This window comes from Streptomyces sp. NPDC041122, from assembly GCF_055592445.1.
The window spans coordinates 173015-230685 of the sequence record NZ_JBVIYQ010000002.1 but is presented as its reverse complement, the minus strand read 5'-3'; the positions used below and the strand labels follow the sequence as shown (position 1 = coordinate 230685).

Annotated in this window: 48 protein-coding genes and 1 pseudogene (2 of these 49 running past the window's edge); 15 read left to right on the top strand and 34 right to left on the bottom strand. The window is 71.0% G+C overall.

What is annotated here, in order from left to right; genetic code table 11:
- From ACZ6B8_RS07330 to ACZ6B8_RS07280, 11 genes are all read right to left on the bottom strand, one after another.
- Positions 1–80: the start of a flavin reductase family protein gene (locus ACZ6B8_RS07330; protein ID WP_471606574.1), read on the bottom strand. It extends 445 nt beyond the left edge of the window; only the first 80 of its 525 coding nucleotides appear in the window; it begins with the start codon at positions 78–80; its stop codon lies off the left edge, out of view.
- Positions 77–1423, bottom strand: a complete 1347-nt coding sequence (locus tag ACZ6B8_RS07325) for an ATP-grasp domain-containing protein (protein WP_471606573.1) — start codon at positions 1421–1423, stop codon at positions 77–79. Before ACZ6B8_RS07325 ends, ACZ6B8_RS07330 begins: the two co-directional genes overlap by 4 nt.
- The gene (locus tag ACZ6B8_RS07320) at positions 1420–2292 is read right to left on the bottom strand and encodes an NAD(P)-dependent oxidoreductase (protein ID WP_471607163.1); all 873 of its coding nucleotides are present in this window, start codon (positions 2290–2292) and stop codon (positions 1420–1422) included. The genes ACZ6B8_RS07325 and ACZ6B8_RS07320 overlap by 4 nt, the downstream gene beginning before the upstream one ends.
- Before the next feature lie 86 nt (positions 2293–2378).
- Positions 2379–3119 (bottom strand): TSUP family transporter, encoded by a 741-nt coding sequence (locus ACZ6B8_RS07315; RefSeq protein WP_471076964.1) that lies wholly within the window; start codon positions 3117–3119, stop codon positions 2379–2381.
- A complete protein-coding gene (locus tag ACZ6B8_RS07310; protein WP_471076961.1) occupies positions 3112–4341 on the bottom strand; it encodes an MFS transporter in 1230 nt (409 codons plus the stop codon). The genes ACZ6B8_RS07315 and ACZ6B8_RS07310 overlap by 8 nt, the downstream gene beginning before the upstream one ends.
- 1 nt (position 4342) lies before the next feature.
- On the bottom strand, positions 4343–5344 hold the full coding sequence (locus ACZ6B8_RS07305; RefSeq protein WP_471606572.1) for a diiron oxygenase: 1002 nt from the start codon (positions 5342–5344) through the stop codon (positions 4343–4345).
- Positions 5341–6666 (bottom strand): diaminobutyrate--2-oxoglutarate transaminase, encoded by a 1326-nt coding sequence (ectB, locus tag ACZ6B8_RS07300; RefSeq protein WP_471606571.1) that lies wholly within the window; start codon positions 6664–6666, stop codon positions 5341–5343. Before ectB ends, ACZ6B8_RS07305 begins: the two co-directional genes overlap by 4 nt.
- A complete protein-coding gene (locus tag ACZ6B8_RS07295; RefSeq protein WP_471606570.1) occupies positions 6663–7637 on the bottom strand; it encodes a 3-methyl-2-oxobutanoate hydroxymethyltransferase in 975 nt (324 codons plus the stop codon). Before ACZ6B8_RS07295 ends, ectB begins: the two co-directional genes overlap by 4 nt.
- Positions 7627–8796: a pyridoxal phosphate-dependent aminotransferase gene (locus tag ACZ6B8_RS07290; protein WP_471606569.1), complete on the bottom strand. Its 1170-nt coding sequence runs from the start codon at positions 8794–8796 to the stop codon at positions 7627–7629. The genes ACZ6B8_RS07295 and ACZ6B8_RS07290 overlap by 11 nt, the downstream gene beginning before the upstream one ends.
- An 8-nt stretch (positions 8797–8804) precedes the next feature.
- Positions 8805–10184: an LLM class flavin-dependent oxidoreductase gene (locus ACZ6B8_RS07285; protein WP_471606568.1), complete on the bottom strand. Its 1380-nt coding sequence runs from the start codon at positions 10182–10184 to the stop codon at positions 8805–8807.
- A 217-nt stretch (positions 10185–10401) separates the two neighbouring features.
- Positions 10402–11100: a response regulator gene (locus tag ACZ6B8_RS07280; RefSeq protein WP_471076944.1), complete on the bottom strand. Its 699-nt coding sequence runs from the start codon at positions 11098–11100 to the stop codon at positions 10402–10404.
- A 411-nt stretch (positions 11101–11511) separates the two neighbouring features.
- Between ACZ6B8_RS07280 and ACZ6B8_RS07275 the strand changes: the two genes are divergently transcribed.
- Positions 11512–12702 carry an ATP-grasp domain-containing protein gene (locus ACZ6B8_RS07275; RefSeq protein ID WP_471606567.1) on the top strand — a complete coding sequence of 397 codons (1191 nt, stop codon included), beginning with the start codon at positions 11512–11514 and terminating at the stop codon, positions 12700–12702.
- Positions 12703–12805: 103 nt separating this feature from the next.
- Here ACZ6B8_RS07275 and ACZ6B8_RS07270 read toward each other — a convergent pair whose 3' ends face one another.
- On the bottom strand, positions 12806–13657 hold the full coding sequence (locus ACZ6B8_RS07270; protein ID WP_471606566.1) for a helix-turn-helix transcriptional regulator: 852 nt from the start codon (positions 13655–13657) through the stop codon (positions 12806–12808).
- Here ACZ6B8_RS07270 and ACZ6B8_RS07265 point away from each other — a divergent pair.
- A pseudogene (locus ACZ6B8_RS07265) lies at positions 13587–15047 on the top strand (MFS transporter); the annotation flags it as partial. The gene ACZ6B8_RS07270 and the pseudogene ACZ6B8_RS07265 sit on opposite strands and share 71 nt — an antisense overlap.
- 303 nt (positions 15048–15350) lie before the next feature.
- Positions 15351–16118: an SDR family NAD(P)-dependent oxidoreductase gene (locus ACZ6B8_RS07260; protein ID WP_471607162.1), complete on the top strand. Its 768-nt coding sequence runs from the start codon at positions 15351–15353 to the stop codon at positions 16116–16118.
- A 43-nt stretch (positions 16119–16161) separates the two neighbouring features.
- On the opposite strand, the gene ACZ6B8_RS07255 is transcribed toward ACZ6B8_RS07260, so the two are convergent.
- The 3 genes from ACZ6B8_RS07255 to ACZ6B8_RS07245 all read right to left on the bottom strand — a co-directional run bounded on the left by ACZ6B8_RS07255 (position 16162) and on the right by ACZ6B8_RS07245 (position 19335).
- Positions 16162–17070 carry a class I SAM-dependent methyltransferase gene (locus tag ACZ6B8_RS07255; RefSeq protein ID WP_471606565.1) on the bottom strand — a complete coding sequence of 303 codons (909 nt, stop codon included), beginning with the start codon at positions 17068–17070 and terminating at the stop codon, positions 16162–16164.
- An 80-nt stretch (positions 17071–17150) separates the two neighbouring features.
- Positions 17151–18257: an NAD(P)-dependent alcohol dehydrogenase gene (locus ACZ6B8_RS07250; RefSeq protein WP_471607161.1), complete on the bottom strand. Its 1107-nt coding sequence runs from the start codon at positions 18255–18257 to the stop codon at positions 17151–17153.
- 319 nt (positions 18258–18576) lie between these two features.
- Positions 18577–19335 carry a (5-formylfuran-3-yl)methyl phosphate synthase gene (locus tag ACZ6B8_RS07245; protein ID WP_471606564.1) on the bottom strand — a complete coding sequence of 253 codons (759 nt, stop codon included), beginning with the start codon at positions 19333–19335 and terminating at the stop codon, positions 18577–18579.
- 352 nt (positions 19336–19687) lie between these two features.
- Between ACZ6B8_RS07245 and ACZ6B8_RS07240 the strand changes: the two genes are divergently transcribed.
- Both ACZ6B8_RS07240 and ACZ6B8_RS07235 read left to right on the top strand, forming a co-directional pair.
- On the top strand, positions 19688–20221 hold the full coding sequence (locus ACZ6B8_RS07240; RefSeq protein WP_471076920.1) for an EF-hand domain-containing protein: 534 nt from the start codon (positions 19688–19690) through the stop codon (positions 20219–20221).
- A gap of 95 nt (positions 20222–20316) precedes the next feature.
- On the top strand, positions 20317–21033 hold the full coding sequence (locus tag ACZ6B8_RS07235) for a polyamine aminopropyltransferase (RefSeq protein WP_471606563.1): 717 nt from the start codon (positions 20317–20319) through the stop codon (positions 21031–21033).
- Positions 21034–21321: 288 nt separating this feature from the next.
- Here ACZ6B8_RS07235 and ACZ6B8_RS07230 read toward each other — a convergent pair whose 3' ends face one another.
- Genes ACZ6B8_RS07230 through ACZ6B8_RS07215 form a run of 4 tightly spaced genes read right to left on the bottom strand, consistent with a single transcriptional unit; the run spans position 21322 to position 30046 of the window.
- The gene (locus ACZ6B8_RS07230) at positions 21322–24063 is read right to left on the bottom strand and encodes a pPIWI_RE module domain-containing protein (protein WP_471606562.1); all 2742 of its coding nucleotides are present in this window, start codon (positions 24061–24063) and stop codon (positions 21322–21324) included.
- A 31-nt stretch (positions 24064–24094) separates the two neighbouring features.
- The gene (locus ACZ6B8_RS07225; RefSeq protein ID WP_471606561.1) at positions 24095–27538 is read right to left on the bottom strand and encodes a pPIWI_RE_Z domain-containing protein; all 3444 of its coding nucleotides are present in this window, start codon (positions 27536–27538) and stop codon (positions 24095–24097) included.
- 58 nt (positions 27539–27596) lie between these two features.
- The gene (locus ACZ6B8_RS07220) at positions 27597–28742 is read right to left on the bottom strand and encodes a pPIWI_RE_Y domain-containing protein (protein ID WP_471606560.1); all 1146 of its coding nucleotides are present in this window, start codon (positions 28740–28742) and stop codon (positions 27597–27599) included.
- Positions 28739–30046 (bottom strand): PD-(D/E)XK nuclease family protein, encoded by a 1308-nt coding sequence (locus tag ACZ6B8_RS07215; protein WP_471606559.1) that lies wholly within the window; start codon positions 30044–30046, stop codon positions 28739–28741. The genes ACZ6B8_RS07220 and ACZ6B8_RS07215 overlap by 4 nt, the downstream gene beginning before the upstream one ends.
- A gap of 294 nt (positions 30047–30340) precedes the next feature.
- Here ACZ6B8_RS07215 and ACZ6B8_RS07210 point away from each other — a divergent pair, with 294 nt between their 5' ends.
- Positions 30341–31246, top strand: a complete 906-nt coding sequence (locus ACZ6B8_RS07210; RefSeq protein ID WP_471606558.1) for a serine/threonine-protein kinase — start codon at positions 30341–30343, stop codon at positions 31244–31246.
- 30 nt (positions 31247–31276) lie between these two features.
- Here ACZ6B8_RS07210 and ACZ6B8_RS07205 read toward each other — a convergent pair whose 3' ends face one another.
- On the bottom strand, positions 31277–33964 hold the full coding sequence (locus ACZ6B8_RS07205) for a tetratricopeptide repeat protein (RefSeq protein ID WP_471606557.1): 2688 nt from the start codon (positions 33962–33964) through the stop codon (positions 31277–31279).
- Positions 33965–34740: 776 nt separating this feature from the next.
- Here ACZ6B8_RS07205 and ACZ6B8_RS07200 point away from each other — a divergent pair.
- From ACZ6B8_RS07200 to ACZ6B8_RS07190, 3 genes are all read left to right on the top strand, one after another.
- The gene (locus tag ACZ6B8_RS07200; protein WP_471606556.1) at positions 34741–35511 is read left to right on the top strand and encodes a hypothetical protein; all 771 of its coding nucleotides are present in this window, start codon (positions 34741–34743) and stop codon (positions 35509–35511) included.
- Positions 35512–35546: 35 nt separating this feature from the next.
- On the top strand, positions 35547–35783 hold the full coding sequence (locus ACZ6B8_RS07195; protein WP_471607160.1) for a helix-turn-helix domain-containing protein: 237 nt from the start codon (positions 35547–35549) through the stop codon (positions 35781–35783).
- Between the two features lie 289 nt (positions 35784–36072).
- Positions 36073–36582, top strand: a complete 510-nt coding sequence (locus ACZ6B8_RS07190; protein WP_471606555.1) for a hypothetical protein — start codon at positions 36073–36075, stop codon at positions 36580–36582.
- A 791-nt stretch (positions 36583–37373) separates the two neighbouring features.
- Here the strand turns inward: ACZ6B8_RS07190 and ACZ6B8_RS07185 are convergent.
- The 3 genes from ACZ6B8_RS07185 to ACZ6B8_RS07175 all read right to left on the bottom strand — a co-directional run bounded on the left by ACZ6B8_RS07185 (position 37374) and on the right by ACZ6B8_RS07175 (position 43336).
- Entirely contained in the window at positions 37374–38717 is a 1344-nt protein-coding gene (locus tag ACZ6B8_RS07185; RefSeq protein ID WP_471606554.1) for a class I SAM-dependent RNA methyltransferase, read from the bottom strand.
- Between the two features lie 113 nt (positions 38718–38830).
- Positions 38831–40900, bottom strand: coding sequence for an APC family permease (locus ACZ6B8_RS07180; RefSeq protein WP_471606553.1), 2070 nt, complete (start codon positions 40898–40900; stop codon positions 38831–38833).
- A 102-nt stretch (positions 40901–41002) separates the two neighbouring features.
- A complete protein-coding gene (locus tag ACZ6B8_RS07175) occupies positions 41003–43336 on the bottom strand; it encodes an MMPL family transporter (protein ID WP_471606552.1) in 2334 nt (777 codons plus the stop codon).
- Between the two features lie 193 nt (positions 43337–43529).
- Between ACZ6B8_RS07175 and ACZ6B8_RS07170 the strand changes: the two genes are divergently transcribed.
- The 5 genes from ACZ6B8_RS07170 (at position 43530) to ACZ6B8_RS07150 (ending at position 47103) form a co-directional block, all read left to right on the top strand.
- Complete coding sequence (locus ACZ6B8_RS07170) at positions 43530–43862, top strand: ArsR/SmtB family transcription factor (RefSeq protein WP_469252132.1); 333 nt, start codon at positions 43530–43532, stop codon at positions 43860–43862.
- Complete coding sequence (locus tag ACZ6B8_RS07165; RefSeq protein ID WP_471606551.1) at positions 43862–44101, top strand: hypothetical protein; 240 nt, start codon at positions 43862–43864, stop codon at positions 44099–44101. The genes ACZ6B8_RS07170 and ACZ6B8_RS07165 overlap by 1 nt, the downstream gene beginning before the upstream one ends.
- A 201-nt stretch (positions 44102–44302) precedes the next feature.
- A complete protein-coding gene (locus ACZ6B8_RS07160) occupies positions 44303–44971 on the top strand; it encodes a potassium channel family protein (protein ID WP_471076901.1) in 669 nt (222 codons plus the stop codon).
- Entirely contained in the window at positions 44971–45648 is a 678-nt protein-coding gene (locus ACZ6B8_RS07155) for a potassium channel family protein (protein WP_362375804.1), read from the top strand. Before ACZ6B8_RS07160 ends, ACZ6B8_RS07155 begins: the two co-directional genes overlap by 1 nt.
- A 225-nt stretch (positions 45649–45873) precedes the next feature.
- On the top strand, positions 45874–47103 hold the full coding sequence (locus ACZ6B8_RS07150) for a cytochrome P450 (protein ID WP_471606550.1): 1230 nt from the start codon (positions 45874–45876) through the stop codon (positions 47101–47103).
- A 7-nt stretch (positions 47104–47110) separates the two neighbouring features.
- Here the strand turns inward: ACZ6B8_RS07150 and ACZ6B8_RS07145 are convergent, their stop codons facing one another.
- The 8 genes from ACZ6B8_RS07145 to ACZ6B8_RS07110 all read right to left on the bottom strand — a co-directional run bounded on the left by ACZ6B8_RS07145 (position 47111) and on the right by ACZ6B8_RS07110 (position 55168).
- Positions 47111–47851, bottom strand: coding sequence for a DUF3159 domain-containing protein (locus ACZ6B8_RS07145; RefSeq protein ID WP_471076895.1), 741 nt, complete (start codon positions 47849–47851; stop codon positions 47111–47113).
- Between the two features lie 3 nt (positions 47852–47854).
- Positions 47855–48253 (bottom strand): OB-fold nucleic acid binding domain-containing protein, encoded by a 399-nt coding sequence (locus ACZ6B8_RS07140; RefSeq protein WP_355804503.1) that lies wholly within the window; start codon positions 48251–48253, stop codon positions 47855–47857.
- A gap of 138 nt (positions 48254–48391) precedes the next feature.
- A complete protein-coding gene (locus ACZ6B8_RS07135) occupies positions 48392–49075 on the bottom strand; it encodes a response regulator (protein WP_358706541.1) in 684 nt (227 codons plus the stop codon).
- 31 nt (positions 49076–49106) lie between these two features.
- Complete coding sequence (locus tag ACZ6B8_RS07130; RefSeq protein ID WP_471606549.1) at positions 49107–51653, bottom strand: ATP-binding protein; 2547 nt, start codon at positions 51651–51653, stop codon at positions 49107–49109.
- A 157-nt stretch (positions 51654–51810) separates the two neighbouring features.
- Positions 51811–53043 (bottom strand): alginate lyase family protein, encoded by a 1233-nt coding sequence (locus ACZ6B8_RS07125; RefSeq protein WP_471606548.1) that lies wholly within the window; start codon positions 53041–53043, stop codon positions 51811–51813.
- A gap of 229 nt (positions 53044–53272) precedes the next feature.
- Positions 53273–54043, bottom strand: a complete 771-nt coding sequence (locus ACZ6B8_RS07120; RefSeq protein ID WP_471076886.1) for a DUF3710 domain-containing protein — start codon at positions 54041–54043, stop codon at positions 53273–53275.
- Between the two features lies 1 nt (position 54044).
- Positions 54045–54587: a dUTP diphosphatase gene (dut, locus tag ACZ6B8_RS07115; protein ID WP_471606547.1), complete on the bottom strand. Its 543-nt coding sequence runs from the start codon at positions 54585–54587 to the stop codon at positions 54045–54047.
- Positions 54584–55168 carry a PaaI family thioesterase gene (locus ACZ6B8_RS07110; RefSeq protein WP_471076880.1) on the bottom strand — a complete coding sequence of 195 codons (585 nt, stop codon included), beginning with the start codon at positions 55166–55168 and terminating at the stop codon, positions 54584–54586. Before ACZ6B8_RS07110 ends, dut begins: the two co-directional genes overlap by 4 nt.
- Before the next feature lie 58 nt (positions 55169–55226).
- Between ACZ6B8_RS07110 and ACZ6B8_RS07105 the strand changes: the two genes are divergently transcribed.
- Positions 55227–55676 (top strand): DUF3093 domain-containing protein, encoded by a 450-nt coding sequence (locus ACZ6B8_RS07105; RefSeq protein ID WP_358705912.1) that lies wholly within the window; start codon positions 55227–55229, stop codon positions 55674–55676.
- A 19-nt stretch (positions 55677–55695) separates the two neighbouring features.
- On the opposite strand, the gene ACZ6B8_RS07100 is transcribed toward ACZ6B8_RS07105, so the two are convergent.
- From ACZ6B8_RS07100 to ACZ6B8_RS07090, 3 genes are all read right to left on the bottom strand, one after another.
- On the bottom strand, positions 55696–56643 hold the full coding sequence (locus ACZ6B8_RS07100; protein ID WP_471606546.1) for a hypothetical protein: 948 nt from the start codon (positions 56641–56643) through the stop codon (positions 55696–55698).
- A 13-nt stretch (positions 56644–56656) separates the two neighbouring features.
- On the bottom strand, positions 56657–56953 hold the full coding sequence (locus ACZ6B8_RS07095) for a DUF4193 domain-containing protein (RefSeq protein ID WP_055544889.1): 297 nt from the start codon (positions 56951–56953) through the stop codon (positions 56657–56659).
- 393 nt (positions 56954–57346) lie between these two features.
- Positions 57347–57671 carry the final stretch of a sensor histidine kinase gene (locus ACZ6B8_RS07090; RefSeq protein WP_471076873.1) on the bottom strand. It continues 923 nt past the right edge of the window, so the window shows 325 of its 1248 coding nt (coding positions 924–1248); its start codon lies beyond the right edge, outside the window; it ends in the stop codon at positions 57347–57349.

Below are 57671 nucleotides of genomic sequence, written 5' to 3'. Positions count from 1 at the left end.
AGCACCGCGACGCCCGCCGCGTGCCCCCGCAGCGCGGCGCGCAACTCACCCGCGCCGACCGTGGGCGGCGCGGTGGTCACGCGTCCGCCCCCGGCGGCGTGGCGCCGATCAGCCGCTCGGGCCGGGGGGCCACCGCCGTGATGGAGCGCGGCGCGCCGGGGGCCGGGGTGGGACGGGTCCTGATGGTGATCCGGGCAGCCAGTTCGTGGGCCGCCTCGCGCGCCTCGTCGGCCGATCCGCCCCGGACGATGAGCAGCCCGGACCGGTCGTACGACCAGGCGATGGGGTCCACCGTGTCGCCGGGGGCGACGGAGAGCTGCAGGGCCACCACCCGCGGGTCGGCGCGTACCTCGTCGGCTCCGGTGACGGACTCGACGACGCCCGGCTCCGCGGTCAGGAAGCGGATGGCGCCGCCGCCCCCGGCCGGGCCCGGGGTGCGGGGCTCGGTGCGGCCCGCGTACCAGAGGAAGCCCAGCGCGTCGATGTCGGTGCCGTACACCTCGTGGGTCAGGTCGGTGATCCGGTCGCCGCCGCGCCGGTTGTGGGACTCCACCAGGCGGGGGCCGTCGGCGGTGAGGATCACCTCGGTGTGCGAGGGGCCGTCCGTGACCCCGACGGCGTCCAGCATCCTGCCGACCAGCGCGTCGATCCGGTCCGTGTCCACCGCGTCGAGGCCCGCCGGCTGGACGTGCCCGACCTCGACGAAGGAGTCGAGCTTCTCCTTGGCGGTGTACGCGACGACCACGTGCTCGCCCGCGAAGCTGAACGCCTCCACGCTGAACTCCGGGCCGCGCAGATACTGCTCCATCACGAAGGTGTGCAGCCCGAACTCCGCCGCCCAGGACGCCACTTCGGCCACCGCGTCGGGCCCCGGCACCAGCCGCACGCCCAGGCTGCCGGAACCGTAGCGAGGCTTGATCACCGCGGCGCCGTACGCGTCGACGAAGGCGCGGATGTCGGTCTCGTCGTGGCCGAGGCGTGCGGCGACCCCTTCGATGCCGCGCTCGGCGAGCAGTTCCCGGAAGGCCAGCTTGTCCTGGAGCAGGCGGACGGTGTCGAGGCCGGTGCCCGGCAGGCCGAGTGCCGTCGTCGCGGCGGCCGCCGACTCCAGGCCGTCCTCGATGATCGAGACGACCCGGACCAGCGGCCGGTGCCGGTGCACGGCGGCGAGGAGGTCGGCGACGCCCTGCGGGTCGCGGTAGTCGGTGAGGTGGGCCTCGGCCACCAACTCAAGTCCCGATGTGTCGAGTTCGTGCGGGCCGTGCAGCCAGACGACGTCGAACCCGGCCGCGCGGGCCTTCTTCAGGGCGGCGACCTGTCCCCCGATGACCGCGATCCGCGGCGCGCCCTCGCTCCCGTGGTCGTTGTTCACGTGCTCGTGCCCGTTCTGCTGGTCGCGATCGTTCTCGTTCTCGTGTGTCATGCGCGCAGCTCCCGTCCCGACTCCTTCTCCAGCCAGCGCACGACCTCGACATTGTCGGCGCCCGCCGGCAGTGCGTCGTGCGCCTTCTCCCACAGCTCCTGGCAGGCGTGGCCGAAGGCGGCGGGGCCGCCCGCGGAGTCGAGCAGCGACGTGCCGATGCGGATGTCCTTGAGCATCAGGCGCAGCGCGAACCCCGAGTCGAAGGTGCCGGGCAGCACATGGTCGGGCAGCTTGGTCTGCGAGGCGTGGTTGCGCCCGGTCGACGCGTTGATCACCTCCAGCATCGCCGCAGGTTCGAGGCCGAACGCCCGCCCGGCGAGCATGACTTCGGCGACAGCGGCCAGATTGACCGCGGAGAGCAGGTTGTTGAGCGCCTTCAGCGCGTGACCGGCACCCGCGGGACCCACCCGGTGGACCCTGCCGAGCGCGCCGAGCACCCGCTCCGCCCGTACGACGTCCTCGGGTTCGCCCCCGGCCATCAGCGTCAGCGCGCCCGTGCGCGCGGCGGCCGGCGAGCCGGAGACCGGCGCGTCCACCACGGCCACGCCGTACGCGGCGGCCGCGCGTCCCAGGGCGAGGGTGTCCTCGGGCGCCGAGGAGCCCGTGTCGACGATCAGGGCGCCGGCGTCGAGGTGCGGGAGCAGCGCGTCGGCCACCTGCCGGACCGCCGCGCCGTCGGGCAGCATGGTGACCACCACCGGCGCGGCCAGCTCCGCGACGCTCCGCGCCGCGCGCACGCCCGGGTGTTCCCCGGCCGCGGCGGTGACGCCCGGATCGGCGTCGTACGCGACCACCTCGAACCCGCGCTCCGCGAGGCGGCGGCACATCCCTCCGCCCATGGACCCCAGTCCCGCACATCCCACCCGCATGTTCCGCTCCGTTCCTGCCTCGGTACGTATTGCTGTCGACATATCGCCCGCGCTCCCGCCGCCCTCTCCTCGTGTGGCCCCCGCCCTCACCCCGTGACGAGGGCGGTGAGGCCCCGGACGATGAGGACGAGCGCGGCGACGACGGCCAGCACGAGCACCGCGCCGCGCATCCGGCCGCCGCCGTCCACCCGCTTCCTGACCGGCCCCGACAGCGCGAACCCGGCCACCACCGCCGGCAACAGCAGGGCGCCGAACGACAGTTGGTCGCCCGAGAGCCGGCCCACCGCGGTGAGGGAGACGAGCGAGAGCAGCGTGCCCGCCGTGTAGAAGACGCTGAGGGTGCCGCGGACCTTGGGCCCGGGTTCCTGGCTGTAGACGAGCGCGATGAACGGCCCGCCGATGGACGAGGTCGTGCCGGTGAGGCCCGCCACGGCGCCGGAGGCGATCAGCGTGCTCCGGTTCCTCGGCAGCCTGGCCGGGTCGAAGGCGAGCAGCGAGACGACGCCCAGGGTGATCCCCGCGGAGAGCAGGTCGAGCGTCGGCACCGAGACGACGAGGATGACGTACGACGCCGTCACCGTGCCGACGATCCGGCCGGCCATCGCCCAGGAGACGCCGTACCAGTCGGTGTGGGAGATCTCCCGCACCGCCCCGAGCGCGGCCAGCACCGCGGCGACCAGGAGCAGCGAGCCCGGCATGAGGTCCGGCGCGGCGATCTGCACCACCGGCGCCGACACCAGGGCGAGCCCCACGCCGAGGCTGCCCTGGACCAGCGCGCCGAGGAAGACCGCGACGGAAGCGAAGAGGAGGACGGAGAGTTCAGGCATCGACGAGCCCCTTCGCGCCGATCCGCCGCCCCGCCGCGCGGGCCACCCGCTCGGCCGCGAAGCCCGCGGCCACCAGCACCCCCGCGGCCACCACCCAGCCGAGTGAGCCGGAGCCGAGCAGCAGCCCGGTGACCAGCACCGGCCCGAGGACGCGCTGGCCGGCCACGCTCAGGTTGAACACGGAGAGGTAGCGTCCGCGCTGCTCCTCGGGGGCCAGGGCGATGGAGAGGTCCCACACCGCGGAGTTGGCGGTCACCTCGGCCAGGGACAGCGTCACCACGGCGGCGGCCAGCCACGCCACCGCGGGCCCGCCCGCGACCGAGCCGGAGGCGGCGAAGCACAGACTGCTCGCCGCGAGCACGGCGCCCGTCCAGGTGAGCATCCGGGTGGTGCGCCGCTGGCCGGTGGCCAGCTTGCTGACCGGGATCTGCAGCACCACCACGAGCACGGTGTTCAGCGCGAACAGCACCGACACGGTGGCCCGCGGCGCGTCCGTGTGCTCCAGGATCCACACGGGCATCGCGACGAGCAGCATCGTGTCGAAGAAGAACAGCAGGAAGTTGAGCCCGGTCAGCGTCAGATAGCGCGCGTCGGGCAACACCCTCCCTTGGACGGCGCGTCCCGCCGTCCTCCGCGGTTCGGCGTGGGCCGCCGGCGCGGCCGGTTCGTCCACCCGAAGCACCAGCACCGCCCCGCCGAGGAAGGCCAGCCCGATGGCGATCAGGGTGACCCGGTAGGCGGCCTGCGTGTCGTCGACGAGCGCCGCACCGGCCGCCATCGCGCCGACCCCGAGTCCGCAGTTGCGTACGACGTTGACCACCGCGAGCAGCCGGGTGCGCTCCTGACGCTCCGGCACGGCCAGGGCGACCAGCGCCTGGAGCACCGGGGGGCCGGCCCGGTCGCACGCGACCGCGCAGAGCGTCACCAGCATGAACTGCCAGAAGTCCGTGACGAGGACGTACGCCGCGCAGCACACGCCCCGTCCCAGATACACCGCGGCGAGCACCCGCCGCGCCCCGTACCGGTCGGCGAGGACCCCGCCCAGCAGCGAGATCCCGAGGGCGACGACACCGGCGAGGGCGAGCCCGGAGGCCACCTGGTTCGCCGACAGGCCCACCTGCCGGGTGAAGTACGCCATGGAGCTCGCCATGAACAGGCCGATGCCGAGCGACTGGACGAGGGCTGCGGCGGCGAGCCTGCGCCCGCCCGCGGTGAGCTTCACGTCACTCGGTCCCGAAGTCGAAGTCGACCTGGTCCTCGAGCTCCATCTCGCGCACGATGCGCCGCACCCCGGAGAAGTCGCGCACCAGCAGGCCGGTGCCGGCCTGCCGCCGGCAGTCCTCGACGATCTCGTCGGCCCTCTCGAACCCGGCCGCCCGCAGGATGCCGGGCCACACCGCGAAGTCCTGCTCCACGAAGGCGTGCAGCGCCGTGGGCAGCGTGTCGGCGAAGGCGCGGCGCTGCTCGGTGTTCATGTGCACGTACAGCGCCTTGGCGACCTCGACCATGACGGAGGAGTGCGCGGACTCGTCGCGGGCGTGCAGCCGGGGCACCAGGGCGTGCAGCGGCTGGACGGACTTGTCGCGGGAGAGCAGCTCCAGATAGGCGTTGACGCTGATCTCCGAGACGGTCGTCCAGACCAGCTTCAGCAGGTCGCGCTCCCAGCGCTCCGACGCCTTCGCGTCGGCTTCGAGGAGGCGGCGGTAGGTGACGGTGTGCGGGTAGGCCGGTTCGCCGGTCACCTGCCGCACCTCGCGGGTGCGCTGCATCGCGATCATGTGCATGTAGGTGTGCCAGACCTCGTCCACGTGCGTCTGCTGGACGGCGCGCTTGAGCTGGACGCTGTCGGCGCCGGGGAAGGCGCCGTGCATGATCATGGCGAAGGTCGGGTTGGCGACGTGTTCCTCGGCCGCGATGACCCGCTCGTTGTAGACCAGCCAGGCCATGGTGAGGACCTGCCGGCGCTGCTCGGGCGCGGCCGCGAGGTAGAGCGGGTGATCGGCGAACGGCAGCAGGTGCTCGGGGTAGTCCGGCAGCTCCTCGTCGTACTCCTCCGGCTCGGATATCTGGTCGAGGTCGGTGCGGATCGTGGCGCGTCGCGGCCAGGAGTCGGCGATCCGGCGCAGCACGGTCTCGTCGATGCCGTGGGCGTGGCCGTCCTCGTGGCCCTCCCGGTCGCTCTCGTGCGCGCCCTCGACGGTCTGCTCGTGTTCGGCGATGCTCAACTCGGGTCCCCTTCGGATACGTGCTCTTGGGCGGCCGCCGCGATGGAGTCGGCGAGGAGGGCGAGGCCGGGCGCCAGGTCGTCGGCGTCCGCCACGATGGGCGGCATGATCTTGAGGACCTGGCCGCGGGCCCCGGACGTCTCCACCAGGAGCCCGCGCGTGAAGGCGGCCCGCGACACCCGGTCCGCGAGCGCCGGATCGGTGAAGCCGAGGCCGCGGAACCACCCGCGGCCGAGGACGGTGCAGCCCAACTCCACGAACCGGGAAGCCAGTTCGGTGAGCCGCTCCTCCAGGACGGCGGCGTTGCGCCGGACCCGCGCGGCGAACTCCGGGTCCGCCCAGCGGTCCAGGCAGGCCGTGGCGGTGACGAAGGCCAGGTTGTTGCCGCGGAAGGTGCCGCTGTGCTCGCCGGGGCCCAGCTGGTCGAGCTCGGGGCGGACCAGGACCAGGGCCATCGGCATGCCGAAGCCGCTGATGGACTTGGACAGACAGATCAGGTCGGGGACGATGCCCGCCTCTTCGAAGCCGAAGAAGGTGCCGGTGCGCCCGCAACCCGCCTGGATGTCGTCGACGATGAGCAGGATGCCCCGCTCGCGGGCCACCTCGGCGAGCCTGCGCAGCCATGCGGGGCTCGCCGCCGCGAGACCGCCCTCGCCCTGCACGGTCTCCACCACGAAGGCCGCGGGCAGGTCGATGCCGCTGCCCGGGTCGTCGAGCATCCGGGTCAGATAGTCGATGGTGTCGACGCCTTCGCCCGCGTACCCCTCGTAGGGCATGCGCGTGACGTGGCCGAGCGGCACCCCGGCCGCACCGCGCTTGAACGAGGTGGCGGACGCGGCGAGCGCGCCGAGCGAGAGGCCGTGGAAGCCTCCGGTGAAGGCGACGATGTCGGTGCGCCCGGTGACCCTGCGGGCCGTCTTGAACGCCGCCTCGACGGCGTTGGTGCCGGTCGGCCCGGTGAACTGCACCCGGTGGTCGAGCCCACGCGGCGCGAGCACCACCTCGTGGAAGCGGCGCAGGAAGGCGGCCTTGGCGCCGGTGTGCAGGTCGAGGCCGTGGACCGGCCCGTCGGCCTGGAGGTAGGCGATGAGGGCGGCGCGCACGTCGGCCGGGTTGTGCCCGTAGTTGAGCGCGCCGGCGCCGGACAGGAAGTCGATGTACTCGCGGCCGTCGGCGTCCCACATGCGGTGGCCGGACGCCCGCGTGAAGACGGCGGGGAAGCGGCGGCAGTAGGTGCGCACGGCCGATTCGAGCTCGTCGAAGACGGCCGTGTCCGAGCCGGGGGTCACCGGCGCCGCGGCGAGCGGTTCGGCGGTGGTCATGAGGCACTCCAAGGGTCGATGCCGGTGATCTCGGCCGTCTCACGGGGGGTCAGGGCGGTGCGCGGGGAGAGCGGGAACCAGCCGGCGACGCTGAGCCGCAGCAGTTCGCGCATGCGCTCGGCGATCAGCTCCGGGGTGTACCGCTCGGGCACCTCGGCCGCGTCGATGACCGGGGTCGGCGGGAAGTAGCGGCCGCCGGGGACGGGGCGCACGACGGCGTCCCACAGGTTGAGGCTCTGGCCGCCCCAGCGGGCCCGGCCGCTGAACACCGAGTACAGCGGGAGGCCCGCGGGGTGCGGGCGGCTCAGCGCCTGGTTCACGGCCTCGCTGACCATCTCGACGATCAGCCCGCAGCCGCCCGCGTCCCGGGCCCTGCGGGCCTGCGCGAAGAGCGTGAGCGCGCCGTCCAGGGCGTCACCGTGCCGGGCCAGGCCGCCGCTCTGCGGGGTGTAACCGAGGTGCGCCAGGGTGGGAATGCCGGCCGCGGCCACCGCCTCGACGCAGCGGAACTCGCCCTCCCCCGCGACCTCGATCTTGACGGCGTCCGCGCCCTCGGCGACGAACCGGTCGGCGGCGGCGCGGGCCGTGGCGGGGCCGCGCGTCGTCCCGTCGGGCAGGTCGGCGAGGAGGAACGGCCGCCGGGCGGCGGGGAATTCGGCGTCCAGCGTCTTGCGCACCTCGGCCACCAGGCCGGTGAGGGTGGCGAGGCCCCACTCCTGTTCGGCGTCGCCGTTCAGGGTGGTTCCGGTGCGGCCGAGGTGCGTCATGAAGTACGAGTCGCCGACCATCACGCATTCGACGGGGGCGTCGAGCAGGTCCGGCGCGCGCAGCGCCTCGGCGAGGCCCTCGACCTCGTAGCCCCGGTAGGCGTTGATCTTGAGGCCGAGCTGGGCCGGGCTGTCGTACCGGTGCAGGTAAGGAGCCAGCGCGGCGGCCGCCGTCGGCCTGGCTGTGGTGGTGTCAACGGTCACGGCCGCCCTCCCAGTAGATCTTGTTGATACGGCCGATGGCGTCCGCGACGGCCTCTTCGGGCGCCGCGGTGAAGCAGAGCCGGGCCCAGCCGTCGCAGTGCGCGCCGAACACCCGGCCCGGGGCGAGCCCCACGCCGGCCTCGGCGCAGCGGCGCACGAACTCCGAGCCGTCGCCGTACCGGGCGAGGTCGAGGAAGGTGTAGAGGCCGCCATGGACGCGGGTGTGCGGGATCTCCAGGGCGGCGTCGGCGAGCCGCCAGGCGCGCTCGGCCGCCGCGCGGCGCCGTGCGAGTTCGCCGGCGGGGGTGTCGAGCGCGCGGAAGGCGGTGTGCTGCGCGGCCGTGGAGACCGAGTACAGCGTGTGCAGCGACCACTTGGTGAGGACCTCCTCGGCGCCGGATGGCGAGATGAGGTGGCCGACCCGGGCGCCGGGCATGGCGTACGTCTTGCTGCAGCTGTGCACCGAGAAGGTGCGCTCGGCGGCGCCGGGGACGGTCGCCGTGTCGAGGAATCCGCCGTCGTCGAAGTCGTAGTTCTCGTAGGCGTTGTCGGCGATCAGCCACAGGTCGTGCCGGGCGGCGAGGCCGGTGAGCGCGGCCAGGGCGCGTGCGTCGAGGCGGAAGCCGGTGGGGTTGTTGGGGTTGTTGAAGTAGATCGCCCGGGTGCGCGGCCCCACCGCCCGCTCGATCGCGGCGATGAAGTCGAAGTCGGGGTCCTCGCTGAGCTCCAGGAAGACCGGCACCTCGCGCGGGATCCCGCCGGCCGCCCACACCAGGCCGGTCGCGAACAGCCACTGCGGGGAGAGGACGATGACCTCGTCGCCCGCGTCGAGGACGGCGTGCAGGGTCACCGCGACGGCGTGCGTGGCGCCGCTGGTGACCAGGATCTGGCCGGGGTCGACGGGGGTGCCGCGGCGCCGGGCCGCCGCCTCGGCGAACGCGGAGCGCAGCGCGGGGACACCGGCGGGCGGCGCGTGCTCGTGGGCGGCGATCCCGAACTCGGCGCGGTCCCAGGTGCCCGGGCGCGCGCACGGCTCGAAGACGGTCCTGCCCTGCTGCAACGGCACCCGCTCGGTCACCGCCGCGGAGCGCAGCAGCCGGTCGACGGCCACCAGCGGGGAGGGCGGTATCTCACTGAGGGTTCTGGCGAACGACGGCATGGCGGTCCTCACTCCTGGACTCGGGACGGGCCCGGCTTCAGCGGGACGCGGGCGGCGGCGCCCCGGGCGGGCCGGTCGATGCCGAGGTTTCCGCGCAGGGTGGTGCTCTCGTACTCGGTGCGGAACAGGCCGCGGCGCTGCAGCTCGGGGACGACGAGGTCGACGAAGTCGTCCAGGCCGTCGGGGAGCACGGGCGGCATGACGTTGAAGCCGTCGGCGGCGCCGCCGGTGAACCACTCCTCCATGAGGTCGGCGACGTCGTCGGGGGTGCCGATGACGATGCGGTGGCCGCGGCCCCCGGTCAGGGACTGATACAGCTCCCGGACCGTCAGGCCCTCGCGGCGCGCCTTGTCGTAGACGAGCTGCTGGCGGCTGGTGCTGCCCTCGGTGGGCGGCAGTTCGGGCAGCGGCTCGTCCAGCGGGAGGCCGGAGATGTCGATGTCGCCGAGGAGCTGGGTGAGCAGCCCCAGCCCGACGACGGGGTCGACGAGGTCCTGCAGGACGGCGTACTTGTCCTCGGCCTCGGCGCGGGTGCGGCCGATCACGGGGAAGAGGCCGGGCATGACCTTCAGCTGGCCGGGGTCGCGTCCGTAACCGGCGGCCTGTTCCTTGATGCCGCGGTAGAACGTCCGCCCCTCGTCCAGGGTCTGGGCGGCGGTGAAGACCACCTCCGCCCAGCGCGCGGCGAAGTCCTGGCCGTCCGCGGAGGCGCCCGCCTGGACGAGGACGGGGTAACCCTGCGGCGGGCGGGCCACGTTGAGCGGTCCGCGCACGGCGAAGTGCTCGCCCTTGTGGTCGAGGACATGCAGCCCGGCGGGGTCGAAGTAGCGTCCGGACTCCTTGTCGTAGGTGAACGCGTCGTCGTCCCAGCTGTCCCACAGGCCGGTGACGACCTCCATGAACTCCCGGGCGCGGTGGTAGCGCGAGGCGTGGTCGGGCTGGGAGTCGCGGTTGAAGTTCTTCGCCTCGGCGTCCGTGACCGAGGTGACGATGTTCCAGGCGGAGCGGCCGGAGCTCAGGTGGTCGATCGAGGCGAACTTCCGGGCGATGTGGAACGGTTCGTTGTACGTCGTCGACGCGGTCGCCGCGAGACCGATGTGCGTGGTGTGCACGGCGAGGGCGGACAGCAGCGTCAGCGGGTCGAACTGGAGGAAGCGGCCCCAGCGGCTCAGGTCGTCGGCGTCGCGGTACGGGGTGCGGATGCCCACCCCGTCGGCGACGAAGAACATGTCGAACTTGCCGCGCTCCGCGGTGTGCAGGAGCTCGCGGTAGTGAGCGAAGTCCAGGCCGCCGTTCGCGCGGGCCGTCGGGTGCCGCCAGGAGGCGACGTGGTACCCGGGGGCCAGGAGAAAGGCTCCGAGGCGGAGCGTACGGCGTGTCACGCCCATAGCAGGTCTCCGGTGTCCTTGCAGGTGAGGAGCTTGTGGATCGAGTCGGACACTAGATCAGGAACGGGGGGCGGACACGGTTTAGCGGGCACTGTGGCTTTACTGCGGAAAACCCCTTCTGCTTCTTTTGACTACCGAGCGGTAACTCTCTTTGGCGGCACCGGCCATGACACAGGCCCCGCACCCGTGGGGGTGGGGGCCTGGAGGGCGGCGGGGTTCAGCGGGGGCGCCGGCGTAAGGCGCCGTGCGCGGTCTCGTAGTGGTGTTCGGGGCGGCCCGCTCCCCCGTACTTCAGGGCGAGTTGGACGGTGCCGCACTCCTGGAGGTGCTTGAGGTAGCGCTGCGCGGTGGAGCGGCTCACCCCGGTGAGGTCGGCCACCTCCTGCGCGGACAGCGCCTTGCCCGCCCGGAGCAGCACGTCGCGGATGTGCTCGGTGGTCGCCGCCGAGTACCCCTTGGGCGGCACCTCCGCCCGGACCGGTGTGTGCAGCGTGCCGAAGATCTCGTCCACCTCGCCCTGCCCCAGGGAGTCCGAGCGGTCGAGCCGGTCCCGCATCTGCGCGTAGGAGGTCAGCTTGGCGCGCAGCGCGGCGAAGCTGAACGGCTTGACGAGGTACTGCAGGACGCCGTTGCGCAGCGCCGAACTCACCTGCTCCGCCCCGTGCGCCGCCGAGATCATGATGACGTCGGTCTCATGGCCGAGCCGCCGCAGCCGGCGCACCAGGTGCAACCCGTCCTCGTCGGGCAGGTAGTGGTCGAGCAGCACCAGGTCGACGCCGCCGCGCTCGACGGCCCGCAGCGCCTCGGCGGCCGTGTGGGCCCGGCCCATGACGCGGAAGCCCTGAATGCGGGACACGTAACGGGAGTTGATCTCGGCCACATGGAAGTCGTCGTCCACGACCAGCACGTCGATCACGGCGCGGCTCCCGTCGCCGCGGGTGTGTTCCGGGGCAGTGGCACCGCGAGGACGTCGGCTGCGCCCGGCCCGCCCCCCTCGCGCAATTCCCGGTCGGACGAGCCCGCGAGGGTGTGCGGGCATTTCACCGGTCCGTGGTCGTGAACCGATGGTGTTGCGGCGAGAATTCGTTGGTTCTTCAACTTCCCCCCCGTTTCCAGTGCAAGATCAAAAACTTTCGGTCTCCGTTCTTCCTACACGGGCGCAATGAGCAGAACAATCTTTCCGAGGTAAAGCCGGGGTATCCGCCAGGACGGCCCTGACCTGGGCTCACGCCCCTAGCCTGAGTGCCGCGCACAGCCGGTGCGCGCGGTGAGAGGGGGCGCGGAGATGTCGATGAGTTCCGGCACGGCACGGAATGTTCTGGCTTTCGTGGACAGCGACTATGCGGACACTCCGTACGACAAGTGGGCGGCCGATACGGGCGTACGGCCGCACCTTCTGGTCTCCGCGGCCAAATTCCCGCAGTACCGGCACATTCCCGACGCCGTCCCCGTCGCCGACTTCCGCGAGGGCGGCGAGGCCGAGCGGCTGGCCCTCGACCTCGCCGGGCACACGCCGGTCGACGCGGTCATCGCCCGCATGGAGGGCGACCTGCTGCGCGCCGCGCGGCTGCGGGAGCTGCTCGGGGTGCCGGGCCAGGACTTCGCCGGCGCGCTCGCGTTCCGCGACAAGGTCCACATGAAGAACCTGGTGCGCCAAGGCGGCCTGGAGGTACCGGAGTTCGCTCCGGTCCGGGTGGCCTTCGACCTCTTCGGCTTCGTCCGCGAACACGGCTACCCCGTGGTGGTGAAGCCGGCCCTCGGCTCCGGCTCGACGGGCACCCAGGTGCTGCGCGGCCCCGCGGACCTGACCCGGCTCCTCGCCGCGGGCCTGCCCGAACAGGCCGAGGTGGAGCGGTTCGTGGCGGGGCGGATGTACGTGGTCGACGGCCTGGTGGCGGCGGGCGCCCCGGTGGCCACGTTCGCCTCGCGCTACCTCAACGACTGCCTGTCCTTCCACGACGGCGTCTACCTGGGCTCGGCCCAGCTGGCCTCCGACCACCCCCTGACGGACCGTCTCATCAGCTATGCACGCACGGTGTTGGAGGCCCTCCCCACCCCCGAGTGCACCACCTTCCACCTGGAGGTCTTCCACACGCCCGACGACCGCCTCGTGCTGTGCGAGGTCGGCAGCAGGACGGGCGGCGCGCTCACCTCTCCCGCGATCCACGCGGCGACCGGCTTCAGCCTCGACGAGCAGTGGTTCCGGGCGCAGGTCGCCCCGCGGACCCTGAGCACCGCCCGCCCGCACGGCGTCGCCCCCGGCCGGAGCGCGGGCTGGGTCGTCTTCTACCCCGAACGCGCCACGCTGGCGGCCCTGCCCGAGAACCCCCCGCCGTTCGTGGTGGAGGAACGCCTCCGGGCCACGATCGGCGCGACGTACGAGGGCGGAGTGAAGTCCGCCCACTACCTGGCGGCCTACGTCCTGACGGGCACGGACGACCGGGAGGTCGAGCGGAACGCGCAGGAGTTGGCGCGGTGGTACGCGGCGGGGGTGCGGTGGGTGGACCGGCGGGAGTAGGGGGACGGGCAGCCTTCCGACGGCGGTGCGCTCACCGCTGTCGTCGGGCGACCCGGCACAGCGGCCCCGGCTCCGGCCGCGCCGTCCGCCCCGGCCTCGTGGCTCACCGCCCGCCGTGATGCGAGGGTTCCCGCCTGCCGTCGGCGTGCAGGGAGCCCAGGAGGGACAGGGCCTCGGCCGACGGGCTGTTCGGTTCCGCGTGGTAGATGACCAGCTGTTGGCCCGGGGCGTCCCTGACGTCGAAGGACTGGTAGGTCAGGGCGAGGGGCCCCACGTCGGGGTGGAGGAGTCGTTTGGCGTCCCGGGTCTTCCCCCGCACCGTGTGCCGCGACCACAGCCGCCGGAACGCGGCACTGTGCTCGGCCAGCGTGTCCACCAGCTGTCGCAGACGCGGGTGTTCGGGATCGAAGCCGCTCGCCTGCCGCAGGTTGGCGACGGCGGCCTCGGCGGCCCGGTCCCAGTCCCGGTAGAACTCCTGTCCGGCCGGGTCGAGGAAGGTCATGCGGGCGAGGTTGTCCGCGGGGGTGAAGGGGGTGTAGAGCGCGTCGGCCAGGGCGTTGGCGGCCAGGAGGTCGAGGGTGCGGTTCATGACGAACGCCGGGGTGTGCGGATAGCCGTCCATGAGCTGACGCAGCGCGGGACTGACGTGCTCCGTGGCGTGGAGGGAGTCGTGGCCGTCCGGTGCCACACCGGCCAGGCGGTGCAGGTGGTCGCGGGCGTCCCGGTCGAGCAGGAGGGCACGGCTGAGCGCGCCCACCATCTGTGCCGAGGGATGGCGCTCGCGGCCCTGCTCGAGCCGGGTGTAGTAGTCGGCGTTCACGCCGGCCAGGACGGCGACCTCCTCGCGGCGCAGTCCGGCCACCCTGCGTACGCCGTGACTCGCCATGCCGACGTCCTGCGGCCGCAGGGCGGCGCGGCGTACGCGGAGGAACTCCCCGAGGTGGTTGTCGTCCATGGTTCCCAGGCTAGGCCGTCGCCGCCCGCACAGCCTGGGTGTGCCGCACCCAGGCGGAGAGCACCCTGGCGCACCCCCGTTGACCTGCACAGACTCGGTCGGGCAGAGGCAGAGGCAGGGACCAAGACGCCTCCGCCCCACCGAGGAAGGCGATGCGATGACAGGCGACGCGATGAAACGGACCGACGAGAACGAGATCACCGCGGCCGCCGACAGGCCCGGCACCGTCGCCGAGGCCGCCCCGCGCCCCGGCACCGCGGCCCTGCTCGTGCTGTGCGCGGCTCACTTCATGGACGCCATCGACCTGTCCGACGTGGGCGTCGCCCTGCCCGCGATCCAGCACGACCTGGACCTGGCCCCGGCTTCCCTCCAGTGGGTCGTCTCCGCCTACGCCCTCGGCTACGGCGGATTCCTGCTCCTGGGCGGGCGGGTCGCCGACCTGTTCGGCAGGCGGCGCGCGTTCCTGACCGCGGTCGCCGTCTTCGGCGTGGTCAGCGTCGCGGGTGCGCTCGCCCCGACCGGGGGTCTGCTGATCGCGGCGCGTCTCGTGAAGGGCGTCGCGGCGGGCTTCCTGGCCCCGGCGGCGCTCTCCCTGATCACCGCCAACTGGCCGGAGGGCGCCCGGCGCGGCCGCGCCCTCGGCTGGTACGCCACCGCCGGCGCCTGCGGCTTCGTCGGCGGCCTCGTTCTCGGCGGCGTGCTGACCGAGCGGTCGTGGCGACTGGTCTTCGCGCTCCCGGTGCCCATCGCCGTGGTGGCACTGCTCGCGGGAGCGCGCCTGCTCCCGGTGGACCGCAGGGGCGGCACCCGCGGGAAGCTCGACGTTCCGGGCGCGCTGACGGCCACCGGGGCACTGGTGATCCTGGTCTACGCCCTCACCCTGGCTCCCTCACACGGCTGGCTGTCCGCCCGCACCCTCGTGCTGTGCTGCGCGGCGGCCGCCCTGCTCGTCCTGTTCGTACGTGCCGAGTCCCGCGCCCGCACGCCCCTGGTCCCGCTCTCCTTCCTCACCCGGCGCACGACCGCCGCCACCAATCTGACGATCTTCGCCATGTGGGGCGCCTACACCTCGTTTGCGTTCCTGACCACGCTCTACCTGCAGAACGTGCTGGGCTGGACGCCGTTGCGGACCGCCGGTGCCTTCGTCCCGCTGGGCCTCGCCAACGGCGCGCTGGCACCGTTCGCGGGGCGGCTCGCCGCCCGGTTCGGCGCGCACAGGACGATCGCCGCGGGGATGCTGCTCCTCGCGCTGTCCTACGCGCTGTTCTTCCGCATCGGCCCCGACAGCCCGTTCCTCACGGTGGTCCTGCCCGTCATGGTCGTCAACGGGGTCGGCACCGCGGCGACGTTCCCCGCCCTGAACATGAGCGCGGTGGCCGGGGTGCCCGACCGGGACCAGGGGCTCGCGGGCGCCCTGCTCAACACCTTCATGCAGATCGGCGGCGCGGTCGTCCTCGCTCTGGTCACCGCCGTCGTCGAGCCGGCCAGCGGGCGGACCCGGGTGACCCCCTGGCGGGCTACGCCCTCGGCACCGGCGTCATCGTCGCCACCGTGCTGGCGGGCCTCGGCGGCGCGATCCTCCTCCGGCGCCGGCCCGCCACCAGGGACCGCTGACGACGGCCCCTCTCCCGGCCCCGAAGCCGTCCGTCACCGCGCACGGACACCCGACCCGACCCCACCAGGGAGCACCCGAATGACATCCACGACGCCGTCCCCCGAAGCCGCCGAGTTCGCCGGGAGAACGGCTCTCGTCACCGGCGCCGCACGCGGCATCGGCAAGGCGACCGCGGCCCTCCTCCACGCTCGCGGCGCCCACGTCGTCGCCCTCGACACACGTCCCGAACTGGCCGCCCTGTCGGCGGAGTTGCCCGGCGTCGTGACCGTGAACGGCGACGTCACCCTGGAGGAGACCGCCGCCCGCGCGGTGGACGCCGCCCTCGACGCCTTCGGCACACTGGACATCCTGGTCAACAACGCCGGACGCACTCTGAACAAGCCCGTCACGCACACCACCGCACAGGACTGGGACAGCGTGATGGACGTCAACGCCCGCGGCGCCTTCCTCTTCGCCCGCGAGGCCTTCCGGGTGATGGCGGAGCGCGGCGGCGGCGCCATCGTCAGCACCGGTTCGTACGCGTCCACCGTCGGCCTGCCCGAAGGGGCCGCCTACAGCGCGTCGAAGGGAGCCCTCGCCCAACTGACCAAGGTCCTCGCACTGGAGGGCGGCCCCCTCGGCATCCGCGCGAACCTCGTCGCCGCGGGTGTGGTCGAGACGGACTTCCTCGACACGTTCCGCCCCGACAGCCGCGCCTACCTCGCGTCCTTCGCGGACGCCCACCCCCTGGGCAGGGTGGCGCGGCCCCACGAGATCGCGGAGGTCCTGTGCTTCCTGGTCTCCCCGCGCTCCGCCTTCGTCACGGGCGCCGTACTCGCCGCGGACGGCGGCTTCACCGCAGCCTGACCCTTCACGACTCCGTCGCCCAGCGGCACCATGACCCCGCACGTCACCGCCGGGGCTTGTGCGCGAACACCCACCGGTTGCCCGCCAGCGCGTCGTTCGGCTCGGGCAGCGGGCCGCGCCCGTGCCGGCGGGTGAAGTCGAAGGGAGTGCGGACCGTCGTGGACCAGCCCTTGCCCGCGAGGTCACCGGCGGAGTCGGGGCGCGGTCCGGTGTCGAACAGATCGAGCAGGTGGATGCCGATCTGCTGTGCCGTCGCGGTGTAGAGCGGGCTGTCACGGAAGGCGAGCAGGTCCTTCTCCAGCTTGACCTCGTAGGCCAGGGCGCTCCCCGCCGTACTCAGGTCATCGACCCGGTCGACGAGGTACGTCTCGGCGGCGGGCGGCAGATAGAACAGCAGCCCCTCGGCCAGCCACGCGCTCGGCGCGGCCGTGTCGAAGCCGGCGTCGGCCAGCGCCGCGACCCAGTCGGCGCGGAGGTCGACGGGCACGGGCACACGCTCCGCCCGCGACGCGGCCGACAACTCGTCGAGCACCTCTTGCTTGAACTTCAGTACGCCTTCCCGGTCGATCTCGAAGACCACACACCCCGAAGGCCAGTCGAGGCGGAAGGACCGTGCGTCCAACCCCGCGCCCAGCAACACCACTTGACGGATTCCTTCCCCGCGCACCGCCCGGAGGAGGAAGTCGTCGAGCACCCTCGTCCGCAGACCGAAGTAGCGGGCGAACCGCCCCCACAGGGGGTTCGCGTCCCCGTCCGCGACCTGGTGCATGCGGACCGGCCAGCCGGCCGACGCCGGTGCGGCACGCACGAAGTGCTCCGCGTAGACGTCCCGTGCCAGGGCGTCGTGGCGGTGGGTCTCGATCGCCCGCGCCGCGGCGACCAGCAGGGCGGTCACCCCCACCCCTCCTTCCACGCCGTCCGTACGCGTGGGGTGATGCGTCGTGCCGACCACGTTTCCTCCATTGACGGATGGGAGCCCGAAAGGGAACGCCGTGTACGAACGTGAGGGGGACGGGGCGTTCGACTCCTCCCTCACCCGCTCACGCGCTCCGGCAGCAGGACGGGCTTGACCACGCGTCCGGCCTCGCAGTCCCGTTCGGCCTCGTTGATGTCGGTGAGCGGATAGGTCCGGATCAGCTCGTCGAAGGGGAACCGCCCGGCCTGCCACAGCCCGATCAGCCGCGGGACCAGCACACCCGGCACCGCGTCCCCCTCACAGATGTGCGACACGCTCCTGCCTCGGTCCAGCGCCCCCGGTTCGAGCGGCAGCGTGGTGTGCAGCCGCGCCACCAGACCGAGGCGGCCGGTCGGGCGCAGCGACAGGAGCGCGTCGTTGATCAACCGCGGGGAGGCCGTGGTGTCCAGCGCGTAGGACGCGCCGCCACCGGTCAGCCGCCGGATGCGGGCGGGCAGGTCGGACGTCGCGGCGCCCAGCGCGGTCGCGCCGAACCGTTCGGCGAGAGCCAGCCGTTCGGGGTGCCGGTCGATCGCCACGGTGACCGCTCCGGAGGCGGTGGCCGCCATCACCGCGGCCAGGCCCACCGCTCCCGCCCCGAAGACCGCGACGGTCTCGCCCGGCCCGGCGGCGAAGGAGTTGAGCACCGCTCCGGCACCGGTGAGGAACCCGCAGCCGAGTGGCCCGAGCAGTTCGACGGGCAGCGCGGGGTCGACCCGTACGGCGTTACGAGCCGGGGCCACCGCGTACGCGGCGAACGAGGACTGCCCGAACCACCGGGGCGCCAGCTTCTCCCCGTCCGTACCGGTGAACCGCGCGGCGTTCTCCTCGCGCCCGCCGAAGAGGTTGAGGGAGGCGAAGGAGTCGCAGTAGGCAGGGGCGGCGTCCAGGCAACTCCGGCAGTGCCCGCAGGAGTCGAAGCTCAGGACGACGTGGTCGCCCACGCTCAGGCCGGTGTGCGGGCCGCCCGTCTGCACCACGACTCCGGCACCTTCGTGGCCGAGCACCGCGGGCAGCGGTGAGCGGCCCGCCGAGCGCCGGACCGCGAGATCGGTCCGGCACATCCCGCAGCCCGCTATCTCGACCAGGACCTCGCCGTCGGCCACCGCGCCGGTGTCCAGGCGCACCTCTTCGACGGTGAACGGGCCGTCGTACGAACGCAGTACCGCCGCGCCGAACCTCATCGTCACGCCTCGTGCGGGCATAGCGCCTCGTGCGGGCATAGCGCCTCGTGCGGGCATAGCGCCTCCTGGGGCATCGAAGGTCTCGCCCTGCGCCGGGGGCGACGGCGACATGGCGCGCGACGGACGCGGGCGCGTGCCGGTCCGTCTGGCCCGCGTGGCGGGCCGGAACTCACCGCGTACCGGAACTCACCGCGTACCGGACCCCACCCCGCCCGGGTGCTCACCCCGCCCAGGTGGTTACCCGCCCGGTTGCTCCCCCCACCCAGGTGCGTACCCGCCCGGGTGCTCACCCCGCCCAGATGGTTACCCGCCCGGGTGCTCACCCCGCAGCCGTCACAGCCACCGTGTGGTCACGCGGCGTGTGCCGGTCCATCTCCGCGCGGAAGGCGGCGATCAACCGCGGCTTGATCCTTCCGGCGTTGCGGTCGCCGCCCTCGCAGACCGCCCCGCGCACCCCCACGATGTCCGTGCCGATACGAGTGAGCGCACCGAGGTCCTCCACCCGCACGCTGCCCGCGAGGGCGGCGCTCAGACCGGCCCGGTGGGCCCGGAGCACGAACTCCCCGCAGACCTCCGGCGGAACATGGTCGAACAGCCGTGTCCCGTCCTTGACCGCGGTGTCGAGCATGGCCGCGTCGGAACCGGAGCGCGCGGCGATGTCGGGCAGTGCGAGCGGGTTGACGCAGCCGATCCGGTGGGCGTCGGCGTACCCCGAGGCGACGACGAGGGCGTCGGGCCGGTGGTCCTTCACCGCCCGGACGACCCCCCGCATGACGTCGACGGCCTGCTCGGGTGTGGTGCATCCATAGAGGCCGACCTTGATGTAGGTGGCTCCGGAGACCACCGCGCCGAGGGCCGCCTGGGCGACGGTGCCGGGTTTGTACGGCACGTCTCCCACGGTGGCGGAGACCGGTCTGTCGGCCGGGACGGCGTCGCGGATCTCCCTGATGACCCAGGGGAAGTTGGCACCGAGCGAACCCTCGTCGGGCTTCTTGACGTCCACGATGTCGAGGTGTTCCGCCGCCTTCGCGCAGTCGAGGGCTTCCTCGACGCCGTCCGGGGAGATGAGCAGCAGCAACGTGGGCTCCTTCGTCGCAGATCAGCCTGCCCCGAGGGGCAGATGGGTGCGGAGTAGCTCAGGATTCGTGCGGTGCGCTCATCATCGGGCGCGTCCCGTGACCACGGGTAGGGCGCGCACGGGCCGAACGGGGCGCCGGCGATCCCCCCGGTGCGCCGTGCACGCCGGTCCACGCACTGCGTCGGTTCATGCCGGAGCGGCACCCGCTTCACTCTTTCTGTTGACCGGTCGAGCCGCCCCGGGACACCGCGTTCCGCGGCCCGCATAGTGACAGCGCGACGGCCGAGCCCCCCGCTCACCGCGGATACGGCCCTCCGTCCCCCTCCCCCGGACTGACGAAAGGTAGGAGCCCATGCGCAACGAGGCGGTCAACCGCGTTCGACTCGTCTTCACGTTGTTCGACGCCGACGGCAACGGAGTCCTGGAATCCGACGACTTCGACCTGATGAGCGACCGGGTCGCCGCGGCCGCACCCGGCGCCGACGAGGAGAGCGAACGGGCCATGCGAGCGGCGTTCACGCGCTACTGGAAGACGCTGGCCGGTGAACTCGACGCGGATGGCGACGGCCGGATCACCTACGACGAGTACCAGGCGTGCGTGCTGTCGCCCGAGCGTTTCAGCGGGGCGATCGACGAGTTCGCGTCCGGCTTCGCCCGCTTCGGGGACCTGGACGGCAGCGGTACGGTGACCCGGCCGGTCTTCACCGGCATGCTGAGGGGGGTCGGGTTCGAACTGCCGAACATCCAGGCCCTCTTCGAGGCCCTCGGGCCCGATGACGCCGACCGGATCAGGGTGGATGCCTGGGAAGCGGAGATCAAGAACTTCTACGCGCCCGACAAGGGCGGCATCCCCGCGGACCTGCTGGCACCGGCACCGGCGGCCTGACCCGCCCCCGGCCCGGACTCACGCCCCGCAGCCCACAGCCCGCAGTCCTCCACAGCCCACAGCCCTCCACAGTCCGCAGAAGAGGCAGCCAGCACATGAGCAAGCGGCGTTTCGAGGAGATCGACTGGCGCCCCACCCCGATGGGGGACATCAGCCTGCGGCGGCGCCGGGACCCGGGCTCCGGTGAAGATGTGTACGAGGTGAAGCTCGGGGACGAGTTCCTGATGTCCAGCCTCTTCACCGCGGGCGAGATCGCACTCGCCCGCCTCGGGCTGGCACCTCTCCCGGACACCGCCCTCGATGTCGTCGTGGGCGGCCTCGGTCTCGGATACACGGCCAGGGCCGCGCTGGCCGATCCACGGGTGCGCTCCTTGACGGTGATCGAGGCGCTGACCGAGGTGATCGAGTGGCACGAAGGCGGATACGTGCCCCTCGGGCCCGAGTTGACGTCGGACGCCCGGTGCCACCTGGTCCAGGGGGACTTCTTCGCGCTGGCCGCCGGCGACGACGGACTGGACCCCGGCGAACCGGGCCGCCGCTTCCACGCCGTCCTGCTCGACGTGGACCACTCCCCCCGCCACGTACTGCACCCCACGCACGCGGCCCTCTACCGCCCCGAGGGCCTGCGCGCCCTCACCCGATGGCTCCACCCGACCGGCATCTTCGCCCTGTGGTCGAACGACCCACCGGACGAGGAGTTCCAGGCCGTACTCGCCGGAATCTTCCCGAAGACGGAAAGCCACGTCGTCGACTTCCCCAACCCTCTACAGGACGGGAACGCGACCAACACGGTGTACACCGCGCAGATGTGACGCCCGATGCCGAGTCGCCGCCGCGAACTTTGTTTCACGGAGGTCAGATGAAGTCTCTCGTCTCCGCCTTGGAGCCACTAGGCGCGAAGAGCGTCAAACGAGCGTCACGGCGGAGAAGACTATGACGCCCAGTGACCCCAGCAAGGAGTGCACCAGACGTCGTCCACCGTGGTCAGGTGCAGGCTTCGGCATCCACGAGGGAAGCATCGATTCTTAGCAGCGTCGATCGTTTGGGCCGACCCATGCAGGCGACACCTCGCTCAGGAAGCGGATGACGTACTCCCCCGCTTACTTCGTTCCGGCCACCGGAAGCACGTACTCACCGGCGAGACGTGCCCAGTGCAGCGGGAGAGGCCGGGCGAGCGGCGGGTAGTCGTCGTGGTAACGCAGCTGGTGTGCGAGCGTCGCCCACTCCGCCGGCCGGTCGGGCAGGTCACCCGCACGCCCCGAGTCCGTCAGCGCCTTCTCCGACAGACAGCCGAGCACGGTGATCTCCAGTTGCCCGGGGTTCCACGCGGTCTTTCCAGGCGCTGTCCGGCCCTGTGCCGTGGGCACCAGCTTCATGAGCCCCTTCGGCAGTTTCGCCACCGTGTGCGGCTTCGAGGCCGTACTCGCGAAGACACGGCCCTCCGTATCCGCCGTCCCCCACACACCCTCGGCGAAGCCGACCTCGTCCTCGGTGTCGTGGGCGTACCACTCCGCCACTTCACCCCGGGCGTTGGCATCCCGTACGAGCAGCACCCGCAGGTCGTGGCCGTAGAGCGTGTGCCGCTGGACGGGTTCGGCCCCGAAGCCGAGCGTGTCGCGGTCCAGTGCACCGTTGCGCAGGCCAGGCCAGCACTGGCGTAGATTGCCGGCGTCCGCCAGCAGCAGCGTCGGGCGGTCGCGGAGCTGGAAGAGCAGTGCCCGGATCTGCCGCTCGGTCTCCCGCTGCCTGTCCTGCTCTACGCCCGGGCGGGCAGCGGGCCGGGATCCTCCCGGGGCTGCCGAGTCATCGACGAGCTTCCCCGTGCCGGTCTCCTCGCCACCGCTCGCCGCCGGTTCCCGTGCCTGGGAGAGCAGCAGCAACAGCTTCGGATACGGCACCCATTCGGCTCGTTCTGCGTCCCACCCCTCAATGACGCCCGGTCCGTCCCCGGGGCGCACCCGCACCGCCACCAGCCGGTGGACGGGGCATCGCGTGGGCCCCTTCCTGGTGTGGCGTACTAGCCAGAGCGCCGCGTACTGAAGGTCACCCGGAATGCCGGATCCCACCCGATGGGCGGGCGGGCTGATCGCGCCCAACTGCCGGAAGGCGTCCAGCCAAGTCCACCTGGCCCGGTGTTCCAAAGCGCTGTCGGTGTCGTCGGGTGAGTTCACAAACTGGGTCAGCCGTCCCTGCCGTGCCCAGGCGATGCGCAGCGCGTGCTTGGGGTCGGAGTCCGGGACGGCGGCGAAGCGCTCCTTGCCGGCGATCTCCGTGATCACGACTCCGGCCCCGCCGAGGAGCGGGTCCGCCCGGTCCGCCACGAGCCCGCAGCGCCCTTCGATGGCCTCAGCCAGCCGGACGGCCCTGAGGCGCCCGCGGGCTCGGGTAGTCGGCAGGGCGCCGGCCAAAGGTCCCGCGGGCCGGGCCCGGACGCGGATGTCGAGCCCCTCGCACTGCCACTGCCAGGTCTCCCTGTCGGCCGACGGCACTTGCTGCCCGGCGGGAAGACCAATGAGCTTGGGCAGCTCAGCGAGCAGCGCCGCACGGGTTTCCGGGGACTGCCAGAAGACGTCGATCTCCAGGGGGCGACCGTTCAGTGCGCGTGTCAGCGCCGCCCGCCGTTGCAGAGCCAGCTGGGCGTCGCGGACGCCCGGGACGCGTCCGGCGCCGGAACGGGGCAGCAGGGACGGTGTGTTGCTCCGGGAGACGCGCGTGAGGTCGGGGACCCGGGTCAGCAGGGGGCGCAGCCCTTCCTCGACCCAGGCGTCCAGATCTGCCCGCTCACGTGGCATCAGCCCGGGTCCGACCTCGTGCGGGCCGATCGACGGGTGGTAGACGATGCCGGCGGCCACGTCCCCGGAACTGTTGATCCAGCGTTCGGGGTCGGAGAAGAGCGCTTCGGGCCGGGGGTAGTGGCGCACGATGTCCAGCTCGGGCACCAGCGGTGCGGGGCTGTGCCGGCGCCAGGCCAGTTCCTTCGACCGCCGGTCGTAGCTCAGCGTATTCACCATCAGCCGGTGGCCCCGTTCCGGCCCTTCGGGCCACGGCAATGGAGCGTCGAACAGGACGGTCGTACCGCCGAGCTGATGGGGGCGTACGTCGAGTCGGGTGGCCCACCGGCGTACGTGGGTGGACACATGGACGCGGAAACGCGGGGCGAACGGCACGGTGTGGACGGTGATGGTGAGGCAGGCCGAGTAGTACCAGGTCTGCCCGCGGCGCTCGTAGCGCTGAGGCGGCCAGGAGACGAGTCGCGCGCCGTCACCCGAGCTCTCGACTCGGAAGTGGAGTGTGCTGCCGCCAGTGCGGAACGTCCGGGCTGCCAGCCGGAAGGCGATCCACTCGGGCAGCAGGCTGTAGAGCCGCGCGGCGGGTTCGGCGGTTCCGCCCGCTGAGAGCACGCTCTCGGCGAGGTCGACCGGTTCCGTCTTCCAGTGGGGCAGACATACCGTCTCGGCCGGGTCACCGGTGCGGAGCCTCTCCTCGAGATCGGCTCCCTCCGAGTCGTCGTCCTCCCTGTGCATGCCCGCCGCCCAAGCTCCTACCACCGGGGCCAGCACGGCCGGAGGGACGGCTTCCCGCGCGTAGAGCCACGGCAGACGGCCATCCGTCCCGGCGTTGCGGCCGGTCGCGATGACGCCTGGCGCCATCGCCTGGAGCAGGGAGTTGAGCCTGCGCACGGGGAGCCGGTGGGGGTGGACGGAGTTCTTGTCCGCCTCGGCATGCATCCCGGTGAGCTCGGCGTGCAGGTCCTCGCCGAGCCGCAGCACTTTCATTTCCTCCCGCCAGGGTCCGTGGAGCGGGTCGGGTTCGTAGGCCGCGACGCGAATGTGGTGGTACACGTAATTACCTCCTGGGACAGGGATTAGGCGCTTACGGATGGGCGGGTACGGCGGCGAGCAGGCGAGTGAGCATGCTGCGCAGTGGCGCGTACAGGGCGCGGACGATGAACTGCTCCTCTGCGGTCGTCGTGCCGCCGTCGAAATACGGGTCCAAGACGGCGAGGACGCCGTGCAGCAGACTGGATTCGGGGGTGTCGGGCCGCGCCGGTACGGCGCCGCGGTTGGGGGCGAAGGCGGCGTCGACGAAGACCACCCGGGCCGGTACGCCACCGCGTACCAGTCGCCCAATCACCTGCCACAACAGGACCAGCATGTCCCAGGTGACCTGTTCCCGTACATCGTCGTCGAGACGGCTCCACGCCATCGAACGGGCGAGTACCTGGTACCAGTACGAACGGGCGAGGCGGCGGAACTCCTCCGCTCCTTCCTCGACGGTGGGTTTTCCCTGTACCAGGGTGGCGAAGTCACCGCCGGTGACGGCGCGGACGACCCAGGCGTTGACGGCATTGACGGCCAGGTGGAGGTCCTCCGGGTGCGGATGGGGCCGTGCCAGAAAATAGACCGTGCCGATGGCCGCCTCGTCGTCCTCGTTGAGGATGTTGTGGCCGCGTTCCAGCGCGAGCAGGGGCGCCACCAGGATGTCCGCCTCGAGGTCCTTCAGGTGCTCGACGTCGCCCCGGCGCAGTGATCGGGCGTGGTAGGCGGACGGCGCCTCGTCCTCTGCGGTGATCTCCTCGTCGTCCGACACCAGGCACAGCACCTTGTTGCGCCAGCGGACGTTGAGGTTGTGCAATGTGTCGGCCACCACACGTGCCTCGGCATAGCTGCCGACCAGCAGAAGGATCTGGTCGCGCCCTGGAGGAAGAGAGAGCAACTCCTGCTGGAGCGGGCCACCTTCAGTGACCTCGTACTCGTCTCCGCCCTCACCTAGATGGCACGCGATGCGGCGCAACTTCTCCGGGCGGTCGTCCGGATGGGTTCCCGACATGCGCAGTTTCTCGTCGCCGTCGTCGATGAACTCGAAGCGCATGGAACTCTCGTTGGCGATGCGTTCGGTCACCTCGACCGGCGGTTCGATGACCACAGCGACCGGGACACAGACGTGGTAGCGACTGGACGCGCCCGCCCAGCTGCTGCCCGACATGAGCAGCAAGTGGGCACCGGGCCTGCCGTCGACGGAGGTGAGATCGGGGATGGCGCGCAGCAGCTCACGTCCGACGCCGCTGCACCGGAAGAAGGTCAGTTCGCCACTGCGGACCCCGCCCTTGTCCTCACCCGGGACCCTGAACTGGAAGCCGAGCACATTGCCCATCGGGGCCTCGGGCACCATAGGGCCGTAGTCGAGCGGCCGGCGGTACATCGTGTTGAAGCCCAGGCTGAGGGCGGCCTCGACGCGGGGCCACATGGCGTTGATCATGGCGAGCCGTGGTTCGAGGGCGCTGAGCAACATTGTGAACTCGAAGCGCTCCGCGAGTTGCTTCCGCCATTCCTCGGGCGTCTGGGGCGGAGGCTTGGGCTTCCTGCGGCGTCCGCGCTTCTTCTCCTGTTCCTCTTCCTCGCGCCGCCACTCGTCGTACGCCTCTTGGTACTTCCGCTGCCGGGCAGCCATGTACCTCGGGTCGATGGCGAAGACCTCGTCCATGACCTCGGTGAGGCGGCGCCGGGTGTTCTCCGGGTTGCCGGTGTGGAGCAGTTCGTTGAGGAGGGCGGTCAGCCGGCTGAAGTCCTCCTCCGTCCTACGGTGACGGTCACCGAAGGGGTTGTCCCGGAACGCGTCGAGCAGTTTTCCGAGAGCCTCGCGGGGGGCGTGATGAGGGTGGTCCCGACCGCTGTCGTCGGGGAGTTCGTAGCGTTCGTCGAGGAGCCCCATCTGGAGCGTCCAGGCGCTGAAGTAGCCCGTCCGCACCCACTTGCGCAGCTCGTACCCGGCGACGAGCATCGCGTACAGCCGGTCGGTGGCCGCGCCCGCGGTGTTGAGGGCGGCGGCGAAGGTCTCGACGTCCCGTTCGGAGAGCTGGGTGCGTCCGCTGGCCGCGAGTTCCCGGATCTTGTGCCGGCTAAGCTGGTCGATGAGGCCCTTGTCCTCGTCGCTGGCGAGGACCACGGCGGGTGCGAAGGTCTGGTCGAGCTGCATCTGGACACGGTCGGCCTCGTCGATGATCACGAGGTCACTACGACGGCAGGCCAGTTCAAGGAAACGGATGCGCTCGCCGTTCTGAGGACGGGGCGGCGAGGCGTCGATGAGCCCGGCCGGCGTGGCCACCCAGATCAGGGCGCCGACCAGGGTCCGAGCTCCGTGGTGACGGGGACAGGCGGACCAATACGGGCAGCTCGTCACCCTCTTCTGCCACGAGGAGTGCCGTCCCTCGCTCGGGTCACGCCGCAGAGCCGAGGGGGGCTGGAGCCGGGAGCAGGGTGCCTCGCCGTAGGCGAGTGGTTCGGTCATCGACGTGGCGCCCTGCCGTCTGACGTTGAGTAGGCAGGACGTGCCGAGGTAGGCGAAGGCGGGGTCGTCGTGGGCGAGCAGTCGGTGCTCGCCTCGGCCCGCCAGCCGACGGTGCAACCGCTGGGCGTGCCGCTCACGGCCGGAGGAGCCGAGCACGGGTGCGGCGGCGCCGTCGGTGTAGAGGTCGTAGAGCCGGACGAGCTTCAGCACCTCCGCGACATCGGTGACGACGATGGTGGTGCGCTTGCCCAGTTTGGCGAGATGGACGGCGATGATATCGCGCAGTGTGCTCTTGCCGGCGCCTACGATGCCGAGCAGGTGCTGGATGCCGTCGACCGTGAAGGCGAAGTCCTCGTCTTTCCTCGCCTTGTGGAAGGTTCCGTTCTCCTTGGTTGACAGGTCGAACGACCGTAGCCGCTCCAGCCACCGTGGTGCCCGGCCTTCGCCGGAGCGAGCGTGTTGAGCGTCCATCTCCGCCGCCGTGCGTTCCAGGCTCTCCCTGGTGAAGATCAAGGGCTCGCCGCCGCCAGCCGGTTCCAGGTCCATGTCGTGGGCGACGAGGGGGATGCAGGGAACCGGCGGCAGGTCGACGACGGCCATGGTGCGGCTGACGGGGAAGGCGTGCGGGCCCTGCCCCGCGACCGGCAGGCGCCTGCCCGCCAGCGGCGGTGCGGCACGCAGCAGTTGTTCGTAGACGGAGAAGCGGTCGTCGGCGACGGAGAGGTCGCGGCGGGCAGCGGGTGTCTCGGCGTCCGGTACGTCGTAGGCGCGCACCCTGGGGTCGAACCTCTGATAGGTGTCCAGAGCCTCGAGCCAGGTACGGCTCCGGCGCAGCGTCCACAGCGAGTACCTGGCAATACGCAGGGTCTTCGCCGCATCGGATGGCAGCGGTGCCCGGTGCGCCTCGGCGAACCCGTACCCGCTGAACAACACCCAGGCGCTGCCTGCGGGGCTGCCCGGCATCATCTTCTGCTGGAGATACAGGCCGAGTTCGACCTGGCAGAGGGCTTCCAGCGCGGTCTGGGGCACGGAGGACCCCAGAAATGCTTTGAGCGCGTTGAACACATCGGTTAAGGGCGGGGTGATGCTACGCACCGTCCTTCTCCTCTCGATGGGTCTGTCCCAGGTCGAGCACGAGGTCCATGGGGGTGGTGAGCACCAGCCGGTCCCGCAGGAGCGCGGGAAGGGCGTCGGTGAAGGTGTGCCGGTAGCCGTCCCGTCCGGCGAGCGCCTCGGGGACCACGACGAGGGTGCGGTCCGCGAGGGGCGTGTGGTCGGTGAAATGGGCTGCGAGGAGCGCCGGCTGCAGGCGGTCGTACACCTGGATGTCCACGATGCGGGGGCCGGTGTCCCTGAGCCGGTAGGCGGGCAGAAGACCGGGCAGGGTCTCGTACGCGACTCCGGCGCGCTCCAGTGCCTCCCGGGCGGCTTCGACGGTGCGGTGTGGCAGTACTAGGTACCACCGCAGCGAGCGCTGCAGGATCCACGCCTGGTCCGGCTCACGTATGAGCCGCGGAGGGGCGTCGCGCGGGCAGTTCTCCCCCTCGCACCAGACTTCCGCGCCGGTGCCGGACGGTCCGGGTACGGGCACGGCACTGTCCCGGGGCAGCGCGGGGAGCCTGCACGAGGGGCAGTGCAGGAAGTCTCCGTCGACGAGCAGGAACTCGGGCAACGGACCGTAGAGGTTCCTGACCCGGCCCCAGACCGCCCTGTTCCAACCCTGCGCGAAGCGGTCCTGTTGGTGGACGACCGGGTGACGCGCCAGGAACGCCCGGCACTGCCGGTAGCGCTCCTCCGTTCCACTCCGCGCGTGCAGGTCCCCGAGGAGCGCGCGGGCGTGTCCCGCCACGCCTCCGTCCGGTCCGTGCGAGGCCACCTCGAGACACGACCGGGTCGGCATACGGCCGACCCGGTGCACCAGCGTGGTGCCCGGCGAGACCAGGGAGGAGGGGACCGCGAAGAGTGGGTCGTCGGACGGCCTGGTCCGGCACCACTCCCACAGCTCCGGAAGACTCCTCGGCGGCGCCTCCCCCGCATTGAGGCAACGCATCACCGTGTGATCCAGCGCCCGCTGGGCGAGGCCTGGATAGGGCAGGGTGAAGGAGCGGAGCCCTTGGACCTCGGAGAGAGCCGCCACCATGCGGGCGAGTTCGCCGAAGAGGTCGCTGCCCACGCCCTCGGCCGCCTCGCCGGCGTCCGGCCGATCGGCCTGGCCGGCCGACCCCGCCCTCATGCCACGGCCTCGCTGACGGACGACGCCGTGCACCAGCGGGCCACTTCGCACCGCTCGCAGGAGCGTCCGGGCCGGGCCGCGTACTGGTCGTCCCCGTGCCAGTCGGCCACCATCGCCCGCAGTACCTTCTCGGCGGTGACCCGATTGGCCGGGGCGAAGGGATCAATGATCTCCAGGTCGGCGCCGCCGGGGCGCAGCACCTCCAGCTCGACCCGCGCGCGGAACGGATCACCGCCCAGGTCACCGCGGGCGATCAGCACGACGGCCAGGGCCAACTGCGGATAACGCTCCAGCAGGGGGCGGTCGGACCGCCGATCGACAACCGAGGTCTTGGTCTCGCGCCACACCCATGACCCGGCATCCCGGTAGAGCAGGTCGGGCGCGGCCAGGACCACCACATCGGCAGCTGTGTCGTGCCGCACCACCCGGGGCTCGGTCCGCACATCCGTACCGTCCCGGACGTACCGCAGCGGACAGACCGCGGCGTGCCGCCGCAACAGCAGGCCGCCGAGTGCGCGTTCGTGCGCGGGCAGGTCGAATCCCTGCGGTACCCACTCCTCGGGGACCTCGACCGTGCAGGGCCGAGGCGATCCGTGGGCGTGCCGCTCGGCGAGGTAGGCGTGCAGTGCCCGGCCGCGCTCGGCCGTCACCTCGCGTTCGACGGAATCCGCCGTGGGCAGGTGCAGCCGGCGCATGTGGTCACGCGCCGGGCAGGCTCGGTAGGCCCGCCCATTGGTGACCGACCAGGTGCGGCGGGGCCGGTCGTTCGTCTCGACGCCCAGCAGTCCGGGCGCTGTGCGCAGGGCCGGGCACACCGACAGGTAGGGGCATCCGCCGCAGGCGGACCCCGGGCGGTATTCCCGCCCGTCCAGTACACCGGCCAGGGCAGCGGGGCCGTGTTCGCGGTACCGGGCTCGCGCCTCTTCCCGGCTTCCCGAGAAGAGTTCCCGCGTACGGCCGTCGAAAAGCGCGAACTCCACGATCCGTACGTGCTCCGGCGGTGGTCCGGGGGCGCCCTCGGCCAGCACCAGGGCGACGGCCGCGGTGAACCCGTCGGGCGGCAGGTCCCGCAGGCGGTGCACGGGCAGACGGAGCTCGCGGTAGGCACCGTCGGGGGAAGCCAGGCAGCGGCCCCACACGGTGAGGCGGTACTCCTGGGCGTCGCGCGGGTCGGGACCGGACGGCCGGTAGCGGTACGTCCACGGCTCGGGCACCTCGTGCAGGGGGCGTTCCGGGTCGAGGGGGAAGGCCGCCTCGTACAACGTCACGCCGTGCTTGGACCAGGTCCGCAGACCGTCGTGCAAGGGCCCGGTACGTGTACGGGGCGGGTGGCCGGCAGGCCCCGAACGGATGTCACAGGCAGCCATGAAGGGGCCCAGGGCGAAGTGCTCCAGCCGCTCACGGCGGCGCGGTACGGGATCGGTGGTGTGGTAACCGCGGGTCTTGAGAGCGTCAGCGGCGGGGCATCGGAACTCTCCCCCCTTGAACATTCCGGCGGATACCGTGATGACGTCGGACGTGCGAGTCACCCCGTCGGGTGGCAGCCATGGCTGTGACATTTCATGCTCCATTTCCGTACGGAGGAAAGGTGGACGGCCGTGAGGGAGATCAAGGAGGTCGGCGATGTGGAGAGGCACTACGAAGTGCTGGACATGGTCGGCGACGGCGGCCAAGGCGACCTTTTCCTCGGGCGTGACCGCAGCAGCGGGCAGAAGGTGGCGTTGAAGCTTCAGAAGGCCCGGGACCTCGGTCCCAAGAGCGCCTTCCGCTCGGCCGGCATGCATCTCGTCAAGGAGGGGTCACACATGATGATGCTGTCGGGAATCCAGGCGATCCCCGAAATCATCGCCATGGGGACACACCGACGACGCCGATGCTTGATCATGGAGTTCGTCGAGGGCCGCCAACTGCACAACGTCCTGTGGGCAGCTCGGCCCGTTAAGCATCCAGGGATTATCGCGTCCGTCATCGGCCAGTTGTGCGAAATCCTGGCGGAAGTCCACGACCGGAATCTGGTGCACTGCGATCTCAAACCCGAGAACGTCATCGTGCAACCGGACGGTCGCCTCCGGCTCATCGACATGGGCCTCGCGGTCGTGGCGGGTGAAGAGACTGATTGGTCACGTGGCACCCGCGGTTGGGCCTCTCCCGAGCAGTCCGACGCCTGCCCGGCAGGGCGGCTGACACGACGGGCCGACATCTTCGGACTCGGCTGTATCCTGCTGGAGATGACCGTGATGCGGCTGCCCTACGGCGGGCTCGAAGAGCTGGCGGAAGCAGGTACCCCGGTGCTGCCGACCGACCGGCTCGCCGAACTACCCCCGGAGTTCTCTTCCCTGGCGCTGTGGATGGTCCGGTGGGAGGCGGCGGAGCGCCCGGCGGACGTCCGTGAGGTGTTCGACCGGCTCCGGCCGTATCTGCCCCGGCTCGGCTCGCGACGGCCACCGAAACGCCTGCGCCCGGACCCGACCGAGTACTACCGCACGCATCCGCCCCGGCTATGACGGTGAGCCGACGGCCACCGACTGGGCGGGTCACCTCAGCCCTTCCAGCCGCGCCCGGACCTCCCGCACCCCCTCACCGTCCATCAGCTCACGCAGCACTATGACTCTCTCCAACTCCCGCACCGCCCCGTCGGTGTCGCCGACGGACACCAGGACATCAGCGAAGAGCATCCGTACCTTCTCCTCGTTGGGCCAGTTCTCCTGTTCGCGGTAGATGTCGGAGGCCTGCCGGTACAGGGTGATGGCCTCGTCCCGTTCGGCACGGGCCAGGTGCACCTTGGCCAGGGTGAACAACACATCGGCCAGGCCGCTGCGCTCCGTCGTGCGCTCCACCACGCCCAGGGCGTCGGCGCACCGACGGAGCGCCCGCTCGTGCTCGCCCCGGTCGAGGTGGATCGCGCCAAGGACGTTCAGAACAGCCGCTTCCCCGACCCGGTCGGACACCTCCCGGCACAACTCCAGTGCACGGCGGAGCACTTCGTCCGCTCCCGTCAGGTCGTCCTGCTTGCGCAGGGTGAGTCCGAGCCGGTGCAGCGTACGGGCCAGACTCAGCTGGCCTTCCGAGGTGCGGTCCTCCTCGCTGAGCCGGACGGCCCTGCGCAGGGCGCCCACCGCCAAGTCGTACTCACCGAGCCGCCAATGGGTTCCTGCCAGCGAACGGCGGACCATGGCGCAATCGACCGGCCCGGCCACGGTTTCCGCCGCCTCGGCGGCGTACCGGAGGTTCTGCCGCGCATCATCGAGCAGGCGGCGGCGCCACTGGTAGATGACCAGGGCCATCGGAAGCAGCCATACGTACCGGTCGATACGCCGATTGATCGCCAAGTGAATGCCTCGCTGGACGGTGGCGTATTCCTCGTCCAGGAACGCCATCGCCTCCGCGAGGTCCGCGGGGTCGGTGACCCTGACCGCTCCGGGCTCACCGGTGGGCAAGGTGCGTTCGCGGTCGAGCACCCGGTCGCAGGCGCGGACGTTGTGCAGTTGGTGTTCCAGCACCTGTCGTACGGTCGCCCGCTCGATCTCCGCGTTCACTCCGTCCGGCACCGGCCGCACGTGCCGAAGGGCGAAGGCCCGCACGAGGTCGTGCAGCCCGTAGCGGTCGCCGTGATGATCCACCAGGTTCGCCGCCACGAGGTCCACCAGGGCCCGGTCGGTACGCGTCCCTTCGTCCACTGCCCGTCCCAGATCCATCACCGCCTCCCAGGAAGCGCTGGGCCCGGGGTGGACGGCGAGCTGCCACAGCAGCAGCCGGGCTTCCTCATTCAGCACGCGCACGGAGCAGTTGAGCGCGGCGCGGACCGACATTTCGTGCTCGGGCAGGTCCAGGGTGTCCAGCTTCGCCCGCTCCAGCTCCTTCTCCATCTCCCGCACCAGGGCAGGGAGGGTGTGCAGCGGACGCGCACCGCCCTCCAGGAGCCGGGCCACCACCACGAGGGCCAACGGCAGCCGACCGCAGAGGTGGACCAGCTTGCTGAAGGGCACGGCGTGCTTGGCCCGGTCCTCGGCTGACACTTTCTCCTGGAGTACCTCCAAGGCGTCCGCCTCGTGCAGCGGCTCCATCTTGCGGAACAGCACCTTTCTCTCGGACTGCAGCCGCAAGAGGTCGTTACGACTGGTGACGATCACGGCGCAGGTACCGTCTCCGGGAAGCAGCGGCAGCACCTGCTGGGCGCTGAGCGCGTCATCGAGGACGATGAGCATCGACCGGTGGGCCAGCGCCGACCTCAGCGCGTTGCTCTTGCTCTCCGTTCCGGTCACCAAGATGTAGGGCGGCAGCGCGGCCAGAAAGCCGTCCAGGACCTCGTCCGGTTCGGCGGGCCGCACGTCGCCGTCGGCGAATCCGTTCAGTTCGCCGTGCAGCACCCCGTCGGGAAACCGCCCCCGCAGCCGACCGGCGAGGTTCTCGGCCACCGTGGTCTTCCCGACACCCGCCATGCCGCTGATCAGGACCAGCGCCAGATTGCCGGCATCCTGTTCCTCGCACACTGCCTCGAAGAGGTCGCCGATCAGCTTGTCCTGCCCGATCGGCGTGGGCCTGCCGCCGGGCAACTGGTCGGGAACGGGGGGCAGGAGCACCCCGCCCGGCCGGTGGCTCTCTCCCCGGACCTGGTCTATGGCGCTCTGTACATCGACATCCGCTTTTCCGTTGCGCTTCTCCCACTTCTTGATGAGCCGCTCAAGTTGGGACTCCGGCAGGTCTGCGTGAGCGAGCAGGTAGAACCGGAAGATCTGGGGCAGTTCCGGCGCACGCTCGAACCATTTCTCCGTCTCCTCGCGCAGCCATTTGAACTCCATGGACCTGTGGGCCGCGTCCAGCCGGGCGTACACGGCGGCCATCAACTCGGCCCGTAACTCCTCCCGACGCACGTGGAAGCCAGTCTCGGACAGTCCGTGCAGCGGTTCGTCCTCGCCGTTCCACTCCTCCAAGGCCGCACCGAGCAGCTCGAACTGCGCTTTGCAGGTCAGTCCCTCAGCCTGCTTCACCTTTTTGCGAAAACGGAGCAGGTCGACGTCTCCCACCGGCACGCGGAGCGTGCAGTAACCCGACTTGCCGCTATGGGGCACGGACTCCTGACCCAGCCGCTTCCGTAAGTCGGCGACGACGCGGTTAACCAGATCGCCGACGTCCTCGACGCCCTCCCAGAGGACTTCGGCTATGTCCTTCCTCTTGCATCGGCAGTCCGGCGAGGTCACCAGGAGCGCGAACAGAGCCGCCACCTTCGACCCTTCGACCACCCTCCTGCCACCGTCCCCTTCCGCTCGCACCGGGCCCAGCACTTGCCCCTCCATCGCCCTCCCCCTCACCGCGCCGCAGTCAGTGATCCGGCCCCTCGCCGACGCTCCTTCATCTGTGCGCCGCGCTGTGCCGCTTCACACGCGCCTGCTTCTTCACGCCCCCCGGGGACTCAGTTATCCCTCAGTTTTCGCTCTGCGGCCCCGCTTCGCCCCCGGGCACGATGGCACCAGCCGCTCGCAGAAGCACGAAACGGCGGCTAAATCATCCATCGACTTATCAGAGAGGAACCACGAACCCGATGAACAGCCGTCAGCGCAACCGCCGGACAGCCCGTCTGCGCCAGTCCCCCGACTGGCCCCCGAGCCGCCGCCGACGGGCGGCCGTCCGGACCGAGGACACCACCCCGGCGACCCCGCCCACCGAGGCGCCGGACACTTCGTCCTCCGAGACCGCCTAAGCGCAACAGTTCGTGGGTGCCCGTTCTGTACGGGCACCCACCAGCCTCACGAACTTCGTCATCGGCGAGCTCGCCGCCTGGCCGCCGACTTGTTACACGCTCGTGGTCAAGGGCGGCGTTACCTGGTCGAGAAGACCACTACCGCATGCTCACGCATCAAAGTGAGGCTGATGGGACTCGCCTCCGCTTGACGCGGATATGAGGCGGTACATCCCCACCAATGGACCCACCTCGTCCAGCATCTCGGTATCTCCAGCACCTCCGGACTCAAATTCCTGCAATCCGAAGAGAGGATATTTCATGATGTATCCATCGCACAGCAGTGCGTTCGCCTCGGTGAGGCGGCACTTCGACGATCCCCGGACCAGTGACGCGGTCTTCGTGCTCATCCCCACGGACGCCGACGAGGCTGTTCCGGTCCGGCTGACCGCCGCCGAGACGCACGAGGCCTTGTACGGCCCCGGCTCCGACCCGCAGTTCGCCACCGCGGTCTGGAAGGAGGTCATCCGCACGGCGCAGAGCGACCTGACTCCAGACAGCACGGGGAAACTCCTGGCGATCTGGCTGGCCCTGCCCCGGTTGACCGGGACGGTCCACCGGGTCTGCACGCGCCTGCGGGCCGACCGGTCGGACGTGGAGGCCGAGATGACCCTGGCTCTCCTGGAGAAGCTGGCGGATCGGGACGGCGCGAGCTGTCTCACCGACTCCTCCCTGCTGCACGCGGCGCGCGCCAGGGCGTGGCATCTCGCACGGGAAGGGCTGCGGGAGCTTCCCTCCACCCAGATCGAACGCATCACCGAGGAGCACGCTCTCACTGCGTCCGGCGAGGAGGCGGAAGCTCCGGCGGCGGAGAGCCTGGACGTACGGGTCGACCGTCCGGACAGTCCGGACGGGCTGTGCGCACCGCTGCGCTTCCGGGTGCGCCCGGAGCACCTACGCCGACAGGGCATCTTCATCGACACCGACGACGGGTCGCAGGACCGCTCGGCGGGTCACAGCCCCAGGAAGAGGCGACGGCCCGGGCGCCGCGCGGACACCCGGCCGGTCCGCCCTGCGGGGAGGCGAGGGTGAAGGACCCGGCAGAGGGCCGCCTCAGTTTCACGGAGATGTTCGACCTGCCCGTCGCAGTGGACCTGCGCACGGCGGCCCGAGCACTCGGAATCGACTCGACGACCGCGTACCGGCTGATCCGCAAGCACGAGTTCCCCTGCCCTGTCCTCCGCATCGGACGTAGGTACAGGATTCCGACCAACGAGCTGATGCGCGCCCTGGGGATCGAGGACCGCCCGCTGTACAGCGTGGACCCGGATGAGGACACGGACGATCCGAGCGTCGGCTTCTGACGGTAACCACCGTGCGGCTCCATGGCATCGGCCACGGAGCCGCACGGCCCTGCCTCCTACGACGGGCCGTTCGCCGCCGACGCGCGCCGCACGGTTCTCCACGGCTGCTCGGCAATCGGAGGGCGAAAGGATGCCCTCCGTCTTCGCCAAGCGGTTCGGCGGCCGACAGCCCGCGCGCGTCGGCCAGTTCGTGAACCCGCCGCCCATCACCGACCCGAGTTACGGCGAGCACGCCCGTCAACCCTGAACCTGCCGGTGAGCCGTCGACGCACGCTTCGACGCCCGCGTCATGATCGCCGCGCCCGGCGAGGGCGCGGATCTGAACGGCCCGTCGGCCCAGCCCTACGCACGGCTCACCACGACCGCCTTCGACGGGATGACCCCAGCGGTCCTCGTCGTCGTGGGCACGAAGGACTGGCACCTACCCAATCTCCTCCGAATCTTCTCCGACCGGCAGGACTGGGGAAGCGACGCCTACACCACGTCTCCCGCATCGAAGACCAGGTTGGACAACTTCGACGACGCGGAGCACGGGCTGGGTGGCGTCCCGGCCTTCGACGCTGCCGCGGCCACTGACAAGGACCCCGACCGCGTCACCGCCGCACGAGTCCTCGTCCGGGCGCACCCGCGCGCCCGAGTTGTGCCCGCAGGAACCGGACTGGTACCGGGCCACCGCGGTCCACACATCAGTGCCCACTGCTCCCGGTCCCGCTTCGTGAAGCCGTCGGGCGTGAAGTCGTGCCCTGGCGCCTTCAGTTCCAGGAAACCGGTGATGGGCCCCGATGTCTCCACCGCGTAGTCCGGACACACGCGGGGCCTCAGGCAACGTCCGGCAGCCGTACGGGACTGCCGTTGTGGGCGACGAGGAGTTCCCGTTCCTTTGTCAGAATCCGTACGTCCGTGGCGTCAAGGTCCTCGGCATTCTGCACGATCTCCGAGAGTCCCTGGAGACGGTCGCTGGACAGATTGCCTGCGTGATCTCGGGTACGTCTCAGTGCGTGCCGTACTTGACCGTCCAGTCCGGCGAACCGGCTACCGAGTCGCTCGACTGCTGCCTCAGTCGCAGCCAGGCCCGCCGGCTCTGGTACGACGGCTCCTTCTGGGGATGCCCTCCAGATAGAAGAGCGCATCGGCGGACGCAATCCCCCGCTCCACCGCGGCCGTTCGACGCACCGCATCCCCCGTGCTCATCCCTGCCCCTGCATACCTCGGCCCTCCCTGCGACACAAGGTAACGAGGCCAGCGCAATCAGCACACGTCAACCCGCGAACTGTCGCCGTATGGCCCGAGCCCAAAGAACAGCCCTGACGCGCTGCTCGACGGGTTGAGCCCGACAAGTCGATTGACCCGCGCTATCTAATTCAGGACCACCCCCTCGCGCTCCGTCAGAAACAGCGTCGAACGAGCTTCAAGAAACTTCCCGAACCCGTCTCTTACAGAGTTGAGGCAGAACGTTCTGGACCCACGCCTCCACTGCGAACCCACAGGTGAGACACGTGGCGGGAACCTACAACGTGCTCCACGCGGTGAACTTAGGGAATCAGGTCGAGCACCACCGACCACATCTGAAAGGCCCAAGAAAGTCGCAGTTCAGAGCCCCTTTGCAGCCGGCTCCAAAATCGCCACACACTCCACATGATGCGTCATCGGAAACAAATCAAACGCCCGAAGCGTCCGCACCCGGTACCCGCCCTCCCGGAAGTACCCGATGTCCCGCGCCAGCGCAGCCGGATCGCACGCCACATACGCGATGCGCCGCGCGCCCAGGCCCGCCAGGTGCTTCACCGTCGCCTTGCCCGCACCCGCCCTCGGCGGGTCCAGGACGATCAGGTCGACCTCGGTGATGCCCGTGCGCGGGAGGACCGATTCGACCTTGCCCTGCTCGATGCGGACGCGGTCGAAGGACGCCAGGTTGTGGCGCGCGTCCTCCACCGCCCGCTTGCTGGACTCGATGCCCAGCACCGCGCCCTTCTCGCCGACGCGGTCGGCCAGCGCGCCCGCGAAGAGGCCGACGCCGCAGTAGAGGTCGAGGGCCGTGTCGCCCTTGCGCGGGGTGAGGCCCTGCATGACGGCGAGCATCAGCGTCTCCGCCGCCTTCGGGTGGACCTGCCAGAAGCCGCCGCTGCCGACCCGGTACGTGCGGCCGTCGGCGCGCTCGCGGACGAAGGGGCGGCCGTGGACGCGGTGCGTGCCGCCGTCCTTCTCCCCCACCCGCATCACCGACACCGGCTTGTCCAGCTCCACGATCGGCAGGCGCGCGCCCGGCTTCGGGGCGAGGATCACCTGGCGGTCCTGCGAGCCCGTCGCCGCGATCGCCTCGATCGACGCCATGCCGGACCAGTCGCGCTCCTCGATCCCCAGCTCGGAGACCCCCTCGGCCGCGATCATGCAGTGCTCGATCGGCTCGACCTCGTGCGAGCGGTGGCGGCGCAGGCCCGCGTTGCCGTCTCCGTCGACGGCGTACTGCACGCGTGTGCGCCACTGCGGGACCTGGCCGGCCGGCAGCTTGTCGCCCTCCGCCGGCATGACCGTGCCGTCCCAGCCCGCCTCCTCGGGGGTGAGGCCGGCGAGCCGCTGGAGCTGTTCCGCGATGACCTCGCCCTTGAGGCGGCGCTGCGCGCCCGGCTTCGCGTGCTGCCAGTCGCAGCCGCCGCAGCGGCCCGGGCCGGCGTACGGGCAGGGGGCCTCGACGCGGTCCTTGGAGGGGTCCAGGACCGTCACGGCGTCGGCGCGCAGGAAGCGCGCGCCCTCCTCGCCCTCGGTCACCCGTGCGATGACCTTCTCGCCGGGCAGCGTGTGCCGCACGAAGAGCACCTGGCCCTCGGCCGTACGGGCGATGCAGTGGCCGCCGTGCGCGACGGGGCCGACCTCGACCTCGTACTCCTGGCCGACCAGCGAGTTCCCCGCCTGCTCGTTCTTCGGTTCTGCCTGCATGGCGGGGTGACTCCACAACGTAAAAGGGGAACGGCCGGACAACAGCCCACCAGTCTACGTGGGTGTCGTCCGGCCGCTCGCCACGGAGCCGAGCCGTAGGGGAAGGGGAAGCTCTAGCCCTTCTTGCTCGGTTCCTTCTTGCTCTGCCCGTTCGGGCGCTTCACCCGCTCCACCGGACCCCGTCGCACCGCACCCGGCGCGTTCCACTCCGAGCGCCTGCGGGCCCGCTTCTTCGCGGCCTCGGAGGAGTCCAGCTGGTACGGGACCGAGGTCACCATCACGCCCGGCGTGAACAGCAGGCGGCCCTTGAGGCGCAGCGCGCTCTGGTTGTGGAGCAGGTGCTCGTACCAGTGGCCCACCACGTACTCGGGGATGATCACGCTGACCACGTCGCGCGGGCTCTCCCTGCGCAGGTTCTTGACGTACTCGATGATCGGGCGGGTGATCTCGCGGTACGGCGAGTCGAGGACCTTCAGCGGGACCGTGATGCCGCGGCGCTCCCACTCCTCCTTGAGGGCCTTGGTCTCCGCCGGGTCGACGTTGATGCTGAGCGCCTCCAGGTCGTGCGAGCGCATCAGCTTCGCGTACGACAGGGCGCGCAGCGTCGGGCGGTGGATCTTGGAGACCAGGACGATCGAGTGGACCCGGGAGGGCCGCACGCTCTCGTCGCCGGGGGCGTCGGGGGCGGCGATCTCCTCGGCCACCCGGTCGTAGTGGCGCCGGATGGCCGTCATCGTCGCGTAGAAGATGCACATGCCGAGCAGCGCGACCCAGGCGCCGTGGGTGAACTTCGTGAGCAGGACGACGACCAGGACCAGGCCGGTGAAGAAGGCGCCGAACGTGTTGATCGCGCGGGAGCGGATCATGTGGCGGCGCTTGTTCGCGTCCTTCTCCTTGGCCAGGTGGCGGTTCCAGTGCCGGACCATGCCGATCTGGCTGAGCGTGAAGGAGACGAAGACGCCGACGATGTAGAGCTGGATGAGGCGGGTCGAGTCCGCGCCGTAGATGACGACGAGGAGCGCGGCCGCGCCCGCGAGCAGCACGATGCCGTTGGAGAACGCGAGGCGGTCGCCGCGGGTGTGCAGCTGGCGCGGCAGGTAGCGGTCCTGGGCCAGGATCGAGCCGAGCAGCGGGAAGCCGTTGTACGCGGTGTTGGCCGCGAGGAAGAGGACCAGCGCGGTCGCCGCGGCGAGGATCATGAACGGGAAGCTGCCGTGGCCGAAGACGGCCTCGGCGACCTGCGAGATCACCGGGTTCTGGACGTAGTCCGAACCGACCGGGACGCCGTTGTGCAGCAGGTCCTTGCCGGGGATCTCGGCCATCCGGACCTTGGTCACCATGGCGAGGACGATGATGCCGCAGAACATGGTGACGGCCAGGCCGCCCATGAGCGCCAGCGTCGTCGCGGCGTTCTTGGACTTCGGCTTGCGGAAGGCCGGGACGCCGTTGCTGATCGCCTCGACGCCGGTGAGCGCCGCACAGCCCGAGGAAAAGGCCCGCAGCAGCAGGAAGACCAGGGCGAAACCGGCCAGGCCCTGGTGCTCGGGCTTGATCTCGTAGTCGGCGGTGGGCGCCCGCATGGAGTCGTCGAGGACCAGGCCGCGGAAGGCGCCCCACGCGATCATGATGAAGACGCCCGCCACGAAGACGTACGTCGGGATGGCGAAGAGCTTCCCGGACTCCTTCACGCCGCGCAGGTTCATCAGCGTGAGCAGGACGATGACGGCCACCGCGCAGAGGACCTTGTGCTCGACCACGAAGGGGACCGCGGAGCCGAGGTTCTCGATGCCGGAGGAGATCGACACGGCCACGGTCAGGACGTAGTCGACGAGCAGGGCGCTGGCGACGGTGAGGCCGGCCTTGGGGCCGAGGTTGGTGGTGGCGACCTCGTAGTCGCCACCACCGCTCGGGTAGGCGTGCACGTTCTGTCGGTAGGACGCCACGACCGTGAACATCAGCACGACGACCGCGAGGGCGATCCAGGGGCTGAAGTGGTAGGCCGACACACCCGCGATGGAGAGGACGAGAAGGACCTCTCCCGGCGCGTACGCCACGGAGGAGAGTGGGTCGGACGCGAAGACGGGGAGTGCGATGCGCTTCGGCAGGAGCGTTTCTCCGAGCCGGTCACTGCGCAGTGCGCGCCCGATGAGGATCCGTTTGGGCACGTCGGTCAGTTTGGACACGCAGAGGATCGTAAGCGTTCGATTGGGGGCGCGCCCACCCACCACCCCCAACTTCACCGGTTATCGGCCTTGTGCGATCCTGCGCTCCTCCTATTGCCCGGTTTACCGGCCCGCGAAAGGCCCCGCCGGGTGCCCGGAGAACGGAGGCCGCTCGTCGGTCACCGGTGTGTCCTGCCAGGGCACGGAGGCGTGCGCGGCGGTCTCGTACCGCTCCGCCACCCGCGCCTCGGCGCGGCGGATCACCCCGGAGGGCCACCAGGTGGCGCGGCCGAGCAGGAGCAGCGCCGCCGGCAGGATCATGACGCGGATCACGAAGGCGTCGAGCAGGACGGCCGCCGCGAGCACGAAGCCCATCTGCTTCATCTCCAGGATGTGCAGCATCACGAAGCTCGCGAAGACGGTGACCATGACGATCGCCGCGCTGGTCACGACCTTGGCGGAGGAGGCAATGCCGTCCAGTACCGCCTGCCGCGTGGGCACGCCGGCCAGGGCCGCCTCACGGATCCGGCTGACCACGAAGACCTGGTAGTCCATCGAGAGACCGAAGAGGATCACGAAGAGGAAGAGCGGGACGCGCGAGGAGATGCCGTCCAGGGAGTCGAAGGCGAGCAGCCCTTCCGCCCGGTCGCCCTGGAAGACGAGGACGAGCAGGCCGAGCGCGGAGCCCACGGAGAGCAGGTTGAGCAGGGCGCCGAGGAGCCCGAGGACGACGGAGCGGAACGCGAGGACCGTCATGGCGAAGGTCATCAGGAGCAGGAAGCCGAGGACCAGCGGGAGCTTGTCGTTCTGGTGTCCGACGTAGTCGACGCCGCGCGCGACCTCGCCGGTGACGGCCGTCTCGGCGCCGGGCACGTGGCCGACGGTCCGGGGCAGCAGATCCTTCCGGATGTGTTCGAGTGAGACTTCAGCGTTTCTCGAGTACGTGGGGTCGGCGGCGTTCAGTTCGAGCAGGGTCGTCCGGTGGTCCGCGGCGGAGCGCAGGGCCGGGGCGCCGCTGCCGCGCGCGAAGAGCGGGTCGTCCTGCGCGGCGCGGTCGAGCTCGGTCAGGGCCGTGCGGACGTCGCCGGCCCGCGCCGCGTCGGCGCGGACCACCACGAAGTGCCGTACGCGCAGCTCCGGGAAGGAGTCGAGCAGCCGGTCGTACCCCTTCATGGCGTCGATGTCGCGGGAGAAGCTGTCCCGCGCCGGGTTCTTGAGGTGCATGTCGAGCGCGGGCAGCGCGAGCCCCAGCATGGCGAGGACGGCGACGCACAGGGTGAGCGCGGGGCGCTTGCGGGCCGGGGCGAGCAGGGCGGCCCAGACGCGGCCCGGCTCACGCTCACCGTGCGCCGCGCCTCCTCGCATCCCCCGCATCCCGCGCGACCGCAGTCCGCGCGCCCGGACCGGCTTGCCCCGCGCCAGGCGCTTGGCCGCACGGCGCTCGGCGCGGCGGCCGAGCACGACCAGCAGGGCGGGCAGCACCGTCACCGAGCTGACCATGGCGACGGCGACGACCAGGATGGTGCCGGTGGCGAGCGAGTCGAAGATGACGTCACGGGCCAGGAAGAGCGCGGTGGTGGAGACGATCACCGCGAGGCCGGAGACCACGATGGCGCGGCCGGCCGTCGCGGCGGCCGCCTCGACCACCGCCTCGGAGCTGAGGCGGCCGCCGGCCCTGGCCCGCTCCTCGCGTTCGCGCTTGAGGTAGAAGAGCGTGTAGTCGACACCGACGGCCATGCCGATGAGCAGGATCATGCTCATCCCGACGCCGGTGTCGGGCAGCAGGTGCGAGGCGAGCATCGCCAGGCCCATCGTCGCCATGATCGAGGTGACGGCGAGCAGTACCGGTACGCCGACCATGACGACCGAGCCGAAGACGACGGCCAGCGTGATGAGCGTGACGGGCAGCGTGATCGCCTCGGAGAACTGAAGGTCCTTGTCACGCTGGTCGTCGACGCCTTTGCTCACGGAGGCGTCGCCGGTCTCCTCGACGACCAGGTCCGGGTGGGCCTGCTGGACCTTCTCGGTCACGGCCTGGAGCGGCGGGACGTTCTTCTGGTCGTCCTGCTCGGAGCCGTGCAGCTCCACCTGGACGCGCAGGACGCGGCCGTCGGCGGAGCGCGCCGGGGGCGCCACCGACGCCACCTCGGGCAGGGCCTCCATCCGGCCGGTGACGTCCCGCACGACGGCCGCGGCTGCCGTCTCGTCCAGCCGTCCCTTCGCGGCCCGGATCAGGACGTGTTCGGTGGACCGCAGCGGGACACCGCCGTCCGTCGCCAGGGCCTCGGCGCGGCCCGCCTCGCCGACGCGGAAGTCCTTCGAGGTGGCGCTGTTCATGCCGGCAGCCGTTCCCGCGCCGAGGCACAGCACCACGAAGACCAGCCAGCCGATGACCGCCCGCGCCGGGTGCAGCGCGCTCCAGCGGGCCGCGCGGACCGTCGCCGATCGCTTTCTCATTCCTGTCCCCCCTCCATGCTTCATGTGTAAGTTGAGACTGACAGGTGAAGGATTGAGCCGTCAACTGTCATGTGTGCGCGGAAAGAAGAGCGCGAGACGGCGCGCCACCGGCCGACAGAACGCGGATTGACAGCGGATCCCGCCATGCGTAAGCCTTGGCTGACAGGTTTCGGGACCAGCGCGAAGGCGGGCCATGGACAGCGAGGAGCTGCTCGCTTTTCTCGCTGCGGTGGGTCACGCGCAGCGCATCCGGATCATCAACGAGCTCTCCGGCGGCCAGCTGTACGTCAGCGAGCTGGCCCGGCGGCTCGGAGTGTCCCGCCCGCTGCTCTACATGCATCTCGAACGCATGGAGAAGGCCGGCCTCGTCGTCGGCCGCCTGGAGCTGTCCGACGACGGCAAGGCGCTCAAGTACTTCGAACTGGCGCCGTTCGACGTCCGGTTGAACGTGGATACGATCGTCGCCGCCCTGCGGCAGCAGCCGCCGGGAGAGGACGAGCAGCACTCATCGAGGGGGACGTCCTAGTGGACGACGTGATCATCCCGGTTGCCTTTTTCCTGATACTCGCCGGCGCGATCGTCGCGGTCGCGTACTTCCAGACGCAGCGCAACAAGGAGCGCGACCGGCAGTACGCCGACGCCATGAACGGCTACCGCGAGGCCGTCGAGCGGGCCAGGTCCGAGCAGGAGGCGAACCGTCTGCAGCTCGTCGAGCTCGGCCACCGCCTCGAAAAGGTCGAGGGGCTGCTCCGCAGCGTGGACTGAGCGCTCCCTGTCCCCCGCGTCCCCTCTCCGCCTCCCCCGGGCCCACCGTGGGTGAGTGCGCGGGCGGGGTTGCGGCTTAAGCTCGTCTCTTGGCAACGCCGCACGCTGTTGCCCCGTTCTTGCCAGCAGACTGAGAGAGAAGAGTGAGCCCGATGTTTTCGCAGGTCAGCGGGATGACCAGGAGTGCGGGGTAAGAAACAGGTGCACATCGTCATCATGGGCTGCGGCAGAGTCGGGTCCGCGCTCGCCCAGAATCTCGAACAACAGGGGCACACGGTCGCCGTCGTCGACCAGGACCCCACGGCCTTCCGCCGCCTCGGCTCCGGGTTCGGCGGCCGCCGCGTGACCGGCGTCGGCTTCGACCAGGACACCCTGCGCGAGGCCGGCATCGAGGAGGCGGGCGCCTTCGCCGCCGTCTCCAGCGGCGACAACTCCAACATCATCGCGGCCCGGGTGGCCCGCGAGATGTTCGGCATCGAGAACGTCGCGGCCCGCATCTACGACCCGCGCCGCGCCGAGGTCTACCAGCGCCTGGGCATCCCGACGGTCGCCACGGTCCGCTGGACCGCCGACCAGATGCTGCGCCGGCTGCTGCCGTCCGGCGCCGAGCCGCTGTGGCGCGACCCCACCGGCGGCGTGCAGCTCGCCGAGGTGCACGCGTCGTCCGCGTGGATCGGGCACAAGATCAGCCAGCTCCAGGAGGAGACCGGCGTGCGCGTGGCCTTCCTCACCCGGCTGGGCGAGGCGGTCCTGCCGACCTCGCAGACGGTCCTGCAGGAGGGCGATCTGGTGCACGTCATGATGCGCACCGACCAGGTCGACAAGGTCGAAGCGGCGTTCGCCGAAGGCCCCGAGGAAGGCGGTCAGTGATGAGGGTCGCCATTGCCGGAGCCGGTGCCGTGGGCCGCTCCATCGCCGGTGAGCTCCTGGAGAACGGCCACGAGATCCTGCTCATCGACAAGGCGCCGACGGCCATCTCCGTCGAGCGCGTCCCGCAGGCCGAGTGGCTGCTCGCCGACGCCTGCGAGATCACCTCCCTGGACGAGGCGGCGCTGCAGCGCTGCAACGTGGTCATCGCGGCCACCGGCGACGACAAGGTCAACCTCGTCGTCTCGCTGCTCGCGAAGACCGAGTACGGCGTCCCGCGCGTCGTCGCCCGCGTCAACAACCCCAAGAACGAGTGGCTTTTCAACGAGTCGTGGGGCGTCGACGTCGCGGTCTCCACGCCGCGTCTGATGTCCGCGCTCGTCGAGGAGGCGGTGAGCGTCGGCGACCTGGTGCGCCTGCTCCGCTTCAGCCACGGCGACGCGAACCTCGTCGAGCTGACGCTGCCGCCCGAGTCGGCGCTCGCGGGCACGCAGGTCGGCGACGTCCAGTGGCCCGAGGACACCTCGCTGGTCACGATCATCCGCGGCACCCGCGTTCTCGCGCCGACCGCGGACGACTCGCTGGAGGCGGGCGACGAGCTCCTCTTCGTCGCGGCCCAGGCCCGCGAGGAGCAGCTGGAGGACCTGCTGTCGGTGCGCCGCGAGGACGCGGTGGGCTGAGGCCTTTCCTGCCGTACGTACGGAGGGGGCGCCCGGAGGATTTCGGGCGCCCCCTCCGTGTATGTCCGAGGGAGGGACGCCAAAGGGGGCGCGACGCTAGCCTGCCGTGCGGCACCGATCGCCCCGGCGCGACGCGCGGTCCCGGAGGGCGCACCGGAGCCGCACCACCGTCGGCCCCACCGCCGCCGGCCCCCTGCAGGCGTCCCCGCCCCGAAAGGAAGCCCGATGAGCGAGTCGGTCCCCGTCCCCCGCGGCCTGCCCATGGAGCGCGACGCGGGCCCCTTCGACCCGCCCCGGGCGATCACCCGGCTGCGCGAGGCCCGCCCGGTCAGCCCCCTGCTGTTCCCCGACGGCCACGAGGGCTGGCTCGTCACCGGCCACGACGCCGTACGCCGGCTCCTGGCCGACAACCGGTTCAGCTCCCGCCAGGACATCGGCCCGCTGCACGTCCCGTACGAGATTCCCGGCATGCCCGCCGTGACCGAGCCCTCGCCGCAGCTTCCCGGCGTGTTCATCGCCATGGACCCGCCGGACCACACCCGGCTGCGCCGCAGACTCACCGGCGCCTTCACCGTCCGGCGCATGAAACAGCTGGAGGAGAGCGTCGTCGACATCGCCGAACGGCGGCTGGACGAGATGGCGCGGCTGACGCCGCCCGTCGACCTGGTCGCGGAGTTCGCGCTGCCGGTGCCGTCCCTGGTGATCTGCGAACTGCTCGGTGTCCCCGCCGAGGACCGGGAGGACTTCCAGGCCCACTCCGCCACGTTCATGGAGCGGGAGGTGGAGCTGGAGACGAAGATGGCCGCCTACGGGGCGATGATGTCCTACCTGGCCGAGCTGGTCACCGCCAAGCGCGCCGATCCCGGCGACAACCTGCTGTCCGACCTCGCCCGCCACGACGACCTCAGCATCGAGGAACTGACCGGCATGGCCTTCCTGCTGCTCCTCGCCGGCCACGAGACCACCGCCAACATGCTGGCCCTCGGCACCTTCGCGCTCCTGGAACACCCCGGGCAACTGGCCGACCTGCGCGCGGACCCCGACCTGATGCCCGGCGCGGTCGAGGAGCTCCTGCGCCACCTCTCCGTGGCCGACATCTTCTACCGCTACGCCACGGAGGACATCGAGCTCGGCGGCGAGCTCATCCGGAAGGGATCGACCGTCGTCGTCTCCCTGCTGGCCGCCGACCGCGACCCGCGCCAGTTCGACGACCCCGACGCCCTGGACATCCGCCGCGCCACCCGCGGCCAGCTCGCCTTCGGCCACGGCGTCCACCAGTGCCTGGGCCAGCAACTGGCCCGCGTCGAGATGCGCGCCGGCCTGCGGAGCCTGCTGCGCCGCTTCCCGACGCTCGAACTCGCCGTCCCCGCCGACCAGGTGCCGCTCAGGACCGACATGAACATCTACGGCGTCCACGAGCTGCCGGTCACCTGGCGGACGGAGCCGGCCCGGTGAGCCGGGCCTAGACCTCGCGCCGCTCCCGCTCGCGCTCGGCCTCACGGGCCTTCTGGGCCTCCTCCTCGGCCTCCATCTCCGCGAACACGTCGATGGGCGGCGGGGCCTTCGCCAGGAAGACCCAGGTGAGGTAGACGGCGAGCAGGAACGGCGGGATCTTCAGAGCGACCAGGACCCAGCCGAACTGCGTGGTGTCCGCCCACCAGTACAGCGGGAAGAGGATCGCGCACTTGGCGAGCAGGATCAGACCCCAGGCCCAGCTGGCCTTCGCGTAGGCCTTCTTGCGGCCGGGGTTGCGGGTGCGCCAGGAGAGGTTCTCCTTGAACACCGGGCCGAGGATCAGGCCGATCAGCGGGACGCCCGCGAGGGTCGTGATCATGTACGCGAGGGCGAGGCCCAGGGTGTAGAGCATGCCCGGCAGGTAGAAGTCCTTGGCGTTGCCGGTCATCATCGCGAAGACCACACCGAAGACGACGCCGAAGACACCGCTGAAGGCGTGCTTGACGGTGTCCCTCATGACCAGGCGGACCACGACGAGCACCAGGGACACCGCGAGGGCCGCGATGGCCGACATGTGCAGGTCCTTGTTGATCGTGAAGATGGTCACGAAGAGCAGGCCGGGAACGACCGTCTCCACCATGCCCCGCACGCCGCCGAAGGCTTCGAAGAGCGCTGCCTCGGTCACGGCCCGGGAATCGGCTTCCTGATCCGGCTTCCCGTGGTCCGTCGGCTTGTCGAGGGACGTCACCGGCTACTCCCGTCCGAGGGGTCTGAGTTCGTACTTGGGGTTGAAGAGCACCCGGCGGCCCCGGCTCATCGAGATCCGGCCCGACGCGATCAGCTTGCGCCCCGGTTCTATCCCCACGATGGAGCGCCTGCCCAGCCACACCACGTCCAACGCCGCCGAACCGTCGAACAGCTCGGCCTCCAGGGCGGGGACCCCGGCGCGTGGCCGCAGAGTGACCGTGCGCAAGGTACCAGTAACCGTGACGATCTGGCGGTCCTGGCAGTCGCCGATACGGACGCACCCGGCCGTCTCGGCGTCCTCGCGCAGCTCCTCCGACTCCAGGTCCTCCTGGGAGGAGGAGAGCCGGTCGAGCATGCGCCGGAAACGGCCCGCCGGCTTTTCGGAACCAGGAACAGCACTCATACAAGAAGCGTACCGGGGGTCGCCGACACTGCGGTAAGCGGTGCGCTCATCTGTGCTTATATCCGCTCAGTACCCGCTGCGACCCCGGCTGAAGCAAACAATCCGGTCACTTCTCATGCCCGTCACTTCTCATGCCCGTCACTTCTCGAACCGGTATCCCATGCCGGGCTCCGTGATGAAGTGGCGCGGGTGCGCGGGGTCCGCCTCCAGCTTGCGGCGCAGCTGCGCCATGTAGACGCGCAGGTAGTTCGTCTCCGTGCCGTACGAGGGCCCCCAGACCTCCTGGAGCAGCTGCTTCTGGCTGACCAGGCGGCCGGTGTTGCGCACCAGGACCTCCAGGAGGTGCCATTCGGTGGGCGTGAGGCGTACGTCGCGGCCCGCGCGGTTGACTTTCTTCGCGGCCAGGTCGACGGAGAAGTCCCCGGTGTCGACGAGCACGTCGCCCTCGCCGGGGCCGGTGGGCTCCGCCCTGCGCACGGCGGCGCGCAGCCGGGCCAGGAGCTCGTCCATGCCGAAGGGCTTGGTCACGTAGTCGTCGGCGCCCGCGTCCAGCGCCTCGACCTTCTCGTCCGAGCTGTGCCGGGCGGACAGGACGAGGATCGGCACGCGCGTCCAGCCGCGCAGCCCGCGGATGACCTCCACGCCGTCCATGTCGGGCAGACCGAGGTCGAGCACGATCACGTCGGGGTGGCGGGCGGCGGCGACCTGCAGCGCGGTGGCGCCGTCGGGGGCCGAGTCCACCTCGTACTTGCGCGCCTTCAGGTTGATCACGAGGGCGCGTACGATCTGCGGCTCGTCGTCGACCACGAGCACCCGGGTCATGCGTACCTGCCTTTCTGGCATCTGTTCGGGGTCACGGGGTGACCTGGGCCGAGAGCTCGGTGGCGGCCTCGGGCCGTCCGGTCGCGGCCCGCAGGGTGAGGACCATGGTCAGACCGCCGCCGGGAGTGTCCTCGGCGGCGAGGGTGCCGCCCATGGCCTCGGCGAAGCCGCGGGCGACGGCGAGGCCGAGGCCCACCCCGGCACCGCGCGGAGCGTCACCGTAGCGCTGGAAGGGCGCGAAGATGCGGTCCTTGGCGCTGTCGGGGACGCCGGGCCCGCGGTCCACCACGCGTATCTCGACGCGCTCGCCCAGGGCGCTGGCGGAGACCTTGACGGGGGCGCCATCCGGGGCGTACTTCACGGCGTTCTCGACGACGTTGGCGACGGCCCGCTCCAGGAGGCCCTTGTCGACGGCGACCATCGGCAGGGTCTCGGGGATGTCCAGCTCCGCGCTGCCGTCGGGTACGCCGCCGAGTGCCATGGGGACCACCTCGTCGAGGTCGACCTCGCGGATCAGCGGGGTGACGGTGCCGGTCTGCAGGCGGGACATGTCCAGGAGGTTGCCGACCAGGTGTTCGAGCCGGTCGGCGCCCGCCTCGATGCCCTCCAGGAGCTCGGCCTCGTCCTCGTCGGACCATTCCACGTCGTCGGAGCGCAGCGAGGACACGGCCGCCTTGATGCCCGCGAGGGGGGTGCGCAGGTCGTGGCTGACGGCGGCGAGCAGGGCGGTGCGGATGCGGTTGCCCTCGGCGAGGGTGCGGGCCTGGTCGGCCTCGGACTGCAGGCGCTGGCGGTCCAGGACGACGGCGGCCTGCGCGGCGAAGGCGGCGAGGACGCGGCGGTCCTCGGCGGGCAGGACGCGGCCGGAGAGGGCGAGCGCCATGTGGTCGCCGACCGGCATGTCGACGTCGGCCTCCTCGGGGCGGGTCAGCGGCCGTCCGTCGCCCGCGCTGCCCGCGCAGGTCCAGGGGTCGGTGTCGCCCGCGCGTTCCAGGAGGGCGACGGAGTCCATGGCGAAGGTCTCCCGCACCCGCTCCAGGAGGGCCTCCAGGCTGGTCTCGCCGCGCAGCACGCTGCCGGCGAGGAAGGACAGTATCTCCGCCTCCGCCCGAAGACGTGCGGCCTGGGCGGTGCGCCGGGCGGCGAGGTCCACCACCGACGCCACCGACACCGCGACGCCCACGAAGACGGCGATCGCGACGATGTTGTTGTTGTCGGAGACCGTCCACAGGTGCAGCGGTGGCGTGAAGTAGTAGTTGAGCAGCAGCGAGCCGAACGCCGCGGAGGCGAGCGCCGGGAGCAGCCCGCCCACCAGCGCCGCGGCGACCGTCAGCGTCAGGAACAGCAGCATGTCGTTGGCGAGGCCGAGCTCGGCGTCGACGTGGGTGAGCAGCACGGTCAGCAGGGCCGGTCCCGCGACGCCGACCAGCCAGCCCCAGATGACCCGGGAGCGGCCGAGCCGGGCCCCGCGGGCGACGGGCAGTCCGCGCCCCTTGGCGACCTCGCCGTGCGTGACGATGTGCACGTCCAGGTCGGGCCCGGAGTCGCGGGCGACGGTCGCGCCGACGCCGGGCCCGAAGACGTACTGCCAGGTCTTGCGGCGCGAGGAGCCGAGGACGATCTGGGTGGCGTTGACGCCGCGCGCGAAGTCCAGGAGCGCGGCCGGTATGTCGTCGCCGATGACGTGGTGAAAGGTGCCGCCGAGGTCCTCGACCAGGGTGCGCTGGACGGCGAGTTCCTTGGGGGACGCGCCGGTCAGGCCGTCGCTGCGGGCGATGTAGACGGCGAGGATCTCGCTGCCGGAGCCCTTGGCGGCCATCCGGGAGGCGCGCCTGATCAGGGTGCGGCCCTCGGGGCCGCCGGTCAGGCCGACGACGATGCGCTCGCGGGCCTGCCAGGTGGAGCGGATGTTGTGCTCGCCCCGGTACTGCTGGAGGTACTCGTCGACGCGGTCGGCGACCCAGAGCAGCGCGAGTTCGCGCAGCGCCGTGAGGTTGCCGGGCCGGAAGTAGTTCGACAGGGACGCGTCGATGCGGTCGGACTGGTAGACGTTGCCGTGCGCCATGCGGCGGCGCAGCGCCTCGGGCGACATGTCGACCAGCTCGATCTGGTCGGCGCGGCGCACCACCTCGTCGGGGACGGTCTCGCGCTGGCGCACGCCGGTGATCGACTCGACGACGTCGCCGAGGGACTCCAGGTGCTGGATGTTGACGGTGGAGACGACGTCGATGCCGGCCGCGAGGAGTTCCTCGACGTCCTGCCAGCGCTTGGCGTTGCGCGAGCCGGGGACGTTGGTGTGGGCCAGCTCGTCGACCAGGGCGACGGCGGGGGCGCGCCCCAGGACCGCGTCGACGTCCATCTCGGTGAAGGCCGTGCCGCGGTACTCCAGGTCCTTGCGGGGCACCTGTTCGAGGCCGGCCAGCATCACCTCGGTGCGCGGCCTGCCGTGGTGCTCCACGAAGGCGACGACGCAGTCGGTGCCGCGTTCGGTACGGCGGTGCGCCTCGGAGAGCATGGCGTACGTCTTGCCGACGCCCGGTGCCGCACCGAGGTAGATCCGTAGCTTGCCGCGTGCCATGGCCTCATTGTCTTCCCGAAACTGCTGTGTACGCAGCGTCGACCTTACGGCCAACAATTCCGGCATAGCGGACGAGGGGGCACGGGCGTGCGGTCCTTGACACAACCCTGATGCGGGCGGGGGGCGCCCGCATCAGGGTCGGCGCCACACCGCGGGGTCAGCGCGGATTGGCGGCGTGCGTCAGGGTCTCCCAGGCGACGAAGAGGTTGTTGGAGCCCGCCGGACGGTTGCGTTCCGTGAGCTTTTGGGTGTTGCTCATGGCATGGCCGAGGCGGCCGGCGAGGGCGTTGTAGCCGACTTCGGTGACGGGTCCGAGGTCGCGGTGGACGGTGCCCCCGCAGAGCGAGGCCGGGGGTGCCTCACCCAGCTCGTACCTGGCCTGGAAGCCGAGCCCCTGGCGCAGCCGCTCGCCGACGTCCGTGCCGTAGAGGTCCTGGCCCTGGATGCGGCTGGTCTCGGCCACGTGGGAGATCGCGGAGAGGCCGTACCCGGTGTGGGTGAAGTCGCGGCAGGTCTCCTGGGTGAGGCCGGTGGTGAACGTGCCCTGGCCCTGCCAGTACTTGACGATCTTGTCGCGGGTGTCGAGGTGCTGGCCGGGCACGGTCTTGGGCAGCGCGCCGTCGGAGGCGAGGTAGACGTAGGCGGCCGTGCGCGTGCGGAAGGTCGCCATCGCCTTGTCGTACGACGCCTTGTCCTCCAGGAAGACGGAGATGCCGACGGCGGCCTCCATCATCGACAGCTCCCAGTTCCCGTTGGAGTGGGAGCCGTTGATGATCTCGGGGAGGTAGACGGTGCGCAACATGGTCGCGAAGCGGCCCGAGTCGGCCCAGTTCCCCGTGTACGTGTACTTGATGATCTCGGCGGCGCGCGGCCAGCTGGAGCCGGCCCAGCCGGTCTGCAGCGGCGCGTTGCTGTTGGTGTGGTCCTTGAGGGTGGCCGACCAGGCGTCCATCAGCTCGATGGACTTCTTCGCGTACCGCTCGTCGCGCGTGATGTACCAGGCGAGTGCGGTGGTGTACGCGGCTATCGCGTCCTCGCGCTCGTCGGTGCAGCCGTAGTTCGGGTCGGAGTACGAGCCGCACTCCACCACCGCGCGGGGCTTGGGGGTGCGCGAGAGGGAGGCGTACTTGCTGCCCATCATCTGGTCGTAGGCGGACTTCCAGGGCTGGGCGCCCGCGTCGACCTTCTCGCGGGTGAAGTCCAACTGGCCGCGGGAGACGGTGACTCCGGGGTGGACGAACGTCGAGGGGGCGGCCTCGGCCCGCTCGGCACCGGGCCAGGCGGTGAATCCGGCGAGCAGGGCGGTGACCGCCGCGACGGCGGCCGCTGCGGCGAAGAGGCGGCCTCTGCGGCGGTGGCGGGGGCGTGCGGGGATGGGGGCGTACGGCATGGGGGGGGTGACCATCCGTTCTCGTATGAGAGAGCTCGGGTTCTCGTATGTGAACGTCAAGCGCCTTTATGAACACGCGCGTTGGCCCGTGACCATAGGTACGGACCATGTGTCCGTCAAGACCTGGCGTCGGAGAACCCGCGCACCGCACGGGCGTACACACATATGGCCCGCGGCGGCACCGGATGAACCGGTGCCGCCGCGGGCCACAAGGAGGTGCGAGGAGCGGTCAGCGCACCTCGGTGATCTCGGGGCCGCGCTGCAGCTGCCCCATGCCACCGGAGAAGCGCGAGCCCTCCTGCTGCTCCTGCTGGACGTTCTCGGCGACCATCTGAGCGTCGTCCGGCAGCTTCAGGACGATCGGGTCGCGGGGCGCCATCGGGCCCTCGCCGCGCACGACGACCGTGTCCCGGAAGATCTGCTCGAGCAGACCCGCGGCCTGCGGCTGCACCGCGCCCTGGCCGGAGATCACACCGCGCAGGAACCAGCGCGGCCCGTCGACGCCGATGAAGCGCACCACCTGCACACCGCCCGTGCCGTCGGGCAGCTGCACCGGCACCTGGGCGCGCAGCTCCCAGCCGAGGGGGCCCTCGACCTCGTCGATGACACCGCCCTGCTGGGTGATGCCCGAGGCGATCTCCTCGCGGACCTCGCCCCAGATGCCCTCCTTCTTCGGGGCGGCGAAGCCCTGGAGCTGGATGGCGCTGTCCTGGAGCACGACGGTGGCCGCGACGATCGCGTCGCCCGCGACCTCCACCCGCAGCTCCATGCCCTCGACGCCCGGCACGAAGAGGCCGCCGAGGTCCACCCGGCCCTCGCCGGGCTCACGGACCTCCGAGAGATCCCAGGGGCCGTCGGGACGGGGCTCGGGCTCGAGCCTCACGCGCGAGCGCGCGGCGCCGGAGCCAGCGGAGTCATCGCTGTCCACGCCGTCGACGACCTGCTCGTCCGCGCCCGCCGCATCCTCGGCGGCACTGTCCTTCTTGCGACGTCCGAACACGTCACTGTCCTTCCCGGTCGGATACGACCGATGCGTATCGATTCCCACCCGTTTGTTCGACCGAGCTCACGCCCGAGCCGACGCCCACGGCAGCATGGCCACCGGTGGACCCGAAGCCCCCCTCGGCCCGCGCCGATGCGGGAAGCTCCGCCACCTCCTGGAAGCGAACCTTCTCGACCTGCTGGACGACCAGTTGGGCAATCCGGTCGAAGCGCTCGAACCGCACGCTCTCGCGCGGGTCGAGATTCACCACGATCACCTTGATCTCTCCACGGTACCCGGCATCCACCGTCCCCGGGGCATTCACCAGAGCGACACCGCAGCGGGCCGCGAGCCCCGAACGGGGGTGCACGAAGGCCGCGTACCCCTCGGGGAGCGCGATGGACACCCCGGTCGGCAGCACCGCTCGTTCACCCGGCGCGAGTTCACGGGATTCGGTCGTGCGCAGATCGGCCCCCGCGTCGCCGGGCTGCGCGTACGCCGGCAGCGGCACGTCGGGGTCGACGCGCCTGATCAGTACGTTCAGCTCGTGGGGGGACGTCACGGGTTCACCTCGAAAGCGCGGGCACGCCGGACCTGGTCCGGGTTGTTCATGGCGGCCTGGATCTCTTCCTGGCGGCCGTTGTCGATGAAGTGGTCGACCTTCACCTCGATGAAGAGGGCGTCGGCGCGGACCGCGACCGGCCCCTCGGGGCCGCCGATCCGGCCGGTGGCGGTCGAGTAGATCTTCCGGCCGGCGACGGCGGTGACCTCGGCCTCCAGGAACAGCACGGTGCCCAGCGGCACCGGCCGCACGAAGTCGGTCTCGAGGCGTCCGGTCACCGCGATCACCCGCAGCAGCCAGTTCAGCGAGCCGAGCGTCTCGTCGAGCGCGGTGGCGAGGACGCCGCCATGGGCGAGGCCCGGGGCGCCCTGGTGCGCCTCGCGCACGGTGAACTCGGCGGTGATGGCCACGCCCTCGCCCGCCCGTGCCGCCAGATGCAGTCCGTGTGCCTGGCCCTCGCCACAGCCGAAACAGTGTTCGTAGTGGGCGCCGATCAGCTCGCCGGGAGCGGGCGCGTCGGGGTGACGGACGGGCGCTGTCGCGTCGGCCGGGGGCTTCAGAGCTGCAGATGTACCACTCACAGGCGCAGACCTTACCTCCGCGTCAGCGCGGCGACCGCACCGTGCCAAGCTTGGTCGCATGCAGCCTTATGAAGAACGCCTGACCGCGCCCCGTTCGTGGTGGTTCACGTCGGTCCTGGTGGGCGTCGCGATGGCCCTGATCCTGCTGCCGTTCGGCACGCTGCCGCTGCTCGGCGGCCTGGTCGGCGGCACGGCTGTGGCAGCGGTCGTCACCAGCGCGTACGGCGCGGTGCGGATCCGGGTGGTGGCGGGCTCGCTGGTCGCGGGGGACGCGAAGATCCCGGTGTCGGCCCTCGGTGACGCGGAGGTCCTGACGGGCGAGGAGACGCGCGCCTGGCGCACGTACAAGGCGGACCCGCGCGCCTACATGCTGCTGCGCGCCTACATCCCCACGGCCCTGCGCGTGGACATCACGGACCCCGAGGACCCCACCCCGTACGTGTACGTCTCCACACGCCACCCGGAAGAGCTGGCGGCGGCGCTGAAGTCGGTGCGCGAGAGCGCGTAGGGCGCTGGACCGGACGGGATCAGCGCCCCAGCTCCCGGGGTACCTCCCCCACCCGCAGAGGATCGTCCGGCTTCTCCAGGGGCGGTAGCTCCGGCAGCGCGTCCCAGGGCACCTGGGTCTTGCGCAGGTCCCGGCGGATCCGCTCGGCCAGCTTCCTGGTGTCGCGGCGGTTCATGACCGCTCCGACCGCGGCGCCCACCATGAAGGGCATGAGGTTCGGGAGGTTCCGGACCATCCGCTTCATGATCTGCTGGCGCAGCTCGCGCTTCATCTGGCCGCCGAGGGCGGTGTTGAAGGTGGCCGGTTTGGTGACATCGATGCCACGCTCCTCCGACCAGGAGTTCAGATAGGCCGTGCTGCGCTGCTTGAGGTTGCCCTCGGGCCTGCGGCCGTAGACCTCGTGCAGCTCGGCGATGAGCTTCAGCTCTATGGCGGCGACGCCGGTGATCTCCGCCGCGAGCTCGGCGGGCATCGCGGGCGGCACCGGCAGCATCGCGGCGGCCCCCACGCCCGCGCCCACGGTGGACGTGGCGTTGGCGGCGCCCGCGACGAGTTTGTCCGCGAGCTGCTCGGGGCCGAGACCCGGGAACTGCTTGCGGAGGGTCGCCAGATCGCGGACCGGGACCCGCGGGGCGTTCTCGATGAGCCGGTCGGCGAGATGGCCGAGGCCGGCCTTGGCACCGCGTCCGCCCTTGCGCACGCCGTGCAGCACTCCGCTCGTGACGGCGGCAACGCGGCCCCTGGACCCGGCCTCACCGGCCTCGCCCGTCTTCCGGGCGGTCCTGGGCGCCTTGCCGGCCGCCGTCTCGTCCGGCAGCGCCCCAGGGGCGTCCGCCGGCTCGAGCGAGGCTGCTCCGGGCTCGGAAGAGCCCCGCTCGTCGTCACGCACACCGGCGTCCGGGACGCCGGCCGTGTCCGCTCCGCGCTTGCGGAAGCGGCGCTTCCAGGACGGGGTCGAGCCAGTCACGGCCGACCCCGCCTCAGTCGCAGTCGCGGCAGATCGGCTGGCCGTTCTTCTCGCGGGCCAGCTGACTGCGGTGGTGCACCAGGAAGCAGCTCATGCAGGTGAACTCGTCCTGCTGCTTCGGGAGCACGCGGACCGCGAGCTCCTCGTTGGAAAGGTCGGCGCCGGGCAGTTCGAGGCCTTCTGCGGCCTCGAACTCGTCGACGTCGACAGCCGAGGTCGACTTGTCGTTCCGCCGTGCCTTGAGTTCCTCGATGCTGTCCTCGTTGACGTCATCGTCGGTCTTACGTGGGGTGTCGTAGTCCGTTGCCATGTCGCTCTCCCCCTCTGGGTGTCTGCGGTGTCTCAGCGCTCGTAACGCGTGAGAGGCCGGACTTGTGCCCGACCTGAGGCGGAGATTTTGCCTCACATCAAGGTCTGTTACTCAATCGACACCCAACCGCACCCCTGAAGAGGTGATCGGTTTGGATGGCGATCGGGACCGTACACGGTCCGAATGTCGCACTTCACAGGCGCCACCCCGTGTACTTCCCGTGATCAAGACCCCCGAAAACCCGGATTTTCCCGGCTTTCCGACGACTTTCACGATCACAGAGAGTAGATGGCCGAAAATTCGCCCCTGTGATCGATCACACACGAAATCTCCGGGAACAGGTCCAGAAAATTCCGCGCAAAGCGAACATCGCGGCGCGTCCGCGGCAGCATCTCAGAGAGGAAGGGTGACTCGCATCACGAGCCCTCCCCCCTCGCGCGGCTCCGCGATGATACGGCCCCCGTGGGCGCGCGCCACCGACCGGGCGATCGACAGGCCGAGACCGACGCCCTTGTCGCTGCCCGTCCGCTCGGTCCGCAGCCGCCGGAACGGCTCGAAGAGGTTGTCGATCTCGTACGCGGGCACCACCGGGCCCGTGTTCGACACCACCAGGACCGCCTGACCGTGCTGAGCCTCCGTGGTGACCTCGACCCAGCCCGCGTCCGGCACGTTGTACCTGACGGCGTTCTGCACGAGGTTCAGGGCGATCCGCTCCAGG

Coding starts and splice junctions, on each gene's coding strand:
- ACZ6B8_RS07325 (WP_471606573.1), bottom strand. CDS start 1,423: ATGACACACGAGAACGAGAACGATCGCGACCAGCAGAACGGGCACGAG.
- ACZ6B8_RS07320 (WP_471607163.1), bottom strand. CDS start 2,292: ATGCGGGTGGGATGTGCGGGACTGGGGTCCATGGGCGGAGGGATGTGC.
- ACZ6B8_RS07315 (WP_471076964.1), bottom strand. CDS start 3,119: ATGCCTGAACTCTCCGTCCTCCTCTTCGCTTCCGTCGCGGTCTTCCTC.
- ectB (WP_471606571.1), bottom strand. CDS start 6,666: ATGACCACCGCCGAACCGCTCGCCGCGGCGCCGGTGACCCCCGGCTCG.
- ACZ6B8_RS07290 (WP_471606569.1), bottom strand. CDS start 8,796: ATGCCGTCGTTCGCCAGAACCCTCAGTGAGATACCGCCCTCCCCGCTG.
- ACZ6B8_RS07285 (WP_471606568.1), bottom strand. CDS start 10,184: ATGGGCGTGACACGCCGTACGCTCCGCCTCGGAGCCTTTCTCCTGGCC.
- ACZ6B8_RS07270 (WP_471606566.1), bottom strand. CDS start 13,657: ATGGACGACAACCACCTCGGGGAGTTCCTCCGCGTACGCCGCGCCGCC.
- ACZ6B8_RS07260 (WP_471607162.1), top strand. CDS start 15,351: ATGACATCCACGACGCCGTCCCCCGAAGCCGCCGAGTTCGCCGGGAGA.
- ACZ6B8_RS07250 (WP_471607161.1), bottom strand. CDS start 18,257: ATGAGGTTCGGCGCGGCGGTACTGCGTTCGTACGACGGCCCGTTCACC.
- ACZ6B8_RS07240 (WP_471076920.1), top strand. CDS start 19,688: ATGCGCAACGAGGCGGTCAACCGCGTTCGACTCGTCTTCACGTTGTTC.
- ACZ6B8_RS07235 (WP_471606563.1), top strand. CDS start 20,317: ATGAGCAAGCGGCGTTTCGAGGAGATCGACTGGCGCCCCACCCCGATG.
- ACZ6B8_RS07220 (WP_471606560.1), bottom strand. CDS start 28,742: ATGAGGGCGGGGTCGGCCGGCCAGGCCGATCGGCCGGACGCCGGCGAG.
- ACZ6B8_RS07200 (WP_471606556.1), top strand. CDS start 34,741: ATGATGTATCCATCGCACAGCAGTGCGTTCGCCTCGGTGAGGCGGCAC.
- ACZ6B8_RS07195 (WP_471607160.1), top strand. CDS start 35,547: ATGTTCGACCTGCCCGTCGCAGTGGACCTGCGCACGGCGGCCCGAGCA.
- ACZ6B8_RS07190 (WP_471606555.1), top strand. CDS start 36,073: ATGATCGCCGCGCCCGGCGAGGGCGCGGATCTGAACGGCCCGTCGGCC.
- ACZ6B8_RS07185 (WP_471606554.1), bottom strand. CDS start 38,717: ATGCAGGCAGAACCGAAGAACGAGCAGGCGGGGAACTCGCTGGTCGGC.
- ACZ6B8_RS07175 (WP_471606552.1), bottom strand. CDS start 43,336: ATGAGAAAGCGATCGGCGACGGTCCGCGCGGCCCGCTGGAGCGCGCTG.
- ACZ6B8_RS07170 (WP_469252132.1), top strand. CDS start 43,530: ATGGACAGCGAGGAGCTGCTCGCTTTTCTCGCTGCGGTGGGTCACGCG.
- ACZ6B8_RS07155 (WP_362375804.1), top strand. CDS start 44,971: ATGAGGGTCGCCATTGCCGGAGCCGGTGCCGTGGGCCGCTCCATCGCC.
- ACZ6B8_RS07150 (WP_471606550.1), top strand. CDS start 45,874: ATGAGCGAGTCGGTCCCCGTCCCCCGCGGCCTGCCCATGGAGCGCGAC.
- ACZ6B8_RS07140 (WP_355804503.1), bottom strand. CDS start 48,253: ATGAGTGCTGTTCCTGGTTCCGAAAAGCCGGCGGGCCGTTTCCGGCGC.
- ACZ6B8_RS07135 (WP_358706541.1), bottom strand. CDS start 49,075: ATGACCCGGGTGCTCGTGGTCGACGACGAGCCGCAGATCGTACGCGCC.
- ACZ6B8_RS07130 (WP_471606549.1), bottom strand. CDS start 51,653: ATGGCACGCGGCAAGCTACGGATCTACCTCGGTGCGGCACCGGGCGTC.
- ACZ6B8_RS07125 (WP_471606548.1), bottom strand. CDS start 53,043: ATGCCGTACGCCCCCATCCCCGCACGCCCCCGCCACCGCCGCAGAGGC.
- ACZ6B8_RS07105 (WP_358705912.1), top strand. CDS start 55,227: ATGCAGCCTTATGAAGAACGCCTGACCGCGCCCCGTTCGTGGTGGTTC.
- ACZ6B8_RS07095 (WP_055544889.1), bottom strand. CDS start 56,953: ATGGCAACGGACTACGACACCCCACGTAAGACCGACGATGACGTCAAC.